The sequence below is a fragment of the Klebsiella sp. BIGb0149 genome, assembly GCF_004362605.1.
GTDB lineage: Bacteria > Pseudomonadota > Gammaproteobacteria > Enterobacterales > Enterobacteriaceae > Klebsiella > Klebsiella terrigena.
This window is the reverse complement of record NZ_SNYG01000007.1, coordinates 113429-170727: the sequence shown is the minus strand read 5'-3', so window position 1 is coordinate 170727 and position 57299 is coordinate 113429. Positions and strand designations below refer to the sequence as shown.

The 57299-nt window shown below is 58.6% G+C and carries 53 protein-coding genes, 1 other RNA gene and 2 pseudogenes (2 of these 56 running past the window's edge); 37 read left to right on the top strand and 19 right to left on the bottom strand.

From position 1 onward, the window contains the following. Nucleotides 1-1269, bottom strand: the 5' portion of a protein-coding gene (gene dhaR / locus EDF75_RS22100; RefSeq protein WP_133600882.1) for a dihydroxyacetone kinase operon transcriptional regulator DhaR. 645 nt of this gene lie to the left of the window's left edge; only the first 1269 of its 1914 coding nucleotides appear in the window; its start codon is at nt 1267-1269; the stop codon falls past the left edge of the window. A gap of 103 nt (nt 1270-1372) precedes the next feature. Continuing rightward, complete coding sequence (locus EDF75_RS22095) at nt 1373-2470, bottom strand: glycerol dehydrogenase (RefSeq protein WP_095099669.1); 1098 nt, start codon at nt 2468-2470, stop codon at nt 1373-1375. Nucleotides 2471-3074: 604 nt separating this feature from the next. Between EDF75_RS22095 and dhaK the strand changes: the two genes are divergently transcribed. The 4 genes from dhaK to EDF75_RS22070 all read left to right on the top strand — a co-directional run bounded on the left by dhaK (nt 3075) and on the right by EDF75_RS22070 (nt 7939). Further along, the gene (dhaK, locus tag EDF75_RS22085) at nt 3075-4145 is read left to right on the top strand and encodes a dihydroxyacetone kinase subunit DhaK (RefSeq protein WP_133600881.1); all 1071 of its coding nucleotides are present in this window, start codon (nt 3075-3077) and stop codon (nt 4143-4145) included. Nucleotides 4146-4155: 10 nt separating this feature from the next. Then, nucleotides 4156-4788 (top strand): dihydroxyacetone kinase subunit DhaL, encoded by a 633-nt coding sequence (dhaL, locus tag EDF75_RS22080; RefSeq protein ID WP_095099674.1) that lies wholly within the window; start codon nt 4156-4158, stop codon nt 4786-4788. Between the two features lie 10 nt (nt 4789-4798). Next, nucleotides 4799-6220: a dihydroxyacetone kinase phosphoryl donor subunit DhaM gene (dhaM, locus tag EDF75_RS22075; RefSeq protein WP_133600880.1), complete on the top strand. Its 1422-nt coding sequence runs from the start codon at nt 4799-4801 to the stop codon at nt 6218-6220. 69 nt (nt 6221-6289) lie between these two features. Continuing rightward, entirely contained in the window at nt 6290-7939 is a 1650-nt protein-coding gene (locus EDF75_RS22070) for a glycerone kinase (protein WP_133600879.1), read from the top strand. A gap of 101 nt (nt 7940-8040) precedes the next feature. On the opposite strand, the gene EDF75_RS22065 is transcribed toward EDF75_RS22070, so the two are convergent. Then, nucleotides 8041-8817 carry a siderophore-interacting protein gene (locus EDF75_RS22065; protein ID WP_166646227.1) on the bottom strand — a complete coding sequence of 259 codons (777 nt, stop codon included), beginning with the start codon at nt 8815-8817 and terminating at the stop codon, nt 8041-8043. A gap of 237 nt (nt 8818-9054) precedes the next feature. On the opposite strand from EDF75_RS22065, the gene EDF75_RS22060 reads away from it, so the two are divergent. Continuing rightward, a complete protein-coding gene (locus EDF75_RS22060) occupies nt 9055-9594 on the top strand; it encodes a PadR family transcriptional regulator (protein WP_133600878.1) in 540 nt (179 codons plus the stop codon). Between the two features lie 266 nt (nt 9595-9860). Then, complete coding sequence (gene ygjG / locus EDF75_RS22055; RefSeq protein WP_133600877.1) at nt 9861-11240, top strand: putrescine aminotransferase; 1380 nt, start codon at nt 9861-9863, stop codon at nt 11238-11240. 74 nt (nt 11241-11314) lie between these two features. Here the strand turns inward: ygjG and lsrG are convergent, their stop codons facing one another. The 6 genes and pseudogenes from lsrG to lsrA all read right to left on the bottom strand — a co-directional run bounded on the left by lsrG (nt 11315) and on the right by lsrA (nt 17036). Continuing rightward, entirely contained in the window at nt 11315-11608 is a 294-nt protein-coding gene (gene lsrG / locus EDF75_RS22050; protein ID WP_045856747.1) for a (4S)-4-hydroxy-5-phosphonooxypentane-2,3-dione isomerase, read from the bottom strand. Next, on the bottom strand, nt 11605-12492 hold the full coding sequence (gene lsrF, locus EDF75_RS22045) for a 3-hydroxy-5-phosphonooxypentane-2,4-dione thiolase (protein WP_133600876.1): 888 nt from the start codon (nt 12490-12492) through the stop codon (nt 11605-11607). Before lsrF ends, lsrG begins: the two co-directional genes overlap by 4 nt. Before the next feature lie 11 nt (nt 12493-12503). Next, the gene (gene lsrB / locus EDF75_RS22040; protein ID WP_133600875.1) at nt 12504-13517 is read right to left on the bottom strand and encodes an autoinducer 2 ABC transporter substrate-binding protein LsrB; all 1014 of its coding nucleotides are present in this window, start codon (nt 13515-13517) and stop codon (nt 12504-12506) included. Nucleotides 13518-13524: 7 nt separating this feature from the next. Next, a pseudogene (gene lsrD / locus EDF75_RS22035) lies at nt 13525-14518 on the bottom strand (autoinducer 2 ABC transporter permease LsrD). Next, nucleotides 14518-15552 (bottom strand): autoinducer 2 ABC transporter permease LsrC, encoded by a 1035-nt coding sequence (gene lsrC / locus EDF75_RS22030; RefSeq protein ID WP_133600873.1) that lies wholly within the window; start codon nt 15550-15552, stop codon nt 14518-14520. Before lsrC ends, lsrD begins: the two are co-directional and overlap by 1 nt. Continuing rightward, nucleotides 15549-17036 carry an autoinducer 2 ABC transporter ATP-binding protein LsrA gene (gene lsrA, locus EDF75_RS22025; RefSeq protein ID WP_133600872.1) on the bottom strand — a complete coding sequence of 496 codons (1488 nt, stop codon included), beginning with the start codon at nt 17034-17036 and terminating at the stop codon, nt 15549-15551. Before lsrA ends, lsrC begins: the two co-directional genes overlap by 4 nt. A 219-nt stretch (nt 17037-17255) precedes the next feature. Here lsrA and lsrR point away from each other — a divergent pair, with 219 nt between their 5' ends. From lsrR to EDF75_RS22010, 3 genes and pseudogenes are all read left to right on the top strand, one after another. After that, nucleotides 17256-18227, top strand: a complete 972-nt coding sequence (gene lsrR / locus EDF75_RS22020; protein ID WP_045856735.1) for a transcriptional regulator LsrR — start codon at nt 17256-17258, stop codon at nt 18225-18227. A gap of 37 nt (nt 18228-18264) precedes the next feature. After that, nucleotides 18265-19915: pseudogene (gene lsrK / locus EDF75_RS22015) on the top strand (autoinducer-2 kinase). Between the two features lie 112 nt (nt 19916-20027). After that, nucleotides 20028-22049 carry an NADPH-dependent 2,4-dienoyl-CoA reductase gene (locus EDF75_RS22010; RefSeq protein WP_133600870.1) on the top strand — a complete coding sequence of 674 codons (2022 nt, stop codon included), beginning with the start codon at nt 20028-20030 and terminating at the stop codon, nt 22047-22049. Nucleotides 22050-22108: 59 nt separating this feature from the next. On the opposite strand, the gene rlmG is transcribed toward EDF75_RS22010, so the two are convergent. Continuing rightward, nucleotides 22109-23245, bottom strand: coding sequence for a 23S rRNA (guanine(1835)-N(2))-methyltransferase RlmG (rlmG, locus tag EDF75_RS22005; protein ID WP_045856727.1), 1137 nt, complete (start codon nt 23243-23245; stop codon nt 22109-22111). 85 nt (nt 23246-23330) lie between these two features. Here rlmG and EDF75_RS22000 point away from each other — a divergent pair, with 85 nt between their 5' ends. The 4 genes from EDF75_RS22000 to sstT all read left to right on the top strand — a co-directional run bounded on the left by EDF75_RS22000 (nt 23331) and on the right by sstT (nt 27643). Next, entirely contained in the window at nt 23331-23834 is a 504-nt protein-coding gene (locus EDF75_RS22000; protein ID WP_133600869.1) for a M48 metallopeptidase family protein, read from the top strand. A gap of 70 nt (nt 23835-23904) precedes the next feature. Further along, nucleotides 23905-24894, top strand: a complete 990-nt coding sequence (locus tag EDF75_RS21995; RefSeq protein WP_133600868.1) for a Gfo/Idh/MocA family protein — start codon at nt 23905-23907, stop codon at nt 24892-24894. Between the two features lie 278 nt (nt 24895-25172). Then, nucleotides 25173-26141: a TerC family protein gene (locus EDF75_RS21990; protein WP_045856722.1), complete on the top strand. Its 969-nt coding sequence runs from the start codon at nt 25173-25175 to the stop codon at nt 26139-26141. Between the two features lie 254 nt (nt 26142-26395). Next, a complete protein-coding gene (gene sstT / locus EDF75_RS21985; RefSeq protein ID WP_133600867.1) occupies nt 26396-27643 on the top strand; it encodes a serine/threonine transporter SstT in 1248 nt (415 codons plus the stop codon). Between the two features lie 143 nt (nt 27644-27786). On the opposite strand, the gene EDF75_RS21980 is transcribed toward sstT, so the two are convergent. Both EDF75_RS21980 and uxaC read right to left on the bottom strand, forming a co-directional pair. Beyond that, nucleotides 27787-29274, bottom strand: coding sequence for a UxaA family hydrolase (locus EDF75_RS21980; protein WP_133600866.1), 1488 nt, complete (start codon nt 29272-29274; stop codon nt 27787-27789). A gap of 18 nt (nt 29275-29292) precedes the next feature. Further along, entirely contained in the window at nt 29293-30705 is a 1413-nt protein-coding gene (gene uxaC, locus EDF75_RS21975; RefSeq protein ID WP_133600865.1) for a glucuronate isomerase, read from the bottom strand. A 480-nt stretch (nt 30706-31185) separates the two neighbouring features. Here uxaC and EDF75_RS21970 point away from each other — a divergent pair, with 480 nt between their 5' ends. The 11 genes from EDF75_RS21970 (at nt 31186) to EDF75_RS21920 (ending at nt 38628) form a co-directional block, all read left to right on the top strand. Then, a complete protein-coding gene (locus EDF75_RS21970; protein ID WP_133600864.1) occupies nt 31186-32490 on the top strand; it encodes an MFS transporter in 1305 nt (434 codons plus the stop codon). A gap of 130 nt (nt 32491-32620) precedes the next feature. Beyond that, nucleotides 32621-33397: a transcriptional regulator ExuR gene (gene exuR / locus EDF75_RS21965; RefSeq protein WP_045856712.1), complete on the top strand. Its 777-nt coding sequence runs from the start codon at nt 32621-32623 to the stop codon at nt 33395-33397. A 452-nt stretch (nt 33398-33849) separates the two neighbouring features. Then, nucleotides 33850-34512 carry a DedA family general envelope maintenance protein YqjA gene (gene yqjA / locus EDF75_RS21960; protein WP_041147345.1) on the top strand — a complete coding sequence of 221 codons (663 nt, stop codon included), beginning with the start codon at nt 33850-33852 and terminating at the stop codon, nt 34510-34512. Next, on the top strand, nt 34512-34898 hold the full coding sequence (gene mzrA / locus EDF75_RS21955; RefSeq protein WP_185022523.1) for an EnvZ/OmpR regulon moderator MzrA: 387 nt from the start codon (nt 34512-34514) through the stop codon (nt 34896-34898). The genes yqjA and mzrA overlap by 1 nt, the downstream gene beginning before the upstream one ends. A 149-nt stretch (nt 34899-35047) precedes the next feature. Continuing rightward, complete coding sequence (locus tag EDF75_RS21950) at nt 35048-35416, top strand: DUF1090 domain-containing protein (RefSeq protein ID WP_133600863.1); 369 nt, start codon at nt 35048-35050, stop codon at nt 35414-35416. Nucleotides 35417-35448: 32 nt separating this feature from the next. Beyond that, entirely contained in the window at nt 35449-35754 is a 306-nt protein-coding gene (locus EDF75_RS21945) for an ElaB/YgaM/YqjD family protein (protein WP_041147347.1), read from the top strand. A 2-nt stretch (nt 35755-35756) separates the two neighbouring features. Then, the gene (locus EDF75_RS21940; protein ID WP_076946587.1) at nt 35757-36149 is read left to right on the top strand and encodes a phage holin family protein; all 393 of its coding nucleotides are present in this window, start codon (nt 35757-35759) and stop codon (nt 36147-36149) included. Between the two features lie 2 nt (nt 36150-36151). Continuing rightward, nucleotides 36152-36463: a YqjK-like family protein gene (locus EDF75_RS21935; RefSeq protein WP_133600862.1), complete on the top strand. Its 312-nt coding sequence runs from the start codon at nt 36152-36154 to the stop codon at nt 36461-36463. Nucleotides 36464-36683: 220 nt separating this feature from the next. Continuing rightward, on the top strand, nt 36684-37076 hold the full coding sequence (locus EDF75_RS21930) for a DoxX family protein (RefSeq protein ID WP_004867955.1): 393 nt from the start codon (nt 36684-36686) through the stop codon (nt 37074-37076). 73 nt (nt 37077-37149) lie between these two features. Continuing rightward, nucleotides 37150-38136 (top strand): glutathione S-transferase family protein, encoded by a 987-nt coding sequence (locus EDF75_RS21925; RefSeq protein ID WP_133600861.1) that lies wholly within the window; start codon nt 37150-37152, stop codon nt 38134-38136. Nucleotides 38137-38262: 126 nt separating this feature from the next. Beyond that, nucleotides 38263-38628 carry a DUF805 domain-containing protein gene (locus EDF75_RS21920; protein ID WP_045856699.1) on the top strand — a complete coding sequence of 122 codons (366 nt, stop codon included), beginning with the start codon at nt 38263-38265 and terminating at the stop codon, nt 38626-38628. 41 nt (nt 38629-38669) lie between these two features. On the opposite strand, the gene EDF75_RS21915 is transcribed toward EDF75_RS21920, so the two are convergent. Further along, nucleotides 38670-39566: a LysR family transcriptional regulator gene (locus EDF75_RS21915; protein ID WP_133600860.1), complete on the bottom strand. Its 897-nt coding sequence runs from the start codon at nt 39564-39566 to the stop codon at nt 38670-38672. A 104-nt stretch (nt 39567-39670) separates the two neighbouring features. On the opposite strand from EDF75_RS21915, the gene EDF75_RS21910 reads away from it, so the two are divergent. Further along, on the top strand, nt 39671-40372 hold the full coding sequence (locus EDF75_RS21910; protein WP_041147353.1) for a pirin family protein: 702 nt from the start codon (nt 39671-39673) through the stop codon (nt 40370-40372). Between the two features lie 24 nt (nt 40373-40396). Further along, complete coding sequence (locus tag EDF75_RS27145) at nt 40397-40558, top strand: hypothetical protein (protein WP_165973059.1); 162 nt, start codon at nt 40397-40399, stop codon at nt 40556-40558. Between the two features lie 282 nt (nt 40559-40840). On the opposite strand, the gene rnpB is transcribed toward EDF75_RS27145, so the two are convergent. From rnpB to garP, 5 genes are all read right to left on the bottom strand, one after another. After that, nucleotides 40841-41219, bottom strand: an RNA gene (gene rnpB, locus EDF75_RS21905) — RNase P RNA component class A. Nucleotides 41220-41251: 32 nt separating this feature from the next. Beyond that, nucleotides 41252-42397 (bottom strand): glycerate 2-kinase, encoded by a 1146-nt coding sequence (gene garK / locus EDF75_RS21900; RefSeq protein WP_133600859.1) that lies wholly within the window; start codon nt 42395-42397, stop codon nt 41252-41254. Between the two features lie 64 nt (nt 42398-42461). Then, entirely contained in the window at nt 42462-43352 is an 891-nt protein-coding gene (garR, locus tag EDF75_RS21895; protein WP_133600858.1) for a 2-hydroxy-3-oxopropionate reductase, read from the bottom strand. 28 nt (nt 43353-43380) lie between these two features. Next, entirely contained in the window at nt 43381-44151 is a 771-nt protein-coding gene (gene garL, locus EDF75_RS21890) for a 2-dehydro-3-deoxyglucarate aldolase (RefSeq protein WP_133600857.1), read from the bottom strand. 28 nt (nt 44152-44179) lie between these two features. Then, a complete protein-coding gene (gene garP, locus EDF75_RS21885; protein WP_045856686.1) occupies nt 44180-45514 on the bottom strand; it encodes a galactarate/glucarate/glycerate transporter GarP in 1335 nt (444 codons plus the stop codon). Nucleotides 45515-45916: 402 nt separating this feature from the next. Here garP and garD point away from each other — a divergent pair, with 402 nt between their 5' ends. Continuing rightward, nucleotides 45917-47488 (top strand): galactarate dehydratase, encoded by a 1572-nt coding sequence (garD, locus tag EDF75_RS21880; protein WP_133600856.1) that lies wholly within the window; start codon nt 45917-45919, stop codon nt 47486-47488. Nucleotides 47489-47541: 53 nt separating this feature from the next. Here the strand turns inward: garD and EDF75_RS21875 are convergent, their stop codons facing one another. Further along, nucleotides 47542-48351, bottom strand: coding sequence for a DeoR family transcriptional regulator (locus tag EDF75_RS21875; protein ID WP_045856682.1), 810 nt, complete (start codon nt 48349-48351; stop codon nt 47542-47544). 249 nt (nt 48352-48600) lie between these two features. On the opposite strand from EDF75_RS21875, the gene kbaZ reads away from it, so the two are divergent. The 10 genes from kbaZ to agaC all read left to right on the top strand — a co-directional run. Further along, nucleotides 48601-49896, top strand: a complete 1296-nt coding sequence (gene kbaZ / locus EDF75_RS21870) for a tagatose-bisphosphate aldolase subunit KbaZ (RefSeq protein ID WP_243733548.1) — start codon at nt 48601-48603, stop codon at nt 49894-49896. Nucleotides 49897-49915: 19 nt separating this feature from the next. Next, nucleotides 49916-50389 (top strand): PTS N-acetylgalactosamine transporter subunit IIB, encoded by a 474-nt coding sequence (agaV, locus tag EDF75_RS21865; protein WP_095099794.1) that lies wholly within the window; start codon nt 49916-49918, stop codon nt 50387-50389. A gap of 10 nt (nt 50390-50399) precedes the next feature. After that, the gene (agaW, locus tag EDF75_RS21860) at nt 50400-51179 is read left to right on the top strand and encodes a PTS N-acetylgalactosamine transporter subunit IIC (protein ID WP_041147363.1); all 780 of its coding nucleotides are present in this window, start codon (nt 50400-50402) and stop codon (nt 51177-51179) included. Then, nucleotides 51169-52047 carry a PTS N-acetylgalactosamine transporter subunit IID gene (agaE, locus tag EDF75_RS21855; RefSeq protein ID WP_123708928.1) on the top strand — a complete coding sequence of 293 codons (879 nt, stop codon included), beginning with the start codon at nt 51169-51171 and terminating at the stop codon, nt 52045-52047. Before agaW ends, agaE begins: the two co-directional genes overlap by 11 nt. A 17-nt stretch (nt 52048-52064) precedes the next feature. Continuing rightward, nucleotides 52065-52499 (top strand): PTS galactosamine/N-acetylgalactosamine transporter subunit IIA, encoded by a 435-nt coding sequence (gene agaF / locus EDF75_RS21850; RefSeq protein ID WP_133600855.1) that lies wholly within the window; start codon nt 52065-52067, stop codon nt 52497-52499. Beyond that, nucleotides 52496-53629: an N-acetylglucosamine-6-phosphate deacetylase gene (gene nagA / locus EDF75_RS21845; RefSeq protein WP_133600854.1), complete on the top strand. Its 1134-nt coding sequence runs from the start codon at nt 52496-52498 to the stop codon at nt 53627-53629. The genes agaF and nagA overlap by 4 nt, the downstream gene beginning before the upstream one ends. A 301-nt stretch (nt 53630-53930) precedes the next feature. Then, entirely contained in the window at nt 53931-55085 is a 1155-nt protein-coding gene (locus EDF75_RS21840; protein WP_133600853.1) for an SIS domain-containing protein, read from the top strand. A 12-nt stretch (nt 55086-55097) separates the two neighbouring features. Next, nucleotides 55098-55976: a tagatose-bisphosphate aldolase subunit KbaY gene (kbaY, locus tag EDF75_RS21835; RefSeq protein ID WP_133600852.1), complete on the top strand. Its 879-nt coding sequence runs from the start codon at nt 55098-55100 to the stop codon at nt 55974-55976. 66 nt (nt 55977-56042) lie between these two features. Beyond that, a complete protein-coding gene (gene agaB, locus EDF75_RS21830) occupies nt 56043-56519 on the top strand; it encodes a PTS galactosamine transporter subunit IIB (RefSeq protein WP_076946574.1) in 477 nt (158 codons plus the stop codon). Nucleotides 56520-56571: 52 nt separating this feature from the next. Then, nucleotides 56572-57299, top strand: partial view of a PTS galactosamine transporter subunit IIC gene (gene agaC / locus EDF75_RS21825; protein WP_045856660.1) — the 5' portion only. Its footprint extends 76 nt past the window's final position; 728 of the gene's 804 nt are visible here — the first part of the coding sequence; the start codon lies at nt 56572-56574; its stop codon lies off the right edge, out of view.

The window sequence follows — 57299 nt, the reverse complement described above, 5'->3', positions numbered from 1 at the left end:
ATACTCGATTTTTTCCAGAAACAGGGTGCCGCCGTTGGCCAGCTCCAGCCGGCTCAGGCGGCCGTTTTCGTCGTCGGTCGGCGCGCTGCCCATAAAATCCTGCCCGAGCGCGCCGTCGGCGTACAGCTGGCAGTTCACCGCAATATAGGGGCCGCCCGCCCGCTCGCTTTCATTATGGATGGCCTGGCTGAGCAGCTCTTTGCCGACGCCCTCTTCCCCGCACAGCAGCACAGGAAAAGCGCCTCTCGCCGCCTGGCGGCCAAAATGAATCAGGCGCCGGGTTTCCGGATCGTCCGCCGACATCTGCTCAAAGGTGTGGCTCACCTTACCCAGCTGGCTGGTCATCAGCTGGCGCATCTGTTCCACCGGGTGCAGCAGCAGAATAAAGCTGTTGCCCTGCTCTTCGACAATCGGCTTCAGCGTGATCACGGCATCGACAAACTGGTGCTGGCTTTCGAAGGTGACTTCCACATGATTCAGCCCGCGCGCGTGCTTAATCGCCCTGCGCAGCAGCGCCGGCAGCGTCACCAGCTCGTTAATATTGCGTCCCTGGCTGGCCTGCACATCGAGATGCAGCAGCGTCGCGGCCCGCGCGTTGAGAAACTGCAGAACCCCCTGCTCGTTCCACGCCATCACCCCGTCATCCATGCTTTCCAGCAGGCCGTACATCTGATTAAGGTGCCGATTGGACTCGGCCAGCAGGCTGTCGGTGAGCAGGGAGTTCCCCACCTCGCGGGCAATCGCGAGGGTCAGCGATAAATCCGACGTCGCCTGCTGCTCCGTCAGGCAGCACAGCGAGATAGAGCCAAACAGCCGGCCGTGGTTATCAAACACCGGCGTCGAGCTGAACGACCACGGCCGCAGCGCCTGCTTAAAGTGGCTGTCGCCGGCGGTTTTTACCGGCTGTCCGAGCATGGAGGCCAAAGAGAGCGCGCAGCTGCCGATAATGCTTTCCGCGCAGTAGCTGCCGTCACGAAAGCCCAGCTCAGCAAGCTGGTCAAGGGTTTGCGGATCGCCGCAGCGGCTGAGAATACAGGCGGACTCATCGAGGATAAACAGCCCGCAGGGACGGCTATCCATAAACTCCCAGGCATCCTCCAGCGCGGCCTGGCCAATCGTCAGCAGCGCGGTCTTGCGCCGACAGATGGATTCAAACGTCAGCCCCTGCGCCTGGTGCGGCGCCTGCCAGGTTTCCCGCTGCATAAACTTGCTGCAACGATGCCATGACTGGGTTATCACCGAAGAAAAGCTCTGAGTCTGCGCAGTCATATCCGTTTCCGCTGTGTTAAAAACGACAACCCCTCCGGCAGAAGCTGCCGAAGGGGAGAAGAGGTCTCTTTACTCTCCAGAGAAGAGACTTACCGGCACGCTATCACCGCGCCAGCCACTGCTGCCCCAGCAGGTCGGCGGTCAGAATCGCGGCGTAGACGCTGCTGGCGGTCACCGGGAACGGCATATTGTGGATGGTTTCGCCCGGCGCGCAGGTCGCCTGCGCCACGGCCGCAATTTTCCCTTCAATGCCCTCCTTCACGCCCATTTGCGCAAGGGTCACCGGCAGGCCCACTTTCTGGCAGAAGTTCAGCACCGTTTCAATCTCTTCCAGCGGGCTGTTTTGCAGCACCAGCTGGGTCAGGGTACCAAACGCCACTTTTTCACCGTGGTACAGATGGTGGCACTCTTCCAGAATGGTAAAGCCGTTATGGATCGCATGCGCCCCGGCGAGGCCGCTGCTTTCAAAGCCGATACCGCTGAGGTAGGTATTGGCTTCCACGATGCGTTCCAGGGCATCGGTCACCACCCCCGCCTGGGCGGCAAGACGCGCCTTTTCACCCTCGGCCAGCAGCGTATCATAGCACAGGCGCGCCAGGCTCAAGGCCGCCGCCGTGGACTGCCCGCCCGCCATGCTGGTTGCCCTGGCATCAAAACAGGCCTTCGCTTCAAACCAGGTGGAGAGCGCATCGCCCATCCCGGCCACCAGCAGGCGCACCGGCGCTTTGGCGATAATCGCCGTATCCATTACCACCATATCCGGGTTTTTCGGGTAGATCAGATACTCTTCAAACTCGCCCGCTTCGCTGTAGATAACCGACAGCGCACTGGTTGGCGCATCGGTCGAGGCGATGGTGGGGATAACCACCACCGGCAGCTTCTGGTAAAAACCGATGGCTTTCGCCGTATCAAGGGTCTTGCCGCCGCCAATCCCCACAACGCCGCGGCAGCCGTGCTGCTGCAGAATCGCGATCAGGCGGTTGATTTCCGCATGGCTGCATTCACCGTTAAAGCGCTCGGCATGGCAGCTGATGTTGTGGCTGTGCAGGCCGTTCAGCACCTTGTCTCCCGCCAGCTTCATGACGAAGTCGTCGGCAATCACGAAAAAGCTGTCCGCCAGGTTTTTGGCGTACTCGCCAAACAGCGTGGATGCATCAGGTCCCTGGAGATATTTGGCTGGAGATTGAATAACTTTTAGCATTCCTTTCATCCTCAAATAAGTGCATTTTTTTACATGATGAGCTCTATGAGCTCTGGCGCCGCTGCGTTCAGCCTTCTACTAATGAGGGAGACGGGAGCGCTGCCGGAGCGATGCAATCACTGTAGGGCGAGCGGAGAACAAAAAAATATTTCGCCTTTTTGTTCTGATATGGAACAGCAAAAATATTTTTGCGTTTCATATTGAAACATTAATCGCGGTGAAACGCCGGGATTGCGATCCCGATCCGCCCGTTCAGAGAAAATTTGCGCAGCAGGCAGCATAGCGCACCGGGAAATCGGCCCCTGGCCGCGAAAAAAAACTAAAAACCCGCTTCGCCATCGCCGCTTATCCGCCTCGCGGCGGTATGAAAAAAACCGCTCTGGGTCGCATTTTGCTTTTTTTTTCACAATAAACGTTTCATTACGGAACATTTATCAGCAATCACGTTCCGGAATGAAACCCTCTTCGGGCAGATTTTATTTTTCGCTAACTCAGCCAGAATCACTACATCGCCGGACAGCGCCTATCGGCTGGCGAACCCCTACACGATGACCGCCTCCGCCAGCAGAGAGGCGGCATCGAACCACTGCGACGGAGCATAAAGATGAAAAAACTGATTAACCGTGTCGAAGATGTCCTGAGCGAACAGCTGGCGGGCCTGGCGAAGGCCCATCCCCAATTAACGCTGCATCAGGACCCGGTGTACGTCACCCGCGCCGATGCGCCGGTTGCCGGCAAGGTGGCGCTGCTCTCCGGCGGCGGCAGCGGACATGAGCCAATGCACTGCGGCTACATCGGCCAGGGCATGCTCTCCGGCGCCTGTCCCGGGGAGATCTTCACCTCGCCGACGCCGGATAAAATGTTTGAGTGCGCGATGAATATCGACGGCGGCGAAGGCGTGCTGCTGATTATCAAAAACTACACCGGCGATATTTTGAATTTCGAAACCGCCGCCGAGCTGCTGCATGAGAGCGGCGTCAAGGTCACCACCGTGGTGATCGATGATGACGTGGCGGTGAAGGACAGCCTCTATACCGCCGGTCGCCGGGGCGTAGCCAACACCGTGCTGGTTGAAAAGCTGGTGGGCGCCGCCGCCGAGCGCGGCGATTCGCTGGAAGCCTGCGCCGAGCTGGGCCGCAGGCTCAACAACCTCGGCCACTCCATCGGTGTCGCCCTCGCGGCCTGCACCGTTCCGGCCGCCGGGCAGCCCTCTTTTGAGCTCCAGGATAACGAAATGGAGTTCGGCGTCGGCATCCACGGCGAGCCGGGGATTGACCGCCGCGCCTTCAGTTCTCTCGACCAGACCGTGGACGAAATGTTCGCCACCCTGCTGGAAAACGGTACCTACAGCCGCACCCTGCGCCAGTGGGACCCGGCCAAAGGCAGCTGGCAGGACGTCCAGCAGAGTAAAAAAGCGTTACAGAGCGGCGACCGCGTTATCGCGTTGGTCAATAACCTCGGCGCCACGCCGCTATCGGAACTGTACGGCGTCTACAACCGCCTCGCCGAACGCTGCGAGGAGAGCGGGATCGCTATCGCCCGCAGCCTTATCGGTAGCTACTGCACATCTCTGGATATGGTGGGCTTTTCCATCACCCTGCTGAAAGCCGACGACGAGACGCTGGCCCTGTGGGATGCCCCCGTCCATACCCCGGCGCTGAACTGGGGCCATTAAGGAGCACAACATGTCACTGAACAGAACGCAGATCGTTAACTGGCTCTATCGCTGCGGCGAGATCTTTACCAAAGAGCGGGATTTTCTTACCGGGCTGGATAAAGAAATCGGCGACGCTGACCACGGCCTGAACATGCATCGCGGCTTCAGCAAGGTGGTGGAAAAGCTGCCTTCTATTGCCGATAAGGACATCGGTTTTATCCTTAAAAATACCGGGATGACGCTGCTTTCCAACGTCGGCGGCGCCAGCGGCCCGCTGTTCGGCACCTTCTTTATCCGCGCGGCCCAGGTAACCCAGGCGCACCAGAGCCTCAGCCTCGACGAGCTGTACCAGATGATGCGCGAAGGCGCGGACGGCGTGGTCAACCGCGGCAAGGCGGAGCCGGGGGATAAAACGATGTGCGACGTCTGGCTACCGGTCGTTGAATCGCTGCGCCACTCCAGCGAACAGCATCTGTCGATGCACGCCGCGCTGGATGCCGCCTGCAAGCAGGCGGAGATCGCCACCCGCTCCACCATCACCATGCAGGCCCGCAAAGGCCGCGCCAGCTACCTCGGCGAGCGCAGTATCGGGCATCAGGATCCGGGCGCGACCTCGGTGATGTTTATGATTCAGGAGCTGGCTGCGGCAGCCAAAGAGTAAGGAAAAAGCGATGGTAAACCTGGTGATTGTTTCTCATAGCGCCCGGCTGGGCGAAGGAGTCGGAGAACTGGCCCGGCAGATGTTAATCGGCGACGGCTGCCGGCTGGCGATCGCCGCCGGGATTGACGATCCCGAGAGCCCGATCGGCACCGATCCCATTAAGGTGATGGAGGCGATTGAATCCGTTGCCGACGCCGATCACGTGCTGGTGATGATGGATATCGGCAGCGCCCTGCTGAGCGCCGAGACGGCGCTGGATCTTCTCGATCCCGCTATCGCCGCGAAGGTTCGCCTCTGCGCGGCCCCGCTGGTCGAAGGTACGCTGGCGGCAACGGTCAGCGCGGCGACCGGGTCAACGATCGACAAGGTTATCGAGGACGCCATGAACGCGCTGGAGGCTAAGCGCGTTCAGCTGGGGTTACCGTCGCCCGCTCAGGCCGCCCCTGAGGCGATCCCCTTTGCCGGAGATGACGACGCGCGGTCGGTTTCGGTGGTGATTAGCAACCACAACGGCCTGCACGTTCGCCCGGCCTCGCGCCTGGTGGCGGCGCTGGCCGGCTTCAACGCCGATCTGCTGCTGGAGAAAGGCGGCAAGTGCGTGGCGCCGGACAGCATCAATAAAATCGCGCTGCTGCAGGTGCGCCGCGACGACCGGCTAAGGCTGCTGGCCCGCGGGCCGGATGCCGAGGCGGCGCTGGCCGCATTCCAGGCGCTGGCGGCGGAGAACTTTGGCGAGCAGCCGGGCGCGGCCCCGGCGGCGGCCGTCCCCTCCACCGGGCGCGTCCAGGGAAAGGCGCTGCTCTATCCCCTGCCGCATGCCGAGCCGCGGCGGCGAAACAGCGCCAATAGCGCCAAAGAGCAGCGGCGCCTGAAGCAGGCTATTGAGCAGACGCTGGCGGATCTCAACGCCCTGACCCGCCTGGCGGAGGAGCGCTATTCCGCCGATATCGCGGCCATTTTCTCCGGTCACCACACCCTGCTCGACGACCCGGATCTCTATGACGCCGCCTGCGCCATCCTGAGCAAGGAGCAGTGCTGCGCCGAGTGGGCGTGGTACCAGGTGCTGGTCGATCTCAGCCAGCAGTATCGCCAGCTGAGCGATAGCTATCTGCAGGCGCGCTATATTGATATCGAAGATCTTCTCCACCGCACGCTGCGCCATCTTCAGGGCCGCAGCGAGGTGCCGCTGGCGGTGAATGAACCGGTGATCGTCATCGCCGATGATATCTTCCCTTCAACCGTGGTGCAGCTCGATCCCCGGCAGGTAAAGGGGATCTGCCTGCAGGAAGGCAGCGACGTCTCCCACGGCGCGATCATCGCACGCCAGGCCGGGATCGCCTGCCTGTGCCAGCAGGGTGAGACGCTGAAAACGCTGCGCAGCGGCGATGCCATCACCCTCGATGTCGCCGAAAGGCGCATTATCCGCGGGTAGCCCCGCTGACCTCACGCCGGAGGCGCCGCCTCCGGGGATTTTGTTTTCGCTCAACCTCCAGGAACCGTTATGTCTCAATTCTTTTTTAATCAGCGCACCAGCCTCGTCAGCGACGTTATTGAAGGGGCGATTATCGCCAGCCCGTGGAACAATCTGGCGCGGCTGGAGAGCGATCCGGCGATCCGCGTGGTCGTGCGCAGCGATCTGAATAAGAGCAACGTCGCGGTGATCTCCGGCGGCGGCTCCGGCCACGAGCCGGCCCACGTGGGCTTTATTGGTAAAGGCATGCTCACCGCCGCCGTCTGCGGCGATATTTTTGCCTCACCGAGCGTCGATGCGGTGCTGACGGCGATCCAGGCCGTTACCGGCGAAGCGGGCTGTCTGCTGATCGTCAAGAACTACACCGGCGATCGCCTGAACTTTGGCCTAGCGGCGGAGAAAGCGCGTCGCCTGGGCTACAGCGTCGAGATGCTGATCGTTGGCGACGATATTTCGCTGCCGGATAACAAACATCCGCGCGGCATTGCCGGGACCATCCTGGTGCATAAGGTGGCGGGCTACTTCGCCGAACGCGGCTACAACCTGGCGACCGTGCTGCGCGAGGCACAGTACGCGGCGAACAACACCCGCAGCCTCGGCCTCGCGCTCTCCAGCTGCCACCTGCCGCAGGATGCCGGGACGGCCCCGCGCCACCATCCCGAACAGGCGGAGCTGGGGATGGGCATTCACGGCGAGCCCGGCGCTTCGGTTATCGCCACCCAGAACAGCGCGCAGATTATGCGGCTGATGGTGGAGAAGCTGACCGCGGCCCTGCCGGAAACCGGCCGTCTGGCGGTGATGCTCAATAATCTCGGCGGCGTGTCGGTCGCGGAAATGGCGATCCTCACCCGCGAGCTGGCGAACACGCCGCTCCATCAGCGTATTGACTGGCTGATTGGCCCGGCTTCGCTGGTCACCGCCCTGGACATGAAAGGCTTCTCGATTACCGCGATCGTGCTGGAAGAGAGCATTGAGAAAGCGCTGCTGTCCGAGGTGGAAACCGCCAGCTGGCAGAAGCCGGTCCAGCCGCGCGCCGTCGGGGTCATGCCCTGCTTGCTGCGCAGCAGCCGCGTGGAGTTCCAGCCTTCAGACCATAGCGTCGTGGCGGGCTACGTCGGAACGGTGACCGCAACGCTGTCCGACCTTGAGGTCCACCTCAACGCGCTGGATGCCAAAGTCGGCGACGGCGACACCGGCTCGACCTTCGCCGCGGGCGCGCGCGACGTTGCTGACCTGCTGCATAGCCAGCAGCTGCCGCTCGCCGACCTCGCCACCCTGTTTGCGCTGATCGGCGAACGCCTGACCGTGGTGATGGGCGGCTCCAGCGGCGTGCTGATGTCTATTTTCTTTACCGCCGCCGGACAGAAGCTGGAACAGGGCGCCGGCGTCGCCGAGGCGCTCAACGCCGGCCTGGCGCAGATGAAGTTTTACGGCGGGGCGGACGAAGGCGATCGCACCATGATTGACGCGCTGCAGCCGGCGCTGGCCTCGCTGCTGGCCGCGCCCGACAACCTGCAGGCGGCGTTTGCTGCGGCCGAGGCCGGCGCGGAAAGCACCCTCCACGCCAGCAAAGCCAACGCCGGGCGCGCGTCGTATCTCAACAGCGACAGCCTGCTGGGCAATATGGACCCGGGCGCTCACGCGGTGGCGATGGTGTTTAAGGCCCTGGCGGAGAAATAGAAGCAGTCAGATATTCCCGCAGGCGCCTGCGGGAATACAGGGCATTTTGGCAATGCGGCCCGGACAGGACGAGCCGCGGCCCGGGACTTCATAGCATCCGCTTATTTACTGTGCCAGTAGGCCTGGGAGCGCACCAGCTGCGGGTCGATCTCTTCCCCTTTAAAGCGCTCAAGCAGCGATTTCACCACCGCGCCTTCGCCGGTCACCCAGATAAAGTAATCCTCAGCCGGGACGCTCACCTGCGCCAGACGCTCGGCCACCGCGGCGGGGTTATGGCCCACCACCCACTCGATATTGAAGCCAGCAAACTCCGCCAGATAGTCTTTATAAGACTCATCGCCAATGGTGACGATCGCCGTAACCTGCGGCCGAACCGGCAGCCGGCTTAATGCCTGCAGGCGACGAAGCAGCGCGGGCATCCCTGACTCATCGCCAACGTACAGCTGCCAGGCGTAGTCTTCCGGCACCACCAGCGAACCGCGCGGCCCGCCAATCACCAGCTTATCGCCGACGCTTGCCGCCAGCGCCCAGCGGCTGGCGATACCGCCGTCATGAATAAAGAAATCATAGGCCAGCTCGTGGCGTTCGGCATCGTACAGCGGCGTGTAGTCGCGGCTCGCCGGGCGCACGCCCTCACCCCAGTTAATGCCTTCATCCGTCACCTGCGGCGGCGTAAAGGTCGCGCCCTCCCGCGGGAAAAAGAGCTTGGTGTGGTCATCAAAACCCTGCGAAACGAAACCATCCAGCGCGTCGCCTCCCAGCACGATGCGCTGGAAGCCAGCGCTCACACGCTCCACGCGCAGAACGGTGAGCTCGCGGAAACGGAGCTCGTTTTGTACGCGCTGCGGGTACTGCGTTTTTTTCATTGTTGTCATCATCGGCGGCCTTCTTGAAGTTAAATAGATATATCTAAACTTGATGCAAATGATAATGATTGCCATCAAAAAAGAATGCAAGATCTTTTTTGATATAGTCAGACTAAAAGACATAAAAATCCAAAAAATGAAATAAATACATTAATTATCAATAAATTAAATTACACACAATAATTATCATTGCCACGATAAGACATTTAGATATAAATTAGATATATCAAAAATCAACAGGAGATAACAATGCGAAATCATCATGAAGAGGACCACGACTCGCGCGAGCACCACGCTGAACGCGGCGGGCGCAGAGGCGGCGGGCGGCGCCAGCGCTTCTTCGGCCACGGCGAGCTGCGGCTGGTTATCCTCGATATCCTCAGCCGCAGCGCCAGCCACGGCTACGAGCTGATCAAAGAGATAGAGACCCTGACCCAGGGCAACTACAGCCCGAGCCCCGGCGTTATCTACCCCACCCTCGACCTTCTGCAGGATCAGGGGCTGATCGGCGTTGAGGAGGAAAACGGGCGTAAAAAAATCTCGATTAGCGAAGACGGCCGCCGCCTGCACGTGGAAAACCAGCAGTCCCTGGTAGACATTCGGGAGCGTCTTCAGGCGCGGATGGTCGGCTGCGAGCTGCGTAAAAATCCGCAGATGAAACGGGCGCTGGAAAATTTTAAAGCCGTGCTGGATTTGAAAGTGAATCAGCAGGCCATCAGCGAAGCGCAGCTAAAGCAGATTATTGCCGTTATCGACCGCGCGGCGATGGAAATCTCCCAACTCGATTAAGCCGTCGCTGCCCGCCAGCCGGCCCTCTTCTGCCCCAGCGTTGGGCAAAGCGCACCGCGGCGAAGCACGCGGCATAGAGCCCGCAGAGCGCATGCCGCGCCCGCTCAGGAGTAAAGCATGCCAAAAATATCGCCGGAAGATTAAATATTGCGCAATTGCGCTTTCACGCTGCGTTTATCCCGATTTTCAGCTCCTGCACCGAAGTGGCGTAATCCCTGCAATACTTAATTCAGTATCATGTGATACGCCCATCCCAGGAGCCCACTTTGAACAGGTTACCTTCCAGCGCATCGGCTCTGGCCTGCAGCGCACACGCACTGAATCTCATTGAGAAGCAAACGCTCGATCATGAGGAGATGAAAGCACTTAACCAGGAGGTCAGAGAGTACTTTAAAGAGCACGTGAATCCGGGGTTTTTAGCGTATCGAAAATCTGTTACCGCTGGCGGGGATTACGGAGCCGTAGAGTGGCAGGCGGGAAGTTTAAATACGCTTGTCGACACTCAGGGACAAGAGTTTATTGATTGCCTGGGTGGCTTTGGAATTTTTAATGTAGGGCACCGTAATCCAGTCGTTGTTTCCGCCGTAGAGCACCAGCTCGCTAAGCAACCTCTTCATAGTCAGGAACTGCTCGATCCGCTGCGGGCCATGCTCGCCAAAACGCTGGCGGCCCTGACGCCGGGCAAGCTGAAATACAGCTTCTTTTCCAATAGCGGCACCGAGTCGGTCGAAGCGGCGCTGAAGCTCGCTAAAGCCTATCAGTCTCCGCGCGGCAAATTTACCTTTGTGGCTACCAGCGGCGCTTTCCACGGCAAATCGCTGGGCGCGCTGTCCGCTACCGCCAAATCGACGTTCCGTAAGCCGTTTATGCCGCTGCTGCCGGGATTCCGTCACGTGCCGTTTGGCGACATCAACGCCATGCGCACGCTGCTCAGCGAGTGTAAAAAAACCGGCGATGACGTCGCGGCGGTGATCCTTGAGCCGATCCAGGGCGAAGGTGGGGTGATCCTGCCGCCGTCGGGCTATCTCCCCGCGGTGCGTAAGCTGTGCGACGAGTTTGGCGCGCTGCTGATCTTCGACGAAGTGCAGACCGGCATGGGCCGCACCGGCAAAATGTTTGCCTGCGAGCATGAAAACGTTCATCCGGATATTCTGTGCCTTGCCAAGGCGCTCGGCGGCGGCGTGATGCCGATTGGGGCGACGGTTGCCACCGAAGAGGTCTTCTCGGTGCTGTTCGACAATCCGTTCCTGCACACCACCACCTTCGGCGGTAACCCGCTGGCCTGCGCCGCGGCGCTGGCGACGATCAACGTTCTGCTGACGGAGAATCTGCCGGCGCAGGCCGAGCAGAAAGGCGATCTGCTGCTGGACGGCTTCCGCCTGCTGGCTCGCGAGTATCCGGAGCTGGTGAACGAAGTCCGTGGTAAAGGGATGCTGATGGCCATTGAGTTCGTGGATAACGAAATCGGCTATGACTTTGCCAGCCTGATGTTCCGCCAGCGGGTGCTGGTGGCCGGCACCCTGAACAACGCGAGGACGATCCGCATCGAACCACCGCTGACCCTGACCCTTGAGCAGTGCGATCTGGTGCTGAAAGCGGCGCGGAACGCGCTGGCCGAGCTGCGGGTGTCGGTGGAAGAAGCCTGACGATAGCCAACAAAAAGCCCGGTGGAAGCGATATTCACCGGGCTTTTTTACGCCTGCCGTTCAGCTTTCCGATGCTATTCCGGCAGCAGGCCCACAAAGCTGCGCTTCTGCCGCGGCTGCGACATCATTTCATCCAGCTTCTCGACGCAGGCCAGGTAGTGCGGCGTTTTTTTGTGCGCCAGCACCGCGTCCTCATCTTTATAGGCCTCATAGATAAAGAACCGCGTCTTGACCTCCGGGTCCTGCAGGACGTCGAAGCGCAGGTTGCCCGGCTCCTGCAGGGCCCCTTCATGGTTCGCGCGAAAGACGTCGAGAAACTCGTGCACCCGCTCCGGCTTGATATTGATTTCGACCAGCGTCACGTTCATTTCAGCTCCCCCTGCTTCTCCTCCTGCCAGAACTGATACGCCTCGCGGGCGCTCATATTCTCGTGCACCACTTTCTTCACCGCCCTCAGCATCGCGCGCGGCGCGCTGGACTGGAAAATATTGCGCCCCATATCGACGCCGGACGCGCCCTGGTCAATCGCCCGCCAGCACATCTCCAGCGCCTCCTGCTCCGGCAGCTTTTTGCCGCCGGCGATCACTATCGGCACCGGGCAGCTGGCGGTCACTTTTTCAAAGCCCTCTTCAACGAAATAGGTTTTTACGAACTGCGCCCCCATCTCGGCGGCGATGCGGCTGGCCAGTGAGAAATAGCGCGCGTCGCGGGTCATCTCTTTACCGACCCCGGTAACCGCCAGCACCGGCATGCCGTAACGGTTCCCGGCATCCACCAGCTTAATAATATTGCCGATCGACTGATGCTCGTATTCGCTGCCGATATAGACCTGTGCCGCGACCGCGCAGACGTTGAGGCGCAGCGCGTCTTCCATCGTCACCGCCACGCACTCGTTGGAAAGCTCGCTGAGGATCGAGTTGCCGCCGGAGGCGCGCAGCACCACCGGCTTATTGGTGGCCGCCGGTACCGTGCTTCTTAGGATCCCGCGGGTACACATCAGCACGTCGGTCTCAGCAAACAGCGGGGCGATGGAGAGATCGATCCGCTCCAGCCCGGTGGTCGGCCCCTGAAAATAGCCGTGGTCGAAGGCCAGCATCACCGTGCGGTTGCTCTGTGGGTTAAAGATGCGCGCCAGCCGGGACTGCATCCCCCACTCCAGCGATCCGCAGCCCTTCAGCCCGTAGAGCGCGTTCTGCTGCGGTCGGTCCAGGCCAAAGTTTTTCCCCTCTTTGATATCGTCTAAATCTGCCATTTCATCCCCCGTCAGAAATCGTAGTTGTTGATGTTCTCTTTGGTGAACACCACGCGCTCCGGCAGCAGCACGATGCCGTTGCCTTTCGCCTCATACTGATAGCCCTGGACGCTGTTTGGCTCGACCTTCAGCGTTCCGATATCTTTTACCTCCACGCTGTCGCCAACGTTAAGATCGCCTTTTTTCAGCAGACGATCGGCGACGTTAACCGCAATTTTCCCCTGCTGAACCACATCCCACAGGCCGAAAGCCTTCACCGTGCCGCGCTCGACGTACGGGCGCATAACGTTCGGGGTGCTAAAGCCAACAATCGCCACCCCCTGACGCTTGAGGTTCTCCGCCGCCTGCGCCGCCGCCGGGAGCGCGTTGGCGTCCGGGGCGATAATGGCGTCGAGATCCGGGTAGGCTTTTAAGATGCCCTCGGCGGTTTGCAGCGATTTGGTGGCGTCGTTATAGCCGAACTGGGTGGTCACCACTTCCCACTGCGGGTGCTCTTTGGCAATCTTCGCTTTGGCCTCTTTGACCCACTGGTTCTGGTCGGTCACCGTCGGGCTGGAGTAGAAGAACGCCACCTTAGCGGCCGGTTTGGTTACCTGCTGCGAGGCCATATCCACCAGCAGGCCGCCGAGCTGCTGCGGGGTGCCCTGGTTGATATAGATGCTGCGGCATTCGGGTTTGGTATCGGAGTCCCAGGTCAGCACCTTCACGCCGCGCTGCATCGCGCGCTTGAGCGCCGGACACAGGCCGTCCGGCGACACGGCGGAGACGATAATCGCGTTGTAGCCCTGGTTGACGAAGTTGTTGATCAGCTGCACCTGGCCGGAGACGCTCGGTTCGGTCGGGCCGTCGTAGGTCACGTCGACCCCCAGCGCCTTGCCCGCCTCTTTGGCGCCGTTGCCGCCGCTGGTAAAGAAGCCCACGCCGACGAGCTTAGGAATAAAGGCAATGCGGTCTGCGGCCTGGGCGGTCGCCACGCTCAGCGCCAGCGCCAGGGCGCTCGTTTGCAGGATTCGTTTGGTTTTCATCGTATGTTTATGCTCCGATTGTTTTATGCGCGAGAAAGGCGTCGCCAGGTCATTCGCACCCATTCACGGTGCAGGCTCAGCGAGCGCCCCATCACCACCACAACCAACAGCGCCCCTGACAGCGCGCTCGACACCTGGTTGGGGATGCCGACCATCTGTAAACCTTGTTGTAAATATCCCACCAGCAGCGCCGCCAGCGCCGTGCCGATAATGGAACCTGACCCGCCGTAGATATTCGCCCCGCCAAGCACCGCGGCGGTCAGCGCCGGCATCAGCAGATCGCGGCCGATGTCCGATCGCGCCGAGCCAAAATAGGAGACCATCACCAGCGCGGCGATGGCCGAGGCCACGCCCACCAGGCCATACAGCACGTACGGCATGCCGTTCACCGACAGCGCGGCATAGCGCGCGGCGCGCGGGTTTTGCCCGAGCAGAAACAGGTGGCGGCCAAAGCGCCCGCGGTGGGCCAGCAGCCAGAAGAAAAAGGTGATGACGATAAACAGCACCAGCGGCAGCGGCAGGCCCAACAGGGTCAGGTTGGCGAAGGCGGTGAAGGCGTCGGGGAAGCCGCCAATCCCTTCATAGCCGGTCGCGCCCGCCATGCCGGAGAGCAGCAGCGCCCCGCCGCCGTAGAGGTAGAGGGTGCCGAGGGTGATCACCAGCGGGCTGATGCCGGTGTAGTGGATCAGCGCCGCGTTAATCAGCCCGCACAGCAGGCCGAGCGCCAGGGTGAGCGGAATGGCCAGCCCCAGCGGCCAGCCCGCCTGCATCATTACCCCCAGCGCGATGGCGCACAGGCCGATGGTCGAGCCGAGCGAAATATCGATCCCGCCGCTAACGATCACCAGCGTCAGCGGCAGGGCCACAATGCCGATACAGATAAAATCGCTGGTGCTGAACAGCAGCATATTGATATCCAGCATCCGCGGGTTAATGGCCCCGAACAGCAAAATTTCCACCACCAGCAGCGCCAGCAGCGCGCTTTCCCAGCTGAGCTTCATCACGCCACCTCTTTGTTTTTACGCTTTGTGAACGGGGCCACGCCCTTTCCCCCCTTATTACCGGGCTGAAAGCGGGCATATTTCAGCGCCCGCTGGTGGCGGCTCAGCGCCTGGCGCAGCCGCCCGTCGAGCACCAGCACGCCGAGCAGCACCAGGCCGGCAATAAAGTCGTTCCACCACGCCGGGAGCCTGAGCAGCACCAGCACGGTATCAATCTGAGTAAGGAAGAAGGCGCCGAGAAACGCGCCGATGAGCGTCCCGGTGCCGCCGAGCAGGGAAATACCGCCGAGCACGCAGGCGGCGATGGCCTTCATCTCCAGCCCGCTGCCGGTCTGGTTGGGCACAAAGCCAATCTGGGCGGCAAAAACGACGCCGGCGCAGGCGGCCAGCATGCCGTTAAGGGTGAAAGCGATCATCCGCGTGCGGTTGACCGCCACGCCCAGCTGGCGCGCGGCGGTGAGATTATCGCCGACGGCGTAGAAATCGCGGCCAGCGGCGGTGCGCGACAGCATCCAGGCCCCGGCCAGCAGCAGCGCCAGCACCAGCCAGCCCAGCGGCGAGACGCCGATAAACGCCGGTTCCGAAAGCGACTTGAGGCTATCCGGCAGGCCTTCGATCCATTTGCCGCCGGTCCACAGCAGCATCACCCCGCGATACAGCCCGAGGGTGCCAAGGGTGGCGACAATCGCCGGAATACGCAGACCCACCACCAGCAGGCCGTTAAAGGCCCCCGCCAGGGCGCCAATCGCCAGCGCAAACGCAATCGCCGCCGTCAGGCCATAGCCGCCGTTGAGCGCCACGCCCACCGCGATGGCGCTCAGGCCGACGGTGGAGCCGACGGAAACGTCGATGTTGCGGGTCAGCATCACCAGCGTTGCCCCGAGCGCCAGCAGGCAGAGGATCTGCGAGCTGGCGAAGATCATGCCCAGGGTCTGCAGGCTGAAGTAGGCCGGGTTGAGCGCCACCAGCCCGGCAAACAGCACCACGATGGCGAGAAAGGCGCTCAGTTCGCGATTTTTCAATAACGTTTTCATGCCGCGCCTCCAAATGCCAGCGTCATCATGCGTTCAACGGTCACCGCCCGGCGCGCCAGCTCGCCGCTCTGTCGGCCCTGATGCATCACCAGCACCCGGTCGGCCAGGCCAACGAACTCGTCCAGATCGCTGGAGATCATCAGCACCGCCACGTTCTGCGCGGCGACGCTTTTCAGCAGCTGGTAGATATCGGCGCGGGCGGAAACGTCCACGCCGCGCGTCGGCTCGTCGACGATCAGCAGCAGCGGGTTGGCCTCAAGGCAGCGCGCCAGCAGCACCTTCTGCTGGTTACCGCCGGAGAGGGTGCGCACCGGCTGGTCGCTATCGGCAAATTTGATCCCCAGCGCCCGGTGATAGCGCTCCACCACCGCCGCCTCGCGTTTATTCTGCTGCCACAGCGACGGCTGGTTAAACATCACCGTGTTCCAGCGCACCGGCGCGTCGAGAAACAGCCCGGAAACCTGGCGGTCTTCCGGCAGATAGACCAGCCCGGCGGCCAGCCGCGACCGGGTGCTGGCGTTGCTGATATCGCGGTTCTCCAGCCAGACCCGCCCCGCGCGCGGCGGCCGCAGGCCGTAAAGGGTTTCGGCAAATTCGGTGCGTCCGGATCCCACCAGCCCGGCGAGGCCGACGATCTCCCCGGCGTAGATCTCGAGGCTAAGATCGATAAAACCCTCGCCGGTGAGATCCTCCACCCGCAGCACCGGGAAGTCCTGCGGCTGGGTACGTCGGTTGCCCGGCAGCGCCAGCCACAGCTTCTGCGTATCGCTGAGGGCGTGCTCCCGGTCGACGGGCGTCATGGCGCTCACCAGCTGATTGTCGCTGTAGTCGGCGGTATGCCCGCTCAGCACCACCGCGCCGTCGCGCATCACCGAGACGTGGCTGGCGATCTGGCGGATCTCCGGCAGCTTGTGCGAGATAAAGACGATGCCGACGCCGAGATCCTGCAGCGCGCGGATCTGGCAAAACAGACGCGCCGTTTCGCCCGGCGTTAAGGAGGCGGTGGGCTCGTCGAGGATCAGGATCTGCGCTTTGCGCATCAGGCCGCGCAGGATCTCGACCATTTGCTGATCCGCCACCTCAAGGGTGCTGGCCGCCGCGTCGAGATTCAGCTGGCAGCTGAGCTGCTGCAGCTTTTCCTGCAGCTGCGCGGCGCTATCGGCGCGCTTCGGCAGACGGAACAGAATGTTTTCTCGCACCGTCAGGTTGGGAAACAGCATCGGCTCCTGCGGCACCAGATAGACGCCCTGCTGATGGGCCAGCGCGGGGGTCAGACGCGTAAAGGTGCTGCCGCCTAGGGCCAGTTCGCCGCTGTCGGGGGTTTCTACGCCGGCGACAATCTTCATTAGCGTCGATTTCCCGGCGCCGTTGCCGCCCATCAGGGCATGTACCTGGCCGGAAAATAACGTGAAATCAATCGCCTTCAGCACGCTAATGCCGGAGAACTGTTTGCAGATTTGGCGGGCTTCAAGCAGTGGCTTCATTATCACGCCTCGGTTTGAACAAATGATTTTTTAATTTAATAATGTTCAAAAGCGTAGACCCTGAACTATATTTACAACCGTGCGAGGATCACAGTTTTATGCTTTAGATCGTTTGGACAAAACCAGCGAACAGCCAAAGATCGGTTTTGCCGGCCGGCTCACATTTTCCGACCGTGCAATAGCGAACATATGATCTAAATTTTTATAAGAGTTCACTTTATGAGCGAAAAACGCATTACGGAAGAGAGCCGCTACGCCGGGCTGGCGTTAGCCGAGGAAGAGCTGGTGGCGCGGGTGGCCTGGTGCTACTACCACGACGGCCTGACGCAGAACGACATTGGTGAACGCCTGGGGCTGCCGCGGCTGAAGATCTCCCGGCTGCTGGAGAAAGGCCGCCAGTCCGGGGTGATCCGCGTGCAGATCAACTCCCGCTACGAAGGCTGCCTGGCGCTGGAGACCGAGCTGCAGCGGCGTTTCGACCTCAAGATTGCGCGCGTGCTTCCGGCGCTGAATACCCCGCCGATGAACACCCGCCTGGGGATCGGCGCGGCGCAGTCGCTGATGGGCGTGCTGGCGCCGGGGCAGCTGCTGGCGGTCGGTTTCGGCGAGGCGACCATGAGCTGCCTGCAGCATCTGAGCGGCTTTATCAGCTCTCAGCAGGTGCGGCTGGTGACCCTTTCCGGCGGCGTGGGCCCTTACATGACCGGCATCGGCCAGCTGGACGCCGCCTGTAGCGTCAGCATTATTCCGGCGCCGCTGCGGGTCTCCTCCGCCGACGTCGCCGAGATCCTGCGTCGCGAGTCGAGCGTGCGCGACGTGATCCTCGCCGCCACCGCGGCGGATGCGGCGGTGGTGGGCATCGGGGCTATCGACCAGCGCCGCGACGCCACCATCCTGCGCTCCGGCTATATCAGCGAAGGCGAACAGCTGATGTACGCCCGCAAAGGAGCGATAGGCGACATTTTGGGTTATTTCCTGCAGGCCGACGGCAGGCGGGTTGAGGGGCTGGAAATTCACCGGGAACTGCTCGGCGTGACCCTCGACGAGCTGGCGCAGCTGCCAACTATCGTCGGCGTTGCCGGAGGAACGGAAAAAGCGCAGGCGATTTACGCGGCTCTGATCGGCAAGCGGATTAATGGCCTGGTAACGGAAGAGACAACAGCACGCGCGGTGCTCACGCTGGCCTCCTGATGGCCCTGCGCCGCGCAACACCAGCGAGGCGCATGTCATGAGTTACCTGTTAGCGTTAGATGCCGGGACCGGCAGCATTCGGGCGGTGGTTTTCGATCTTGCGGGGCGCCAGGTGGCGGTCGGCCAGGCCGAATGGAAGCACCTGAGCGTGGAAAATGTCCCCGGCTCGATGGAGTTCGACCTGATCACCAACTGGCAGCTGGCCTGCCAGTGCATCCGCCAGGCGCTCGCCGCCGCTCACCTCAGCGCGGCGGATATTCAGTCCGTCGCCTGCTGCTCAATGCGCGAAGGGATCGTTTTATATGACCGCAACGGCGAGGCCATCTGGGCCTGTGCCAACGTCGATGCGCGCGCCAGCCGCGAGGTGGCGGAGCTCAAAGAGATCCACGATTTCCGCTTTGAGTCCGAAGTGTATGAGGTTTCCGGCCAAACCCTGGCGCTCAGCGCCATGCCGCGCCTGCTGTGGCTGGCCCACCATCGCCCGGATATCTATCGCCAGGCGGCCACCGTCACCATGATCAGCGACTGGCTGGCGGCAAAACTCTCCGGCGAGCTGGCCGTCGACCCGTCCAACGCCGGCACCACCGGGATGCTCGATCTCTTCAGCCGCGACTGGCGTCCGGCGCTGCTGGATATGGCCGGGCTGCGCGCCGATATCCTCTCGCCGGTGAAAGAGACCGGCACGCTGCTGGGAGCGGTCACCGACGCCGCGGCGCAGCAGTGCGGGCTGCGGGCTGGCACGCCGGTGGTGATGGGCGGCGGCGACGTGCAGCTGGGCTGCCTCGGCCTCGGGGTGGTACGCGCGGGGCAAACCGCGGTGCTGGGGGGCACCTTCTGGCAGCAGGTGGTCAACCTGCCGCAGCCGCGTACCGACCCGGAGATGAATATTCGCGTCAATCCCCACGTCATTCCCGGCATGGCCCAGGCGGAGTCGATTAGCTTCTTTACCGGCCTCACCATGCGCTGGTTCCGCGACGCCTTCTGCGCCGAAGAGAAGCTGGTGGCTGAGCGCCTCGGCGTTGACGCTTACTCCCTGCTGGAGGAGATGGCCAGCCGGGTGCCCGCCGGCTCTCACGGGGTGATGCCGATCTTCTCCGATGCGATGCATTTTAAGCAGTGGTACCACGCCGCGCCGTCTTTTATTAACCTCTCCATCGACCCGGAAAAGTGCAATAAGGCGACCCTGTTCCGCGCGCTGGAAGAGAATGCGGCGATCGTCTCCGCCTGCAATCTCGCGCAAATCTCCCGCTTCTCGGGGGTCACCTTCGATAGCCTGGTGTTCGCCGGCGGCGGTTCGAAAGGCGCGCTGTGGAGCCAGATCCTCAGCGACGTCACCGGCCTGCCGGTGCGCGTCCCGGTGGTGCGTGAGGCCACCGCCCTCGGCTGCGCCATCGCCGCCGGAACCGGCGCCGGGCTGTTCGACGATATGGCGGCGACGGGTGAAAAGCTGGTGGGCTGGCATCGGGTGTTTACCCCTGATCCAGCGCACCGCGAGCTCTATCAGGAGATGATGAGCAAATGGCAGTCGGTCTACGCCGACCAGCTCGGGCTGGTGGACAGCGGGCTGACCACTTCCATGTGGCAGGCGCCGGGGCTCTCTCCGACAGCGCCTCGCCAGCGGACGTAGCCCACCGGCTACCGCGCCATCGCAGAGAGCCGATGGCGCGGCGCCGCGCATCATTCTTTGAATCCCATCACAATCGCCGCACTCCCCTTTTCCCTTTTTTCCCACGACGGCTAAATTAGTAACTCATCCGACCACATAACAATAATGTTACATATTCGTCACTGGAAGCCATTATGAGCCACTATCCGTCGTTATTCGCTCCGCTCGACCTGGGCTTTACCCAGCTTAAAAACCGCGTGCTGATGGGCTCCATGCATACCGGGCTGGAGGAACACGCCGACGGCGCGGAACGGCTGGCGGCCTTTTACGCCGAGCGCGCGCGTCACGGGGTCGCGCTGATTGTGACCGGCGGTGTGGCGCCTGCCGCCTCCGGCGTTACTATGGCCGGCGGCGCGGTGCTCAACGACGCCAGCCACCTCGCGCATCACCGGCACATTACCGACGCGGTTCACCGCGAAGGCGGCAAAATCGCCCTGCAGATCCTGCATACCGGCCGCTACAGCTACCAGCCGCAGCTGGTGGCCCCTTCGCCGCTGCAGGCCCCCATTAACCGCTTTACCCCGCATGCCCTGAGCCACGACGAAATTCTGCAGCTGATCGACGATTTTGCCCTCTGCGCCCAGCTGGCGCGGGAAGCAGGCTACGACGGCGTCGAAGTAATGGGCTCGGAAGGCTACCTGATCAACGAATTTCTCGCCGCGCGCACCAACCACCGCGACGACGGCTGGGGCGGCGACTACGCTCAGCGCATGCGCTTTGCCGTCGAGGTCGTGCGGGCCGTGCGCCAGCGCGCGGGTGACGACTTTATTATTATTTATCGCCTGTCGATGATCGATCTGGTGCACGACGGCAGCACTCTGCCGGAAGTGATTACGCTGGCAAAAGCCGTTGAGGCGGCGGGAGCGACGATTATCAACACCGGCATCGGCTGGCACGAGGCGCGCATTCCGACCATCGCCACGCCGGTGCCGCGCGGCGCCTTTAGCTGGGTGACCCGCAAGCTGAAAGGCGCGGTGTCGATTCCGCTCATCACCACCAACAGAATTAACGATCCGCAGGTGGCGGAGGCGATCCTCGCCCGCGGCGACGCCGATATGGTATCGATGGCCCGCCCCTTCCTCGCCGACGGTGAATTCCTGACGAAAGCGCAAAGCGGCCGGGCGGATGAGATCAATACCTGCATCGGCTGCAACCAGGCCTGCCTCGATCGGATCTTCGTCGGTAAAGTGACCTCCTGTCTGGTTAACCCGCGCGCCTGCCACGAAACCCTGATGCCGGTCATCCCCGCCGCCGCGCCGAAACGGCTGGCGGTGGTTGGCGCGGGCCCCGCCGGGCTGGCCTTTGCCGTCAACGCCGCCTCGCGCGGGCACCATGTGACGCTGTTCGACGCGCAAAAGGAGATCGGCGGCCAGTTTAATATCGCCAAGCAGATCCCCGGCAAAGAGGAGTTCTATGAAACCCTGCGCTACTACCGGCGGATGCTGGATCTGACCGGCGTCGATCTGCGGCTGAATACGCCGATCGACGCCGATCGGCTGATGGCGTTTGACGAGACGATCCTCGCCACCGGTATCGCGCCGCGGATGCCGGATATCGACGGCATTACTCATCCGAAGGTGCTGAGCTATCTCGACGTGCTGCGCGATAAGGCGCCGGTGGGCGAGAGCGTGGCGATTATCGGCTGCGGCGGCATCGGCTTTGATACCGCGATGTACCTCAGCCAGCCGGGGCCCGCCACCAGCCAGGATATTGCCGGGTTCTGCGAGGAGTGGGGAATTGATACCAGCCTGCAGACCGCGGGCGGACTGCGGGCGGAAGGCGCCCGGCAGCCGAAAAGCCCGCGCAGGATCGTCATGCTCCAGCGTAAAGCCGGTAAACCCGGCGACGGCTTAGGCAAAACCACCGGCTGGATCCACCGCGCCACCCTGCTGGCTCGCGGCGTGAAAATGATCCCGTCGGTAAGCTATCAGAAGATCGACAATGAGGGGCTACACGTAACCATCGGCGGCGAAGCGCAGCTGTTCAGCGTCGATCGGGTGATTATCTGCGCCGGCCAGGAGCCGAAGCGCGAGCTGGCGGATCCGCTGCGGGCAGCGGGGAAAACGGTGCATCTGATAGGCGGCTGCGACGTGGCGACGGAGCTCGATGCCCGCCGCGCGATTGCCCAGGGAACCCGACTGGCGCTGGAGATTTAGCGACGATCGCCCGGCGGCGCAGCGCCTTTGCGGGCAACCGCCGCCGGCAGGTCAGTGAATCAGCGCAGCCTGCGCGCCTTCACCGCTTTCAATACCACGAACTTATTGTTGGTGGCGACGGTGGTGCAGTTGCCGAAGATTTTCTTCAGCTTATGGAAATAGTCCAGGTGACGGTTCGCCACAATGTACAGCTCGCCGTTGATCTTCAGGCAGCGGCGCGCGTGGTGGAACATCTCCCAGGCGATATTATCCGTCAGCGCATGCTTCTGGTGGAACGGCGGGTTGCACAGCACGGCGTTGAAGCGGAAAGGCTCCACGCCCGACAGCGCGTTGTTAATCATAAATTCGCAGCGGTCCAGCGCTTCCGGCATGTTGGTTTCAACGTTCAGGCGGCTGGAGGCAACGGCCATCGGCGATTCATCCACAAATACCACGCTGGCCTGCGGGTTTTTCTCCAGCAGCGTCAGGCCAACCACGCCGTTGCCGCAGCCGAGATCGACAATCTCGCCTTCGAGGTTGGAAGGAAGATGCTCAATAAAGAAGCGTGCGCCAATATCCAGCCCGGTACGGGAGAAGACGTTCGCATGGTTGTGGATTGTCCAGTCGGTGCCGTCCAGCTTCCAGCTGAGGGTCTCCGGCGCATCGGCCAGCGCGGGCGCGCTGAAGGTGCAGTTAATCAGGCGCGCTTTCTTCCAGGCCAGAGTCGTGGTGGTCGGGCCCAGCACCTTTTCAAACAGCTCCAGCGTCGAGGTATGGATATCCCGCGCCTTGGCTCCCGCGATAATGCGGGTTTGCGGCGTCACCACCAGGCGCAGCGCGCGCAGCTGCTGCTCCAGCAGCGCCATCGTTTTCGGCACTTTTATCAGCACCACGCCCGGCGCCTGCGGATATTCGGCGGTGCTGTCGAGAAACTTAACGCTGGATTCAGCAATATCGTTATGGCGTAAGTTCTCGCGGGTGGCGAGCTCGGTGAGGTACGAGTCGCCGATGCTGTAAGGCGTATGTTCGGCCAGCGCGCAGCTCAATGCGCCGAAGGTGTCGTTCAGAATCAGGACCGGGCCGTTAATCTCCGTATCGTCCAACTGCTGCAGCAGGTATTCATCCGCCGCTTCCCACGCCAGCAGCGGGTTAACGTCGTCCGTTTCCGGGAAACGTTTCAGTGTCAGTGAACGGAAACCGTTGTCTAAGTGGCTCATCGGCCCTCCTGAGTGGTAAAATTTTGGCGTTATCCCTGAAAAGGGTGCGTGAGTATACCCTTTTTATTTTTTATTTGGGGCTTTGATGAGTCAACTAACTTACCTGCAGGGCTATCCGGAGAGTTTACTCTCCCAGGTGCGCACATTAATTGCCGAGCAGCGCCTTGGCGCGGTGCTGGAAAAACGCTATCCGCAGAGCCACGACGTCAACAACGATAAGGCGTTGTATCAATATACCCAGGATCTGAAAACCCGCTTTTTGCGCGGCGCGGCGCCGGTGAATAAAGTGATGTATGACAGCAAGATCCACGTGCTGAACAACGCGCTCGGCCTGCATACCGCCATTTCGCGCGTGCAGGGCGGCAAGCTGAAGGCGAAGGCCGAAATTCGGGTCGCGACGGTGTTCCGCGACGCGCCGGAAGCCTTTCTGCGGATGATTGTGGTTCACGAGCTGGCGCATTTGAAGGAAAAGGACCACAACAAAGCCTTCTATCAGCTCTGCTGCTATATGGAGCCGCAGTACCACCAGTTGGAGTTTGATACCCGCCTGTGGCTAACGCACCTTTCGCTAAATCGTTCTGCGCAGTAGCGCACTGGTTTTGTCATGATGGCATGCTAGAGTGACAAAAGGTTCCCTTTCACGGAGTTCGTCAACCTTTATGATACGTTTCGCAGTTGTTGGCACAAACTGGATAACCCGCCAGTTTGTCGATGCCGCCCATGAAACCGGCAAGTATAAGCTCACCGCCATCTACTCCCGCAGCCTTGAACAGGCGCAGGATTTCGCTAACGATTATCCGGTGGAACACCTGTTCACCTCGCTGGACGATCTGGCGCAGAGCGACGCCGTTGACGCGGTGTATATCGCCAGCCCGAACTCCCTGCACTTCCCGCAAACGCATCTGTTTTTGACGCATAAAAAGCACGTGATTTGCGAAAAGCCGCTGGCCTCCAATATCCGCGAAGCCGAAGCCGCTATCGCCGCCGCGAAGGAAAACCAGGTGGTGCTGTTCGAAGCCTTTAAAACCGCCAGCCTGCCAAACTTCCAGCTGCTGCAGCAGTCGCTGAGCAAAGTGGGCCGCCTGCATAAAGCCTTTATCAACTACTGCCAGTACTCTTCACGCTATCAGCGCTACCTCGACGGCGAGAACCCGAACACCTTCAATCCGGCCTTCTCTAACGGCTCGATCATGGATATCGGCTTTTACTGCCTGGCCTCGGCGGTCGCGCTGTGGGGCGAGCCGCGCGCCGTCCACGCCAGCGCCAGCCTGCTGGAGAGCGGCGTCGATGCCCAGGGCACGGTGGTGCTGAACTATCCTGATTTCGACGTCACCCTGCACCATTCGAAAGTGAGCGACTCGACGCTGCCGAGTGAAATCCAGGGGGAGGCCGGCGCGCTGGTTATCGAGAAAATCTCCGAATGCCAGAAGGTGTGCTTCATTCCGCGCGGCGGGAAAGCCCAGGACCTGACGCAGCCGCAGCATATCAATACTATGCTGTATGAAGCGGAAGAGTTTGCCCGGCTGGTTGAAGCCAATCAGGTGACTCACCCGGGGCTGGAGGTTAGCCGCATTACGGCGAAGCTGCTGAGCGAGATCCGCCGTCAGACCGGGGTCGTTTTCCCGGCGGACAGCCAGCCTGCGGCGTAAAAGAGTGTAAGGTGCCGTCAGCGACCATTGACGCCATTTATGACTTGTAATACTTTGTTACGCGCAAAGGGGAGTAACTTCCTTGCTGGTGGATCGTCATTACGATGCGTGTTAAAGCGCATCCGGTCGCCGGGCAACGGTAAAAGGCCGCGTCCTGTGGGCGAGTTCTTTTACCGTTGTAAGTGAGACCTTGCCGGAAGGCGAGGTCTATGCATAAACACGCAGCGGCTGCCGTCTTCCGACGTCAGCCGTTTTGTTTTTATGTAAGGAATATCGTAATGAATAGTGTCGGCACACCGTTGTTATGGGGCGGATTCGCTGTTGTCGTAGCGATCATGCTGGCTATCGACCTGCTGCTTCAGGGACGTCGCGGTGCGCATAGCATGACCATGAAGCAGGCCGCGGGCTGGTCAATTTTGTGGGTCACGCTCTCCCTCCTCTTTAACGCCGCTTTCTGGTGGTATCTGGTACAAACCGAAGGGCGCGCGGTCGCCGATCCGCAGGCGCTAGCCTTCCTCACCGGCTACCTGATCGAAAAAGCCCTGGCCGTCGATAACGTCTTTGTCTGGCTGATGCTGTTTAGCTACTTCGCCGTCCCGCCTGCGCTACAGCGTCGGGTGCTGGTATACGGAGTTCTGGGGGCGATCGTGCTGCGTACGGTGATGATTTTCGCCGGCAGCTGGCTTATCTCCCAGTTTGAGTGGCTGCTCTATATCTTCGGCGCGTTCCTGCTGTTTACCGGGGTGAAGATGGCGCTGGCGAAAGAGGATGATTCCGGCATCGGCGATAAGCCGCTGGTACGCTGGATCCGCAGCCACCTGCGGATGACCGACAAAATTGAGGGCGAGCACTTCTTTACCCGGCAAAACGGCGTGCTGTTCGCCACGCCGCTGCTGCTGGTGCTGATCCTCGTGGAGATAAGCGACGTCATTTTCGCCGTCGATAGCATTCCGGCTATTTTCGCCGTCACCACCGATCCGTTTATCGTCCTGACCTCGAACCTGTTCGCGATCCTCGGCCTGCGCGCGATGTACTTCCTGCTGGCAGGCGTGGCGGAACGCTTCTCGATGCTGAAATACGGCCTGTCGATCATTCTGGTCTTTATCGGTATCAAGATGCTGATCGTCGATTTCTACCATATCCCGATCGGCGTTTCGCTCGGTACGGTAGGCGGGATTCTGGCACTGACGCTGCTGATTAACGCCTGGGTCAACCAGCAACACGATAAGAAAAAGCGGCTGCAGTAAGCCGCTCATGGGCCGGATGGAGTCTCCTTTTCCCCCGGCCCTTCGCCTTCATCGCGCATTATTTTACCAATGTCACAAAACCGTTAAAATACAGTTAAAAAATCAGATCTCGCCGCAATTAGCAGCATTTTACGCTTCCTCCCTCGCACTGTTTCCGTATACTCAACCAGGCAAACATTTACTTACATCCGGACATAAACGTAACAAATAATACGCCCCGGAACGGACAGCAACATCACTGGAAGGAATAAATCATGACGACTCACACTCCCCCATCGGGCCTGCTGAAGCGCCTGTCCCAGGGTAGCCTGGTGAAACAAATTTTACTGGGTCTGGTTCTCGGCGTGCTGCTGGCGCTGGTGTCAAAACCTGCCGCCATCGCCGTTGGCCTGCTGGGTACGCTGTTCGTCGGGGCGCTGAAAGCCGTCGCGCCGGTACTGGTTCTGATGCTGGTAATGGCCTCTATCGCCAACCACCAGCAGGGGCAAAAGACCAATATTCGCCCCATTTTATTCCTTTATCTGCTGGGCACCTTTAGCGCCGCGCTGATCGCGGTGCTGTTCAGCTTTGTCTTCCCTTCTACGCTGCAGCTGACAACAGGGGCCACGGATATCACCCCGCCTTCAGGTATCGTCGAAGTTATCCACGGCCTGCTGATGAGCATTGTGGCGAACCCGGTTCATGCCCTTATCAACGCCAACTATATCGGGATTCTGGTGTGGGCGGTTGGCCTCGGCTTTGCCCTGCGTCACGGTAACCAGAGCACCAAAAACCTGGTCAATGATTTCTCCGATGCGGTGACCTTTATCGTCAGGCTGGTGATCCGCTTTGCGCCAGTCGGCATTTTTGGGCTCGTGTCATCCACGCTGGCAACCACCGGTTTTTCCGCCCTGTGGGGCTACGCTCAGCTGCTGCTGGTGCTGATTGGCTGCATGGCGGTCGTCGCGCTGGTGGTTAACCCGCTGCTGGTTTTTGTGCAAACCCGCAGGAATCCCTATCCGCTGGTCCTGATGTGCCTGCGCGAAAGCGGCGTGACGGCATTCTTTACCCGCAGCTCGGCGGCCAACATCCCGGTGAACATGTCGCTATGCGAAAAGCTGAATCTCGACCGCGATACCTATTCCGTCTCCATTCCTCTGGGCGCAACGGTGAACATGGCCGGGGCGGCCATCACCATTACCGTGCTGACGCTGGCGGCGGTAAATACGCTGGGCATTCCGGTTGACCTTCCCACGGCGCTGCTGCTGAGCGTCGTCGCCTCGCTGTGCGCCTGCGGTGCTTCCGGCGTGGCGGGCGGTTCGCTGCTGCTGATCCCGCTGGCCTGCAACATGTTCGGTATTCCCAACGAGATCGCCATGCAGGTCGTGGCCGTCGGCTTTATTATCGGCGTCCTGCAGGATTCCTGCGAAACCGCCATTAACTCCTCCACCGACGTGATGTTTACCGCTGCGGTATGCCAGGCGGAAGATGCGCGTTTAGCGAAAAACGCCCTGCGCGGCTAATCCCGGCGGCAGTGAAGGCCTGTAAAACAAAACGGCGTATCATCATCTGATACGCCGTTTTTGCATCGCCTTCCCTTTATTTCAGACCTTCCCGGTCGCTCAACGGAGCCAACGCCGTGACGGCGTGAAGAACGACGGGGAAATTAGAGGGTGACGCCGCTTTTAAAGATCGCCAGCTCGCGGAAGTCATTGCGTTCGTTGCAGGTCTGCCTGCCGCTGGCAATCTCGGTGATGGTGTCGACAAACTCCTCCAGCAGCTGCGGCATGGCTTTACCGTGAATCAGCTGGCCGGCATCAAAGTCAATCCAGTGTTTCTTTTTCGCCGCCAGCTCGCTGTTGGTGGCGATTTTTACCGTCGGCACAAAGCCGCCGTAAGGCGTGCCGCGCCCGGTGCTGAATAGCACCATGTGGCAGCCGGCGCCGGCCAGCGCGCTGGTCGCCACCGCATCGTTGCCCGGGGCGCTCAGCAGGTTCAGGCCGTGCACCTTCAGGCGCTCGCCGTAGCGCAGGACGTCCACCACCTGGCTGGAGCCCGCTTTCTGCGTGCAGCCCAGCGACTTATCTTCGAGGGTGGTGATCCCGCCCGCCTTGTTGCCCGGCGACGGGTTCTCATAAATCGGCTGGTTGTGCGCAATGAAGTACTGCTTGAAGTCGTTCACCATGGTAACCAGCTTGTCGAAGGTCGCTTCATCGCGGCAGTGGCTCATCAGCAGCCGCTCGGCGCCGAACATTTCCGGCACCTCCGTGAGTACGGTTGTGCCGCCGTTAGCAATCAGGTAGTCAGAAAAACGCCCCAGCATCGGGTTGGCGGTGATCCCCGACAGCCCGTCCGAGCCGCCGCATTCGAGGCCAAACTTCAGCTCGCTGAGCTTACCCGGCTCGCGCTTGTCCTGGCGCATCGCCTGATAAAGCTGGTGGAGATGTTCGATCCCCGCTTCCACTTCATCTTCCTGGGCCTGACAGACCATAAAGCGCACGCGCTGCGGGTCGAAATCGCCCAGCGTCTCCCGGAAGGCGTCGACCTGATTATTTTCACAGCCGAGGCCAATCACCAGCACCGCGCCGGCGTTGGGATGACGCACCATGTTTTGCAGCATGGTGCGGGTGTTGATATGGTCATCCCCCAGCTGCGAGCAGCCGTAGGTGTGGCTGAAGAGGAAAACGCCGTCGGTGCCTTCCGCATCCTGGGTCTCTTTCAGGAAGCGATTCTGGATCTGACGCGCGATGCCGTTGACGCAGCCAACGGTCGGCAGGATCCACAGCTCGTTGCGCACCCCGACGTCGCCGTTAGCCCGACGATAAATCTGCACCTCGCGATCGGCGGGCTGCGCCGACGGCTCGGCGAGATCCGGTTGATAGCTATACTCGTCAAGGTCGCTCAGGTTGGTCCGCGTATTATGGGCGTGAATATGCTCCCCTGGCGCGATATCCGCCAGCGCATGACCAATAGGCAAACCATACTTAATGACGTTTTTTCCCTTCGCAATGCCGCATAGCGCGAACTTGTGCCCGCGGACGATATCCTGGCTTAGCGTCACCACCGCATCGTCGATAGTGACCGTCGTGCCTGCCGCCATATCAGCCAACGCCACCGCGACGTTATCCTGCGAATGGATTTTAATGTATTGCATATCAACCGACCTCTGGTCTTAGTTCAGTTCAATGGCGAAGTAATCACGCGCATTGTTAAAGCAGATGTTTTGCACCATCTCGCCCAGCAGCTGAATATCCGCCGGCGCTTCGCCCGCTTCGACCCAGCGACCGATCATCTGGCACAGGATGCGGCGGAAATATTCATGACGCGTGTAGGACAGGAAGCTGCGGCTATCGGTCAGCATGCCGACGAAGCGGCTCAGCAGGCCAAGCTGAGCCAGCTGGGTCATCTGGCGCTCCATGCCATCTTTCTGATCGTTGAACCACCAGCCGGAGCCGAACTGCATCTTGCCCGGCATCCCCTCGCCCTGGAAGTTGCCGATCATGGTACCCAGCACTTCGTTATCACGCGGGTTCAGACAGTAGAGGATGGTTTTCGGCAGCAGGTTCTCTTCATTCTGCTTGCTCAGCAGCTTCGACAGCTCTTCCGCCATCGGCCGATCGTTGATGGAGTCGAAGCCAACGTCTGGCCCTAACAGCTTGAACTGACGCTGGTTATTGTTACGCAGCGCGCCGATGTGGTACTGCTGTACCCAGCCGCGGCGGGCGTACTCTGCGCCGAGGAACACCAGCACGGCGGTTTTGAACTGCGCGACCTCGCGCTCGCTCAGGACGGCGCCGGTCAGGCGGCGGGCGAGGATACTATCCAGCTCGGCCTCGCTGGCTTCGGCAAACAGCACCACGTCCAGCGCGTGGTCAGAGACTTTACAGCCGCGAGCCGCGAAGTGATCGAGACGCTTCGTTAACGCAGACTGCAGGTCGGCAAAGCGGCGAATATCGGTATCGGAGACTTCGCCCAGCGTCGCCATGTAGTCACCAAAGGTCGCCTGTTCGATATTAAACGCCTTATCCGGACGCCAGCTCGGCAGAACTTTGGTGGTGAAGCTCGCGTCTTTTGCCACCGCCGCGTGGTGTTCCAGCGAATCAACCGGATCGTCGGTGGTCCCGACCATTTTCACGTTCATCTGCTGCATGATGCCGCGGGCAGAAAAACGCTCCTCCGTCAGCAGCGCGTTGCACCGATCCCAGATCTCATCGGCGGTAGTCGGAGACAGCACCTTACCTGTAATACCAAAAGGACGACGCAGCTCAAGATGCGTCCAGTGGTATAACGGGTTGCCAATGGTATGCGGCACGGTGGCGGCCCAGGCGGCAAACTTCTCGCGATCCGACGCATCGCCGGTACACAGGCGTTCAGCAACGCCGTTAGTGCGCATCGCGCGCCATTTGTAATGATCGCCTTTCAGCCAGATGTCATACAGATTTTTAAAACGATAATTTTCGGCAATCTGCTGCGGAGGCAGATGGCAGTGATAGTCGAAAATCGGCTGATCTTTGGCGTAGTCATGGTACAGACGGCGGGAAAATTCGGTATCAAGCAGAAAATCTTCAGTCATAAACGGTGTCATTTTCTTTTCCTCTTCGCCCCTTTGGGGAGCCCTTCAGATGATTGACTATCATGCTGTCAAAGTTATCACACCAATTTCCAGAGGCTGAAATCTTTTTCGTGAGTTAGATCAATAAACGCTGACAAAAAAATTACCGCCAAAGGAGTAAAAGCTTCCCCAGGCCGCGCCAGTACTGGCTTTGCTCGCAGAGAATAATACCCCCATAAACTTTCCCACTTTTGTGACGGCACTCAACCTTTGAAGTTGTATGACAAGTTATCTTGCTTTCGTCGAAACATATGAACCGACGGAATGTATTACCGATGACAACAGGCATCGGATTGAACGGTATGGATGCCGGATTAAACATAACGATTGATGGCAAGGTTCGGGCCATACGGGTTTCCCACCCTGAGCCCTCCGTTCTCCCTCTTCATCTCTGTTACAGAACTGAAGATGGCCGCACACGCTGCGGATATAAAATAAACGATGAGGTTTTACATGCGTAAAATTAAAGGGTTACGTTGGTATATGATCGCACTGGTGACATTGGGCACCGTGCTGGGGTACCTGACGCGTAACACTGTGGCTGCGGCTGCGCCAACTCTGATGGAAGAGTTACACATCTCCACCCAACAGTATTCCTATATCATCGCGGCCTACTCGGCTGCTTATACCGTTATGCAGCCTGTTGCGGGCTACGTGCTGGATATTCTGGGTACCAAAATTGGCTACGCCTTCTTCGCTATCGCCTGGGCTATTTTCTGTGGCTCAACGGCGCTGGCAGGCAGCTGGGGCGGATTAGCCCTGGCGCGTGGCGCCGTGGGTGCCGCTGAAGCCGCCATGATCCCCGCGGGGCTGAAGGCCAGTTCGGAATGGTTCCCGGCCAAAGAGCGCTCTATTGCCGTTGGCTATTTCAACGTTGGCTCATCGATCGGGGCGATGATCGCGCCGCCGCTGGTGGTCTGGGCGATTGTGATGCACAGCTGGCAGATGGCGTTCATCATCTCCGGCGTCCTGAGCTTCGCATGGGCCATGTCGTGGCTGGTGTTCTATAAGCACCCGCGTGACCAGAAAAAATTAACCAGCGAAGAGCGCGACTACATCATCGGCGGCCAGGAGTCTCAGCATCAGACCAACAACGGTAAGAAGATGTCGCCGTGGCAGATCCTGCGCAACCGTCAGTTCTGGGGTATCGCCCTGCCGCGCTTCCTTGCGGAGCCGGCCTGGGGGACCTTCAACGCGTGGATCCCACTGTTCATGTTTAAAGTGTATGGCTTTAATCTGAAAGAGATCGCCATGTTCGCATGGATGCCGATGCTGTTCGCTGACCTCGGCTGCATCGTAGGTGGCTACCTGCCACCGCTGTTCCAGCGCTGGTTTGGCGTCAACCTGATCGTCTCGCGTAAAATGGTCGTCACCATGGGCGCCGTCCTGATGATTGGCCCGGGTATGATTGGCCTGTTCACCAGCCCGTTCGTGGCTATCGCCCTGCTGTGCGTCGGCGGCTTTGCTCACCAGGCGCTGTCCGGGGCGCTGATTACGCTCTCTTCCGACGTTTTCGGTCGTAATGAAGTGGCGACCGCTAACGGCCTGACCGGTATGGCGGCCTGGATGGCGAGCACCATGTTTGCGCTGGTGGTCGGCGCGCTGGCGGACACCATCGGCTTTAGCCCGCTGTTTGCCGTGCTGGCGGTCTTCGACCTGCTGGGCGCCGTCGTCATCTGGACCGTACTGAAGAACAAATCGGCGGACGACGACGACCCCACCCCGCTCAGAACCAGTAAACCGGTGACGCAAAGCTAGCGTCTGCACCGCAAGATTGACCCGCTGAAGCCGCCTCTATAAAGGCGGCTTTTTCATGCCTGGCAGTGGTGGGATGCGCGTAAAAGTGGTATAACAAATCCAATATTGTCGCCATCTTCCGGGAGCGAATATGGAAATCACAGAACCACGTCGTTTGTATCAACAGCTGGCCGCAGAGTTGAAGGCACGTATTGAACAGGGTGTCTACCTGGTGGGCGATAAGCTGCCCGCAGAGCGGTTTATTGCCGACGAGAAAAGCGTTAGCCGTACCGTGGTTCGCGAAGCCATTATCATGCTGGAAGTCGAAGGCTATGTGGAAGTGCGCAAAGGCTCGGGCATTCACGTTATCTCCAATCATCCGAAGCACCAGCAGCCCATCGACGAGACCCTGGAGTTCGCCAACTACGGCCCGTTTGAGCTGCTGCAGGCCCGGCAGCTGATTGAGAGCAATATCGCCGAGTTTGCCGCCACCCAGGTGACCAAGCAGGACATCATGAAGCTTATGGAGATCCAGGAGAACGCGCGCAAAGAGAAGTGCTTCCGCGATTCCGAGTGGGACCTCCAGTTTCACGTTCAGGTTGCGCTGGCGACCCAGAACTCCGCCCTTGCGGCAATTGTCGAAAAAATGTGGACCCAGCGCGTGCACAACCCCTACTGGAAAAAGCTGCACGACCATATCGACACCCGCACCGTCGATAGCTGGTGCGACGATCACGACCAGATCCTTAAAGCGCTGATTCGTAAAGATCCGCACGCTGCGAAGCTGGCGATGTGGCAGCATCTGGAAAATACCAAACTGATGCTGTTCAACGAAACCAGCGATGATTTTGAATTCAACGCCGATCGCTACCTGTTTGCGGAAAATCCGGTTGTTCACCTCGATACCGCCGCCAACGGCGTAAAATAAGCGATTATCCTCATTCCGGGCCGGCGCCCAGCGTCTGCCCGCCATCCTGACCAAGTAAGCAAACATCTATAGTGTCAGCCTGTGTAAAGACACTCGCCACTCGCCGCCGCAATCAGCAAAATCAACAAGCAACAAACTGCAATTTATCTGCCGTAAAGTCAGCGGTTTTGTTACAATTAGATGCATTTCGTCGTTCTGTAGCCCACATTTGCTTATGTTTATCTGATGCACAAAACAATTCAGGGTGCGTTCAGAGGGCAAAGAAAGAAAAACCCGGCAACGTGGGGCTGGTTTTTCCGCGCAAAAGTAGCCTGGAACGACCTGAAGAAGATGATGCCAGACAGGGATCCGTTCAGACCGCATCAGCAGCGACCATAATCCAATAACAACCTATGTCGCTATATTTACACTGCGTTCAGACGTACCGTTAACCGATGTACCAGGAATCGTGAATGGAACTATTAACCCAATTGTTAAATGCTCTATGGAGCCAGGATTACGAAACTCTCGCCAATCCCTCCATGATTGGCATGCTGTATTTCGTCTTATTTATGATTTTATTCCTCGAAAACGGCCTGCTTCCGGCCGCTTTTTTACCGGGCGATAGCCTGCTGGTTTTGGTTGGCGTCCTGATTGCTAAGGGCGCAATGGGCTTCCCTGAAACGCTGCTGCTGCTCACAACGGCCGCCAGCCTCGGCTGCTGGCTGAGCTATATTCAGGGCCGCTGGCTAGGCAACACGCGGATTGTGCAGAACTGGCTTTCGCATCTGCCCTCGCACTACCATCAGCGCGCGCACCATCTGTTCCATAAGCACGGGCTTTCCGCACTGCTGATTGGCCGCTTTATCGCTTTCGTTCGTACCCTGCTGCCGACGATTGCCGGCATCTCGGGGCTGAACAACGCGCGCTTCCAGTTCTTTAACTGGATGAGCGGCCTGCTGTGGGTACTGATTCTGACCTCTCTGGGCTACCTGCTGGGCAAAACGCCGGTATTCCTGAAATATGAAGATCAGCTCATGTCCTGCCTGATGCTGCTGCCGGTGGTGCTGCTGGTATTTGGCTTAATCGGCTCGCTCGTGGTGATGTGGAAGAAAAAACACAGAAGTCGGGGCTGATGATGGTTAAAAAACGCCCTTCTCTGCGTAAGTTGGGTTGGATGCTGGGCGGTTCACTTTTGCTGTGCGCTCTGTTCTGGCTGTGGCTGGCGGCGCAACAGCAGGAAGCCACCCTCGCTATCCACCCCGTAAGTCAGGATGTTGGCATGCCGGACGGTTTTTCCGTCTGGCACCATCTTGATGCCAACGGCATTCGTTTTAAAAGCATCACGCCGCAAAAAGATGGCCTGCTGATCAAATTTGATTCCAGCGCCCAGGGAATAGCGGCGAAAGAAGTGCTGGGACGCGCCCTGCCGCACGGCTATATTATTGCTTTGCTGGAGGAAGATAACACCCCGACAGCATGGCTCTCCCGCCTGCGCGATACGCCACACAGGTTTGGATAATTTCCAAAATTCTGAATATTTTCACGCAGTTTGGTGATTTCCTGTTTTCCTTACTATGCTTAAGACTGCGGGAGCCACCGGGCTGACGTTAATCAACTGGATCGGGTCTATCCTACGGATATGCCCTCACACAATGGAAGGTAGCATCCATGAAACACCGCATCGCTTTGATCCTGGTTTTAACTTCGCTTAGCTCCAGCGCCTTTGCCATCTCCCCCTGTCAGGAAAAAGAGCAGGATATCCAGCGGGAGATTAGCTATGCCGAGAAACATCACAATCAGAACCGTATTGATGGCCTCAATAAGGCGCTGCGTGAAGTTCAGGCCCACTGTAGCGACAGTAAGCTTAAAGCCGATCATCAGCAAAAAATCGCTAAACAGCGGGAAGAGATTAACGAGCGTCAGCGCGATCTGCGCGAAGCCGAACAGAAAGGCGATGCTGAGAAAATCAGCAAGCGCCAGCATAAGCTTGATGAAGCGCAGCAAGAGCTGAAAGCGCTTGAGTCACGTGAGTACTAGTATGTATATGGACCACTCTACAGGAGAGAAAGATGCCTAAAGATAACGTTGCAGACGACCTGCGTGCAGAACTGAAGACTCTGGCTGATACCCTGGAAGAAGTGCTGAACTCCTCCACGGATAAATCGAAGGAAGAGATAGGCAAGCTGCGTAGCAAAGCAGAAAGCGCGCTGAAAGAGAGCCGCGTACGCCTGGGTGAAACCGGCGATGCTATCGTCAGGCAGACCCGTGAAAGCGCCGCGCGCGCCGACGAGTACGTTCGCGAAAATCCGTGGACCGGCGTAGGTATTGGCGCAGCCGTTGGGCTGGTGCTGGGTGTCCTGCTGACGCGTCGCTAATTATGGCGGACTCTCAACGCACGCAAGGACCGGGTCAGAGCGTTTTCGGCATCGGCCAGCGCATCGTATCGCTGCTGGTTGAAATGGTGGAAACGCGTCTGCGTCTGGTGGTCGTGGAGCTGGAAGAAGAGAAGGCTAACCTCTTCCAGCTGTTCCTGATGCTGGGGCTGACCCTGCTGTTCGCCGCGTTCGGCTTAATGAGCCTGCTGGTGCTCATTATCTGGGCCGTCGATCCGCAGTATCGCCTGAACGTCATGATAGCCACTACCGCTGTGCTGCTGCTCGCTTCGCTGATCGGCGGTATCTGGACGCTACGCAAGGCCCGGCGTTCGACGTTCCTGCGTCATACCCGCACGGAGCTGGCTAACGACAGAGCGCTGCTGGAGGATGATTAACCGTGAGCAGTCAACAGGAACGTGAGCGGCGCAAGACGCTTCTGCTGCGCCAGATCCAGCAGCAGCGGCTGGATCTAACCGCCAGCCGCCGCGACTGGCTGGCGGCCACCGCCCCGCTCGACCGAGGCTGGCTGACGCTGCAAAACCTGCGCTCGTGGGCGATGGTCGGCAGCGGCATCATGGCCATCTGGTCCGTTCGCCATCCTCGCTTTCTTCTGCGCTGGACCCGGCGCGGCGTCGGTGCCTGGAGTACCTGGCGCATGGTCAGAGGCCTGCTGCGCCAGCAATCATCGCGCCAAGGCGCACCGCGCTGAGTTCCCCACCTGCTTTGTTCTCAGGACCTTAACCGGTCCTTTTATTTGCCTGTCTCCCGGGCAGTTGCTCAGAATTCTTGATAAAGATCTACAGTTTTCCTTGCTAACAATTCCCTCAACGTCTCGCTAATATTCACTCCATCGACAGCAACCCCGCGTAACTACGCAGGATTGCACCAAAAAACAAAACCGCCGCCCTTTGGGTTTTCTGGAGTAAGAAATGAAAAAATTAGAAGATGTTGGTGTACTGGTAGCACGTATCCTGATGCCAATCCTGTTTATCACCGCAGGCTGGGGAAAAATCACCGGATATGCAGGCACTCAGCAATACATGGAAGCGATGGGCGTCCCGGGTGCATTACTGCCGTTAACCATTCTGCTTGAGTTCGGCGGCGGCCTGGCCATCCTGTTCGGCTTCCTGACCCGTACGACCGCGCTGTTCACCGCCGGTTTTACCCTGCTGACCGCGTTCCTGTTCCACAGCAACTTTGCTGAAGGCGTGAACTCGCTGATGTTCATGAAAAACCTGACTATCGCAGGCGGCTTCCTGCTGCTGGCTATCACCGGTCCAGGCGCATTCAGCATCGACCGCGTGCTGAATAAAAAATGGTAAGCACACTATACTGAATCAAAAAGCGAGGAGATATCTCCTCGCTTTTGCTATCTACAGTCTGAAGGAGGAAACAATGGGACAATTAGTCGACGGCGTCTGGCACGATACCTGGTATGACACCAAATCCACCGGAGGACGATTCAAGCGTTCCGTTTCGGCCTTCCGCAACTGGCTGACCGCCGATGGCGCACCCGGGCCGAGCGGCGATGGCGGCTTCGCTGCCGAAAAAGATCGCTATCATCTGTACGTCTCCCTCGCCTGCCCCTGGGCGCATCGCACCCTGATTCTGCGCAAGCTAAAAGGCCTGGAGCCGTTTATCTCCGTCTCGGTCGTCAATCCTCTGATGTTCGAGAACGGCTGGACGTTCGATAGCAGCTTCCCGGACGCCACCGGCGATACGCTGTATCAGCACCAGTTTCTCTATCAGCTCTATCTGCATGCCGATCCGCAATATACCGGGAGAGTGACGGTGCCGGTACTGTGGGATAAAAAGCAGCAAACTATCGTCAGCAACGAATCAGCTGAAATTATTCGTATGTTCAATACCGCCTTCGACGGGCTTGGGGCGACGGCCGGCGATTACTATCCGCCTGCATTGCGCGAGAACATCGATGAGCTGAACGGCTGGATTTACGACAGCGTGAACAACGGCGTTTATAAAGCCGGGTTCGCCACCAGCCAGCAGGCTTATGATGAAGCCGTTGATGGCGTATTTGCTTCGCTGGAACGCCTGGAGCTGATCCTCGGCCAGCACCGTTACCTGACCGGCAGCCAGCTAACCGAAGCCGATATTCGTCTGTGGACCACCCTCGTGCGCTTCGATCCGGTGTATGTCACCCACTTTAAGTGCGACCAGCGGCGCATCAGCGATTATCCTAATTTGTACGGCTTCCTGCGCGACATCTACCAGATGCCGGGCATTGCCGAGACCGTCGATTTTGGCCATATTCGCAACCACTACTATCGCAGCCATAAAACCATCAATCCGACCGGAATTATCTCCGTCGGTCCGCAGCAGGATCTGCATGAGCCGCACGGCCGTGACCTTCTTTTCCGCTGATATATCGGGCGCCCCCAGCGGCGCCTGAAATTTCACAGCCGCGATATTTACCCGCCTTTCATTCCCGTCTATTCTTATTACGATCGCTTTAAAAACAAGTGATTGACGGCTAATCGAGGCATAGACATGGACTGGTATCTACAGGTAATAAGAAACTATATTGGCTTTGGCGGTCGCGCCCGTCGTAAAGAGTACTGGATGTTTATTCTGGTCAATATCATCCTCACCGGCGTGCTCAGCGTTATCGATAAAATGCTGGGCTGGCAGCGAGCGGGGGGCGAAGGCATCCTGACGACGATTTACGGCGTGCTGATCTTTTTGCCATGGTGGGCGGTGCAGTTTCGGCGTTTGCACGACACGGACCGTTCGGCGTGGTGGCTACTGCTGCTGCTGATCCCGGTCATCGGCTGGCTAGCGATTCTGGTCTTCAATTGCCAAAGCGGAACGCCCGGAAATAACCGCTTCGGGCCCGACCCAAAACCCCTTTCATAGCTCATTATGCGCACCGCCTTCGCGCGGTGCGCAGCGCTGATTTACTTCCCGGTAAACAGTCTGGGAATTTCCCGCAGGCACCAGGATTTGGCCTCGCCCATACTATCGCGGCGCCAGGCCATAATAATGTCAATCTCATTGGTATATTCCGGGCTGACAACCCGTAAGCGCCCTTCGGCGATATCCTGCTCCACCAGCGGATAGGGCATGGTCGCCACTCCCAGCCCTGCCAGCAGCGCCTGGCGCTTATCTTCAATGGTGCTGACCGTTAAACGCGGCTGCTTGTCGAGCAGCTGCACCGTCAGCACCGGACGTTCACGCGCGGTATCCGCTACCGCCACGCCGCGATACTTCACCCGCGTGACTTCGGAAAGCGGCTCCGGCTCCTGATGAATAGGGTGATTCGGCGCGGCAACGTAGACGTTCAGCACCGAATAGAGCTTACGCGAGTTAATTTCCGACGAAGAGCGAAAATGCATATCCGGCGCAACGACGATATCCGCCCGGCCCTGCTCCAGGCGCTCCCATGCGCCGGCGAGCACTTCGGTAATCACCGAGAGCTGCGTGTTGGATTTGGTCGCCAGCTTTTCAATCAGCGGGAAAAAGTCGCTGGTCGGCACCAGCGCTTCGGTGACGATGGTCAGATGGGTTTCCCAACCGCGGGACAGCGCTTCGGCATCGGTGGTGAGCTTATCCGCCGCCTCCAGCAGGACCCGTCCGCGCTCCAGCAGCATGCGGCCGACGTTGGTGAATTTTGTTCGATGACCGGAGCGGTCAAACAGCACCACGTCCAGCTCCTCTTCCAGTTTTTGCATCGTGTAGCTAAGTGCAGAAGGGACGCGTCCGAGCTCGTCAGCCGCGGCGGCAAAGCTCCCGCGCCGGTCGATCGCATCCATTACGCGCAACGCTTCCAGCGTTAATGCTCTCTCTCTGGCCATAGCACTCTCGTTCAGGAAATTTGAATATACCGGGCAGAATATCTGGCTAACAATACAGCGTCCATACCTTTACCATTGTTTTAGTGTAAAGAGAGGTCAAGACAATGATTACTACCCGAACAGCCAAACAATGCGGACAAGCAGATTTCGGCTGGCTGCAGGCCCGCTACACCTTTTCCTTTGGACACTACTTCGACCCTAAACTGTTAGGCTACGCCTCCCTGCGCGTGCTCAACCAGGAAGTTCTGGCACCGGGCGCATCGTTTCAGCCGCGTACCTACCCGAAGGTCGATATCCTGAACCTGATCCTGGAAGGGGAAGCGGAGTACCGCGATAGCGACGGCAACCACGTGCAGGCCAAAGCCGGCGAAGCGCTGCTGATTTCGACCCAGCCGGGCGTCAGCTATAGCGAGCATAATCTGAGTAAAGATTGTTCGCTCACGCGGATGCAGCTGTGGCTGGACGCCTGCCCGGAGCGCGAAAATCCGCTGGTACAGAAGATGAGTATCACCGAGGGTCCGCAGCAGCTGCTGGCCTCACCGGACGGGGCGCAGGATAGTTTGCAGCTACGCCAGCAGGTCTGGATCCATCATCTCGATCTGGCGAAAGGCGAGAGGATTAACGTGCAGCTTCACGGACCGCGCGCCTATCTGCAGTCTATTCACGGGACCGTGCACGCCGTCGCGCATGAAGAGGAAAAGCAGGCGCTGACCTGCGGCGATGGCGCCTTTATTCGTGATGAAGCTAACATTACCCTCGTTGCCGATACGCCTTTGCGCGCTTTACTGATAGATTTACCGGTGTAAAAACGGGAGTCATGGAGCTTATCAGTGAGTAAGAAGAAACCGAAGAAGACCGCATCGCCGATTCAGCCGACCTTGCCGGAAACAACCAACGTCGTCGGCTTTGGCTACGAAGAGATGCTGAGCGAGCTGGAGGCTATCGTCGCCGATGCGGAGATACGACTTCAGGATGAAGAAAACGCCGCCTGATGCCAAAAATCGGCTCCTGCCGGGGCCGACTCTGCTTTATCCCGCCTGACCAGGCCATTTTTACCTCCGCCGTGCGGCTTTGATAAGCCATATCCGGCAGCAGAAAGCGCAAAACCCCGCCGAGGCGGGGTTTTTGTCGAATGAGTTGAAGCTGGCCGCTAAGCCGCGTTCTTTTCATGAAGAGCGTCGTGGACAGTCATTCGCCTTCTGTCCCATCCTTTTCTTTCTGCTTCATTCTTTGTTCAGAAAGCAAAAACCCCGCCGAGGCGGGGTTTTCTGAAGAGTTGAAGCTGACCGATAAGCCGGGTTCTGTCGTGGACAGTCATTCATCTAGGCCAGCAATCGCTCACTGGCTCAAGCAGCCTACCCGGGTTCAGTACGGGCCGTACCTTATGAACCCCTATTTGGCCTTGCTCCGGGTGGAGTTTACCGTGCCGCGAACTGTTACCAGCCGCGCGGTGCGCTCTTACCGCACCCTTTCACCCTTACCTGATCCCGCTTGCGCGGGCCATCGGCGGTTTGCTCTCTGTTGCACTGGTCGTGGGTTTCCCCCCCAGGCGTTACCTGGCACCCTGCCCTATGGAGCCCGGACTTTCCTCCCCTCCGCCCGTCTCCCCCCGAAGGAGGACGACGACGAAGCGGCGACTGTCTGGTCAGCTTCGGCGCGAAGTATAGAGGGTTTGCTGCCGGTTGTCATCCCTCCATCGCCATCCCGGCCCGCAATGTCGCGGCGATGTTGCGCGACGCGCGATAAATATTGTCCGATGCCCCGCGAAAGGCCTCCTCCAGCGTCGTAATATTGGTCAGCACGCTGAATACCGCGTCGATGCCAAACTGATGCACCACGCCAACGTCGCGGGTCAGGCTGCCGGCAATGCCAATCACCGGCTTATGGTACTTCTTCGCCACGCTCGCCACGCCGACCGGCACCTTGCCGTGGATGCTCTGGCTATCAAGCCGCCCTTCGCCGGTCACTACCAGCGAGCAGTCGAGGATATGCTCTTCCAGATTCAGCGCCTGGGTGACAATCTCGATCCCGCTGCGCAGTTCAGCATTGAGGAACGCCATCAGCGCAGCCCCCATGCCTCCGGCGGCGCCGGCTCCCGCCACCTGTTTCACGTCCACGCGCAAATCGTTTTTTATCACATCGGCATAGTGTTCAAGATTGCGATCCAGCTCGAGGATCATCGCTTCGCTCGCCCCCTTCTGCGGGCCAAAAATACGCGAGGCACCCACATCGCCAGTTAGCGGATTGGTCACGTCGCAGGCTACGCGGATGGCACATTCCTGCAGCCGGGCGTCCAGACCGCGGAGATCGATGGCATTCAGGCTGGCGAGGCTCCCGCCGCCGTTGCCAATCTCGCTGCCGTTAGCATCGCGAAGGCTGGCCCCTAGCGCCTGCACCATGCCAGCGCCGCCATCGTTAGTGGCGCTGCCACCGATGCCGATGATGATATTTTTCGCCCCATGATCCAGCGCCTGGAGAATCAGCTCGCCGGTCCCGCGCGATGTCGTCAGCAGCGGATTGCGCAGCGCCGGCGGAACCAGGCCCAGTCCGCTGGCGGCCGCCATCTCGATAAACGCCGTTTTACCGTCGCCGGACATTCCCCAGCTGGCGTTCACCTTTTCACCTAACGGCCCGGTAACCAGAGCGGTATATTCAGCGCCCTGCGTGGCGGCAATCATGGCCTCAACGGTGCCTTCACCACCGTCGGCAACCGGGACGGAAACATACTCCGCATCGGGGAAAATTTCCCGAAATCCTTTTTCTATTGCCTGAGCTACCTCAATGGCAGAAAGGCTTTCTTTATAAGAGTCTGGGGCGATTACGATTTTCATAGTTATGTAGCCTGACAGTGCCGCGCAAGGCAAGAATTACAGGGCGCGTTTCACGCCCTTCTTGTTAGCGAGTGACTTCCACTTTCGCCAGTTTTTCGTAATAGCATGCCAGCGCGCTGTGGTCGGCGGTACCCAGACCATCGGCACGCAGCGCCTGCATCATTTCCATCACCGCCGCCGTCAGCGGCAGCTGAGCGCCCACGCCGTGGGATGTATCCAGCGCGTTGGCCAGGTCCTTAATATGCAGGTCGATGCGAAAGCCTGGTTTGAAGTTACGATCCATCACCATCGGCGCCTTCGCATCCAGCACGGTGCTCCCCGCCAGGCCGCCGCGGATAGCCTGATACACCAGATCCGGATTGACGCCCGCTTTGGTGGCGAGAGTCAGCGCTTCAGACATCGCGGCAATATTCAGCGCGACGATCACCTGGTTGGCGAGCTTCGTCACGTTGCCTGCCCCCACTTCGCCGGTGTGCACGACCGAGCCGGCCATCGTCTTCATCAGGTCGTAGTATTTATCGAAGATAGGCTTATCGCCGCCGACCATCACCGACAGCGTGCCGTCGATCGCCTTCGGCTCGCCGCCGCTTACCGGCGCATCGAGCATATCCACGCCCTTCGCCTTCAGCGCTTCGCTAATTTCGCGGCTGGCCAGCGGCGCGATGGAGCTCATATCAATCAGTACGGTGCCCGGCTTCGCGCCTTCAATGATGCCGTTTTCACCCAACGCTACGTCTTTCACATTCGGGGAGTTCGGCAGCATCGTGATAATCACATCGCACTGCTCGGCAATCGCCTTCGCCGTAGCCGCCGTTTCTGCCCCGGCAGCCATCACTTCAGCAACCGCTTCAGGATTACGATCGGAAACCACCAGCGAGTAACCGGCTTTCAGCAAGTTTTTGCTCATAGGCTTGCCCATGATGCCCAGGCCAATAAAACCAACTTTCATCGTCATAACGTTCTCTCTCTTTTGATCCCGAGGGTTATTTTTTAAAAGAATCCGCAAGCTTCTGCGTGGCGGAGCGGAATGCGCCCAGGTCGCTGCCGACGGCAACAAAGGTGGCGCCCCATTCCAGATAACGGTGCGCATCGGCCTCTACCGGCGCCAGAATGCCGCTCGGCTTACCGTGCTTTTTCGCACTCGCAAAAATCTGCTGAATCGCGCGCTGAACGTCAGGGTGAGAGGCGTTGCCGAGATGGCCCAACGCCGCGGCCAGGTCGCTTGGGCCGACAAAAATGCCGTCAACGCCTTCGGTTGCCGCGATGGCATCGACGTTATCTACGCCCTGCTGGCTCTCAATCTGTACGAGGATGGTGATGTTTTTGTTGGATTGCGCGAAGTAGTCCGGCACGGTGCCAAACATGTTGGCGCGGTGAGAAACGGAGACCCCGCGGATACCTTCCGGCGGATAGCGGGTGGAGGCCACCGCGTTCACCGCCTCTTCTTTGCTTTCCACAAACGGGATCAGGAAGTTGTAAAAACCGATATCCAGCAGGCGCTTAATAATCACCGGCTCGTTGGTCGGGACCCGCACAACCGCGGCGCTGGCGCTGCCCTTCAGGGCCATCAGCTGTGGGATAAAGGTCGTAATGTCGTTTGGCGCATGCTCGCCGTCCAGCACCAGCCAGTCAAAGCCCGCAAGGCCTAAGACTTCGGTGCTAATGGGGCTTGCCAGCGCAGACCAGCAGCCAATCTGCACCTGGTGCGCAGCCAGCGCTGCCTTGAATTTGTTCGGGAAGATATCGTTATTCATCGCTTATACCTTGTCACTTAACCGTGAATTATTTTTGCAGTTCCATACGTTTGATGTCGCCAACAATGAAGAGGTAGCAAACCATCGCCATCAGAGCTGAACAACCGACAAACACCAGCGCTGCGTTAAATGAATGCAGCTCGCTGACCAGATAACCAATGACCAGCGGAGTAACGATGGAGGCCACGTTACCGAATACGTTGAAGACCCCGCCGCACAGACCAACAATCTCTTTCGGTGCGGTATCAGAAATGACCGGCCAGCCGAGGGCGCCAAAGCCTTTGCCGAAGAACGCCAGCGCCATCAGGATGACCACCAGCGCGGTGTTATCGGTGTAGTTACACAGAATAATGGTTGAAGCCAGCAGCATGCCGAGAACGATAGGCAGCTTACGGGCCAGCGTGATAGAAAAGCCGCGTTTAATCAGATAGTCAGAGAACACGCCGCCCAGCACGCCGCCGGCAAAACCACACAGCGCCGGGATGGATGCCACCAGCCCCACTTTCAGAATCGACATCCCCTTTTCCTGCACCAGGTAAATCGGGAACCAGGTGAGGAAGAACCAGGTGATGGTGTTGATAAAATATTGGCCGAAGAATACGCCCAGCATCATGCGGTTGGTTAACAGCTGCTTGATATAGTGGAGTTTCGGACCGCTGGCGGTATTGCCGCCGGGCTTTTTATGGTCCATATCCACCACCGCGCCGTTGTCAGAGATGAACTTCAGCTCCTCCTTTGACATCCGCGGATGGTCGGTCGGGTTATGAATCAGCTTTACCCACAGGCCGGTGAGGACAAAACCGATGACCCCCATCACGGTAAACACGTGCTCCCAGCCCCAGGCGAAGGTTAACCAGCCGAGCAGAGGCGAGAACAGCGCCAGGGAAAAATATTGCGCAGAGTTAAAGATAGCGGAGGCGGTACCGCGCTCTTTGGTCGGGAACCAGGCCGCAACGATGCGGGCGTTAGCCGGAAATGACGGCGCTTCAGAAAAGCCCAGCATAAACCGCATAATAAACATCGAAATCCCGGCCCAGGCGATGGGAAATACGTCCACAAAGCCCTGCAGGAAGGTAAACAGCGACCAGAAGAACAGGCTGTAGGTGTAGACTTTCTTCGAGCCAAACTTATCGAGCAGCCAGCCGCCGGGGATTTGCATCAGCAAATAGGCCCAGCCAAAAGCGGAGAAAATGTATCCCATCGACACGGCGCTGAGCTGAAGCTCTTCTGCTACTGCGGTTCCGGCAATGGAGAGCGTTGCGCGGTCGGCATAGTTTACGGCGGTGACGATAAAGATTATCAGCAAAATTAAATATCGGGTGGGGAAACCTTTTTTTGTTCCTTCAACCGTATCAAGTATCATTTTATTTACCTCAGGTGCTCGAGAAGTTATTTTATTATTATTTAAGCGTTATGCTAAAGATGTCTTTTAAATAAAAACAAACATCAAATAGCCAGTCTGGCGTAATGAAATCGTCATTCAGTATAAACAGCAGGCATCGGCCGCGCATTGTGCAAAAGCACAATTAATGAGGGTTATATAAATATTACTTTGCACATATGCATATAATAATGGGCGCTAATGCACATATTTACGCTTTGATGCCGCTGCTGGCGCGGCTATCGCGATAATGAGTGATCGCCGTCACATTTTTGATCGCTAACTCCTGACATTCTAATTCCACAATACTGAGAACATCCTCAATTATATTTTATATAGAGCTAACTATTTTATTATCCCCACCTGGCTGGAGAATACTGGACAATGGCCGAGATCGAAATTAGACAACAATCGCCCAGCGCGTTTTATATTAAAGTACACGACACCGATAATGTGGCAATTATTGTCAATGATAATGGCCTGAAAGCGGGAAGTTGTTTCCCGGGCGGGCTGGAGCTGATTGAACATATTCCTCAGGGCCATAAGGTGGCGCTGGTGGATATTCCGGTTCACGGCGAAATCATTCGCTATGGCGAAGTCATCGGTTACGCCGTCCGCGATATCGCGCGCGGCAGCTGGATTGACGAGTCCACGGTAGAGCTACCCAGCGCACCGCCGCTGAATACCCTGCCGCTGGCGACCAAAGTCCCGCAGGCGCTGCCCGCGCTTGAAGGCTATACCTTTGAAGGCTATCGCAATGCTGACGGCAGCGTCGGGACCAAGAATCTGCTCGGCATCACCACCAGCGTGCACTGCGTGGCCGGGGTTGTCGATTACGTGGTCAAAATCATCGAACGCGATCTGCTGCCGAAGTATCCGAACGTCGATGGCGTGGTAGGACTCAATCACCTGTACGGCTGCGGCGTCGCCATCAACGCGCCGGCGGCCGTGGTGCCTATCCGCACTATCCACAATATCTCGTTGAACCCGAATTTTGGCGGCGAGGTAATGGTTGTTGGCCTGGGCTGCGAAAAGCTGCAGCCGGAGCGCCTGCTGCAGGGGACGGAAGATGTTCAGCCCGTTGCCGTTGATAGCGCCAGCATCGTGCGGCTGCAGGATGAGCATCACGTGGGTTTTCAATCCATGGTCGACGATATTCTGCAGGTTGCGGAGCGTCACCTGGCGAAGCTCAACCAGCGCCAGCGCGAAACCTGCCCGGCGTCCGAGCTGGTGGTCGGCATGCAGTGCGGCGGCAGCGACGCGTTTTCCGGCGTCACCGCCAACCCGGCGGTCGGCTATGCCTCCGACCTGCTGGTACGCTGCGGCGCGACGGTGATGTTCTCAGAAGTCACCGAAGTCCGTGACGCCATTCATCTGCTCACGCCACGCGCAGTGAACGAGGAGGTCGGTAAACGCCTGCTCGAAGAGATGGCCTGGTACGATAACTATCTCGATCTCGGCCAAACCGATCGCAGCGCCAACCCCTCCCCGGGAAATAAAAAAGGCGGCCTCGCCAACGTGGTGGAAAAGGCGCTGGGCTCTATCGCTAAATCGGGGAAAAGCGCAATTGTCGAAGTGCTATCGCCGGGCCAGCGTCCGACGAAGCGCGGGCTGATATTTGCCGCCACGCCCGCCAGCGATTTTGTTTGCGGTACCCAGCAGGTCGCATCCGGCATTACGGTTCAGGTGTTCACCACCGGCCGCGGTACGCCGTACGGCCTCGTCGCGGTGCCGGTCATTAAAATGGCAACCCGCACCGAGCTGGCGAACCGCTGGTACGATCTGATGGATATTAACGCCGGGACTATCGCCACCGGCGAAGAGACTATCGAAGACGTGGGCCTGAAGCTGTTTGAGTTTATTCTTGACGTCGCCAGCGGCCGGAAGAAAACCTTCTCAGACCAGTGGGGGCTGCATAACCAGCTGGCGGTGTTTAACCCGGCGCCGGTAACCTGATCCCCGGCAGGGTCAGCCCTCTCTGCTTCAGGAGAGGGCTGCAGAATGACGCTTCAGGCATTCACTAAAATAACATCTATTCCATGCTTACGTAGCGCTTCCAGGCTTTCTGCAGGGATGCCTTCATCGACGATAATCATATCAATACGCTGAGTATCAATGATTTTATGCAGGCTGGAACGGTTGAACTTGCTGGAGTCCGTCACGACAATAATACGCTCCGCCACTTCACACATCCGGCGATTGAGCCTGGCTTCATCCTCATTATGCGTGCTGACACCACGTTCCAGATCGATAGCATCCACGCCGAGAAACAGCATATCGAAGTGGTAATTCTGTAAAGACTGCTCGGCCTGGTCGCCATAAAACGACTGCGACTGGCGGCGCAGATGGCCCCCGGTCATCAGCAGCTCTACTCCTTCCGCCTCCAGTAACGCATTGCCGACGTTCATGCCGTTAGTCATCACAATCACATCAGCATGCTGGCGCATCAGGCGAGCTATTTCATACGTGGTGGTGCCTGAGTCAAGGATGACGCGGTGGCCCGGCTGAATCAGCTTAACGGCCGCTTTGGCAATATTGTGCTTTACCGCGGTATTCAGCGAGCTTTTATCCTCAACAGAAGGTTCCACGCCCGGCGTACTGCTATCGCAAATCAGAGCCCCGCCGTAGGCACGAACCGCAATGCCCTGCTTTTCCAGAAACGCCAGATCGTTGCGGATCGTAACCGTGGAGACACCAAACAAAAGGGAAAGATCGTTAACCTGCACGCTTCCCTGCTGCCGCAACCGCTGAATAATTTGCTCTCGCCTTTCGCTGGTCCCGGCGAGGCGCTTCTCTATGGAAGAATCGGTGCCACTCATAAGCATTCCCTAAACTAATCTTTCATTTCATTTCGATTTGCCTATTAACACCTTTCTTTTAGCGGAATGCAAGCCCCGCAACGCGGTTAAGGGGGAGATACCTTGACGCTGAAACCTTTCATTATGTTTCTTTTGTGAAACAGATCGGAAAACTATTATCTTTCGTTTTATTTTTACAGCACCATGACGCAGTATTAAATGAAACAAAACGAAAGATTAATGTCATTACCATCCGAAATGGAGAGGAAAGTGAAACATCTTACAGAAATGGTGGCACAGCATAAACGAGGGAGCACAAGCGGGATTTATGCCGTCTGTTCCGCGCATCCACTGGTACTCGAAGCGGCCATTCGTTACGCCCGGGCCCAGCAGGCTCCGCTGCTGATCGAAGCCACCTCCAATCAGGTGGATCAGTTCGGTGGCTATACCGGCATGACGCCCACTGACTTCCGCGGCTTCGTCTGCCAGCTTGCCAGTTCGCTCGATTTTCCCCAGTCGCAGCTGATCCTCGGCGGCGATCATCTCGGCCCTAACCGCTGGCAAAACCAGCCCGCCGCGCAGGCGATGGCCAATGCCGACGATCTCATTAAAAGCTACGTCGCCGCCGGCTTTAAGAAGATCCATCTCGATTGCAGCATGTCCTGCGAGGGCGATCCGCTGCCGTTAACCGATGAGATCGTCGCCGATCGCGCCGCCAGACTGGCAAAGATTGCAGAAGAGACCTGTCGTGAGCACTTTGGCGAATCCGACCTTGTCTACGCGATCGGTACCGAAGTGCCCGTCCCAGGCGGCGCCCATGAAACGCTTACCGAACTGCAGGTCACCACGCCTGATGCGGCGCGCACGACGCTGGAAGCGCATCGCCATGCCTTTGCAAAGCAGGGGCTGAGCCATATCTGGCCGCGCATTATCGGCCTGGTGGTTCAGCCCGGCGTCGAATTCGATCATATCAACGTTATCGACTATCAGCCGCAGGAAGCCGTCGCGCTGAGCGCAATGGTGGAAGCTTATGACACCCTGATATTTGAAGCCCACTCCACGGACTATCAGACGCCGCAGGCGCTTCGTCAGCTGGTGAAAGATCACTTTGCCATTCTCAAAGTCGGCCCGGCGCTCACCTTCGCCCTGCGCGAAGCGCTGTTCTCGCTGGCGGCGATAGAGGAAGAACTCCTGCCCGCGAAAGCGTGCTCCGGCCTGCGTCACGTGCTGGAAAACGTCATGCTCGATCGCCCGGAATATTGGCAAAACCACTATCACGGTGACGGCAATGCGCGGCGCCTGGCGCGCGGCTACAGCTACTCCGACCGCGTCCGCTACTACTGGCCGGACAGCCAGATCGATGAGGCCTTTGCACGCCTGGTGCGCAATCTTGCCGACTGGCCGATTCCGCTGCCGCTCATCAGCCAGTATATGCCGTTGCAGTACATCAAAGTTCGCGAGGGCGATCTCAAGGCAACACCGCGGGAGCTCATCATCGACCATATTCAGGACATACTGCAGCAGTACCACGCTGCCTGTCAGGGCGTTACGTCCCATAACGCATAACAACGAAGAGGAAAACGCGATGCCAAACATTGTCTTAAGTCGTATTGATGAACGTTTGATCCACGGCCAGGTGGGCGTCCAGTGGGTTGGATTTGCGGGAGCGAACCTGGTGCTGGTGGCCAACGATGAGGTTGCTGAAGATTCGGTACAGCAAAATCTGATGGAGATGGTGCTGGCGGAGGGGATCGCCGTCCGCTTCTGGTCGCTGCAAAAAGTGATTGAAAATATCCACCGCGCGGCCGACAGGCAAAAAATTCTGCTGGTCTGTAAAACACCGGCTGACTTCCTCAGGCTGGTGGAGGGCGGGGTTCCCGTCACGCGGATCAACGTAGGAAATATGCACTACGCCAATGGCAAACAGCATATTGCCAAAACGGTTTCTGTAGACGCGAACGATATTGCCGCGTTTAACGGCCTCAAGGCCGCCGGGGTGGAATGCTTCGTTCAGGGCGTTCCAACAGAACCCGCTTTGGATCTCTTTAAACTACTCTGAGGGATTCATAATGGAAATCAGTCTGTTGCAGGCTTTTGCATTAGGTATTCTTGCCTTTATTGCCGGCCTGGATATGTTCAACGGGTTAACCCATATGCACCGTCCGGTGGTCCTCGGCCCGCTGGTGGGCCTGATTTTGGGCGATCTGCATACCGGTATTTTAACCGGCGGCACGCTGGAGCTGGTCTGGATGGGGCTGGCCCCGCTGGCGGGTGCCCAGCCGCCAAACGTGATTATCGGTACTATCGTCGGTACCACCTTTGCCATTACCACCGGCGTGAAGCCTGATGTCGCCGTCGGCGTCGCCGTCCCCTTCGCCGTCGCGGTACAGATGGGAATCACCTTCCTGTTCTCGGTAATGTCCGGCGTGATGTCCCGCTGCGACCGCATGGCGGCAAACGCCGATACCAGGGGTATTGAGCGGGTGAACTATCTGGCCCTGCTGGCGTTAGGGACCTTCTATTTTCTCTGCGCCTTCCTGCCTATCTTTTTCGGGGCGGAACATGCGAAAACCGCCATTGATGTGCTACCGGAGCGCCTGATTGACGGCCTCGGCGTGGCGGGCGGCATCATGCCGGCTATCGGCTTCGCCGTGCTGCTGAAAATCATGATGAAAAACGTCTATATCCCCTACTTTATCATCGGCTTTGTGGCCGCAGCGTGGCTGAAGCTACCGGTACTGGCGATTGCCGCCGCGGCGCTGGCTATGGCGCTCATTGACCTGCTGCGCAAATCTCCAGAACCGGCTGCGCCGGCGGCACAGAAAGAGGAATTCGAAGATGGCATCTAATCAAACCACTCTGCCAGGCGTCTCCACATCCGAAGGGACGCTGCTTTCCGGCGTGAATGAAAACGTCTACGAAGACCAGACCCTCGGTGCGGAGCTGACGAAAAAAGATATTAACCGCGTCGCCTGGCGCTCCATGCTTCTGCAGGCCTCGTTCAACTACGAACGTATGCAGGCGTCCGGCTGGCTGTATGGCCTGCTGCCGGCGCTGAAAAAGATCCACACCAACGAGCGCGACCTGGCACGTGCCATGAAAGGCCATATGGGCTTCTTCAACACCCACCCGTTCCTGGTGACCTTTGTCATCGGCATTATCCTCGCGATGGAGCGCTCCAAGCAGGACGTCAACAGCATTCAGAGCACCAAAATCGCCGTCGGTGCCCCGCTCGGCGGGATTGGCGATGCGATGTTCTGGCTGACGCTGCTGCCGATTTGCGGCGGCATTGGTGCCAGCCTTGCGCTGCAGGGTTCTATTCTCGGCGCGGTGGTGTTTATTGTGCTGTTTAACGTGGTGCATCTCGGATTGCGCTTTGGCCTGGCACACTACGCTTATCGTATGGGCGTGGCGGCGATACCGTTAATTAAAGCCAATACCAAAAAGGTCGGGCATGCGGCGTCAATCGTCGGGATGACGGTGATCGGCGCGCTGGTGGCAACCTATGTTCGCCTCAGCACCACCCTGGAAATTACCGCGGGTGATGCGGTGGTGAAACTGCAAACGGATGTTATCGATAAGCTGATGCCGGCGTTTCTACCGCTGGTTTATACCCTGGCCATGTTCTGGCTGGTGCGTCGCGGCTGGAGCCCGCTGCGCCTCATCGCGCTCACCGTCGTCCTGGGCGTTGTGGGTAAATTCTGCCACTTCCTGTAAATACAAAGAGGTATGCAATGTTAGGTATTATTTTGACGGGTCATGGCGGTTTTGCCAGCGGTATGGCAATGGCGATGAAACAGATACTGGGCGAGCAGTCGCAGTTTATCGCTATCGATTTTCCAGAGACTTCAACCACCGCACTGCTCACCTCGCAGCTGGAGCAGGCGGTAGGCCAGCTGGGCGCTGAAGATGATATCGTTTTTCTGACTGACCTTCTGGGCGGTACGCCATTTCGCGTGGCCTCAACGCTGGCGATGCAAAAACCAGGGAGTGAAGTGATTACCGGCACCAATCTGCAGCTGCTGCTGGAAATGGTCCTGGAACGCGAGGGCCTGAACGGTGAGGCGTTTCGTCTGCAGGCGCTGGAGTGCGGGCACCGCGGATTAACCAGCCTGGTCGACGAGCTCGCGCGCTGCCGCGAAGACAAACCGATAGAGGAAGGGATATGACGCAGATTCTGCGCGCCAGACGACTGCTAACCGAGCAGGGCTGGCTTGCCGATCATCAGCTGCGTATTGAAGCAGGGGTCATCACCGCAGTCGAGCCTGTCCCCGCCGGCGTAACCGCTCGCGACGCCGATCTCCTTTGCCCGGCTTACATCGATATTCACGTTCACGGCGGCGCGGGTATTGATGTGATGGACGAGGCGCCGGACGCGCTCGACCGGCTGGCAATACATAAAATGCGCGAGGGGGTCGGTGCCTGGCTGCCGACTACCGTCACCGCGCCGCTGCCGGCCATCCACGGCGCGCTGGAACGCATCGCCCGGCGCGTACTTTCCGGTGGTCCCGGCGCGCTGGTGCTGGGCAGCTACCTGGAAGGGCCCTACTTCACCCCGCAGAATAAAGGCGCCCATCCGCCTGAGCTGTTCCGCGAGCTGGATGTCGCCGAGCTGGATACGCTCATTGCCCGCTCGCGGCAAACGCTGCGGGTGGTGGCGCTGGCGCCGGAGAAGCCGGGGGCAATAGCGGCAATTCATCATCTTAAACGGCATAGCGTGCGGGTGATGCTGGGCCATAGCGCCGCCACCTATGAACAAACCTGCGCCGCATTCGCTGCCGGAGCCGACGGGCTGGTGCACTGCTACAACGGGATGAGCGGATTACATCACCGTGAGCCGGGCATGGTCGGCGCCGGGTTAACTACGCCGCAGGCTTGGCTGGAGCTGATTGCCGACGGGCATCATGTTCATCCCGCCGCCATGCGTCTGTGCTCCTGCTGCGCCGGGCAGCGCATGGTCCTGATAACAGATGCGATGCAGGCAGCCGGTATGCCCGATGGCCGCTATTCGCTCTGCGGCGAAGCGGTGGAAATGCGCGGCGGTATCGTACGAACGGCCTCCGGTAGCCTGGCAGGCAGTACGCTCTCGCTTGATGCGGCCGTTCGCAACATGGTCGAACTGGCGGGAGCTGCGCCGGAAGAGGCCATTCATATGGCTTCGCTGCACCCCGCTCGCCTGCTGGGTATTGACGATCGGCTGGGATCGTTACGCACGGGAAAATGCGCGAACGTTATTGCGCTAAACGACGGGCTACACCTTCAGCAAATCTGGATTCAGGGCCAGGCTCTCCCCCTTTAGCCCTTTCATTATGCGTCATATTGGCCTTCGCCCTCGTCGCGCAAGGCCTTTCTTTTTCTTTCTAAAAGAACGTAATCCCGTACGATTATTTAATTAAAAACAATTATTAATCATATAGATATATGTATTCATTGTTTACCGATCACAGTTTTCGTTTTATTTCTTGTTTCTTTGATTGAAGTTTCGATTTCTTTCATATAGATTTTATCTAGCTGATTACATGAATAAGTGAAACGAAACGAAAGATAGCGACAATTTTGCCAGCGTCTGATGTGGAATTCACACGACTAAGGACTGTGTTATGCCTGAAACCTATACCGCTACCTCCGCCGCGACCGGCACCTGGACAGAAACCGAAATCCGCCAACAGCCCACCTGCTGGATCCGCTCGCTCACCAACATCGACAATCTCCGTTCGGCGATCGACGACTTTCTTGCGCCATTGCTGCGTAAAGACGACCTGCGGATCGTTCTGACGGGAGCAGGAACCTCCGCCTTTATCGGCGAGATCGTTGCGCCCTGGCTGGCGCGCCATACCGGAAAAAACATCAGCGCGGTGCCAACGACCGACCTGGTCACCAATCCGATGGACTACCTCAACGCCGAACACCCGCTGCTGCTGGTCTCCTTCGCCCGCTCTGGCAATAGCCCGGAGAGCGTTGCCGCCGTAGAGCTGGCCAATCAGTTCGTCCCGGACTGTTACCACCTGTCGATTACCTGTAATGAATCCGGCAGCCTGTATCAAAACGCGGTAAACAGCGACAACGCCTTTGCGCTACTGATGCCGGCGGAAACGCACGACCGCGGCTTTGCAATGACCAGCAGTATTACCACCATGATGGCGAGCTGCCTTGCGGTGTTCGCGCCCGAGGCGATCGGCAGCAGAACCTTCCGCGACGTGGCGGATCGCTGTCAGACGATCCTCACGTCGCTCGGCGAATTTAATAACGGCGTATTTGGCAATGAGCCGTGGCGACGGATCGTCTATCTCGGCAGCGGCGGATTACAGGGCGCGGCGCGCGAATCTGCCCTCAAGGTCCTCGAGCTGACCGCCGGTAAGCTGGCGGCGTTCTATGACTCCCCAACCGGCTTTCGTCACGGGCCGAAATCGCTGGTGGATAACGAAACGCTGGTGGTGGTATTTGTCTCCAGCCATCCCTACACGCGCCAGTACGATCTCGACCTGCTGGCCGAGCTGCGTCGCGATAAACAGGCAATGCGCGTGGTGGCAATTAGCGACGAATCAAATGCCGTTATCGCAGCGGGTCCGCACATTCTGCTGCCGCCTTCCCGCACGTTTATCGACGTCGAGCTGGCTTTCTGTTTCCTGATGTATGCCCAGGTATTCGCCCTCACGCAGTCCATCAGCGTTGGTAATACTCCGGACACCCCATCCGCCAGCGGAACGGTTAACCGCGTGGTACAGGGCGTTGTTATTCATCCATGGCAGGCGTAAGAGGATCGCATCATGAGCATTATTTCAACTAAATATCTCCTTCTGGATGCCCAGGCAAAAGGCTATGCGGTGCCGGCATTTAACATTCATAACGCCGAGACGATCCAGGCGATCCTCGAAGTCTGCAGCGCCATGCGATCGCCGGTGATCCTCGCCGGCACGCCGGGCACCTTTAAGCATATCGCGCTGGAGGAGATCTACGCCCTGTGCAGCGCCTACGCCACCACCTACGACATGCCGCTGGCGCTGCATCTCGATCACCATGAATCGCTGGACGATATCCGCCGCAAGGTTAACGCCGGCGTGCGTAGCGCCATGATCGACGGCAGCCACTTCCCCTTCGATGAGAACGTCAAGCTGGTGAAATCAGTCGTCGAATTCTGCCACCAGCATGATTGCAGCGTAGAGGCCGAACTCGGTCGCCTGGGCGGCATGGAAGATGACATGAGCGTGGACGCAGAAAGCGCGTTTCTGACCGACCCGCAGGAAGCAAAACGCTTTGTCGAGCTGACCGGCGTTGACAGCCTGGCGGTGGCTATCGGCACCGCTCACGGACTTTATACCAAAACGCCAAAAATTGATTTTCACCGTCTGGGGGAGATTCGCGACGTGGTTGATGTGCCCCTGGTCCTGCACGGCGCGAGCGATGTCCCTGACGAGTACGTGCGTCGCGCCATTGAGCTCGGGGTCTGCAAAGTCAATGTGGCAACCGAGCTGAAAATTGCGTTTTCCGGCGCCGTAAAACAGTGGTTCGGTGAACATCCTGATGGCAATGACCCACGCTATTACATGCGTGTCGGTATGGATGCCATGAAAGAAGTGGTAAAAAGCAAAATCAACGTCTGCGGTTCAGCGAATAAATTAGCGATCTGTTCGCCATCCGTTTCGTAAATTAAACATAATTATATTATTTCAACAACGCGTAACTCACAGCCTATATCGGCAGGAATTACTAATATGAGTACTCCAAATATTTTATTAACCCGGATTGATAACCGCCTGGTACATGGCCAGGTTGGCGTCACGTGGACATCAACCATTGGCGCTAACTTACTGATTGTCGTCGATGATGAAGTCGCAAATGACGATATACAGCAAAAGCTGATGGGCATTACCGCTGATACCTATGGCTTCGGCATCCGTTTTTTCTCAATCGAGAAAACAATCGCGATCATTGCGAAGGCGGCCCCTCATCAGAAGATCTTTCTAATCTGCCGCACTCCGGCCATCGTCAGAAAGCTGATCGAAGGCGGCCTGTCGTTGAAAGACGTCAACGTAGGAAATATGCATTTCTCTGAGGGGAAAAAACAGATCAGCAGCAAGGTATATGTCGATGATAGTGATTTAGACGACCTGCGATTTATCAAGCGCAGCGGTATTAATCTATTTATTCAGGATGTTCCTGGTGATGCGAAAGAGGGCATTCCTGATTAATTGCAGTGTCTCGATATTCTAATAGCGAAAGTCACCATTACGAGGCAACAAAATGCACGAAATTACACTCCTTCAGGGAATATCCCTGGCCGCGTTAGTTTTTGTTCTTGGGATAGATTTTTGGCTGGAAGCGCTGTTCCTTTTTCGTCCGATTATCGTCTGTACTCTTACCGGTGCGATTCTTGGCGACATCCATATCGGGTTGATCACCGGCGGTCTCACCGAGCTGGCTTTTGCCGGCCTGACGCCTGCCGGAGGCGTGCAGCCGCCAAACCCCATTATGGCAGGCGTAATGACGACCGTCATCGCCTGGACAACCGGGGTGGATGCGAAAACCGCAATTGGTTTAGGGCTGCCGTTTAGTCTGCTGATGCAGTACGTCATTCTGTTTTTCTACTCGGCATTTTCACTCTTTATGTCAAAGGCCGATAAGTGCGCGAAGGAGGCGAATACGGCGGCGTTTTCCCGTCTTAACTGGACGACAACGCTCATTGTCGCCTGTTCCTATGCGGCTATCGCCTTTCTCTGCACCTATCTTGCGCAGGGCGCGATGCAGGCGCTGGTAAAAGCCATGCCGGCCTGGCTGACGCACGGTTTTGAAGTCGCTGGCGGCATACTGCCTGCGGTCGGTTTTGGCCTCCTGCTGCGCGTTATGTTCAAGGCGCAGTACATTCCTTACCTCATCGCCGGCTTCCTGTTCGTATGCTATATCCAGGTCAGTAACCTGCTGCCGGTCGCGGTATTAGGCGCCGGGTTTGCGGTCTATGAATTCTTTAATGC

Coding starts and splice junctions, on each gene's coding strand:
- garL (WP_133600857.1), bottom strand. CDS start 44,151: ATGAATAACGATATCTTCCCGAACAAATTCAAGGCAGCGCTGGCTGCG.
- sstT (WP_133600867.1), top strand. CDS start 26,396: ATGACGACTCACACTCCCCCATCGGGCCTGCTGAAGCGCCTGTCCCAG.
- EDF75_RS21925 (WP_133600861.1), top strand. CDS start 37,150: ATGGGACAATTAGTCGACGGCGTCTGGCACGATACCTGGTATGACACC.
- garK (WP_133600859.1), bottom strand. CDS start 42,397: ATGAAAATCGTAATCGCCCCAGACTCTTATAAAGAAAGCCTTTCTGCC.
- EDF75_RS22060 (WP_133600878.1), top strand. CDS start 9,055: ATGCGAAATCATCATGAAGAGGACCACGACTCGCGCGAGCACCACGCT.
- dhaM (WP_133600880.1), top strand. CDS start 4,799: ATGGTAAACCTGGTGATTGTTTCTCATAGCGCCCGGCTGGGCGAAGGA.
- kbaY (WP_133600852.1), top strand. CDS start 55,098: ATGAGCATTATTTCAACTAAATATCTCCTTCTGGATGCCCAGGCAAAA.
- EDF75_RS21940 (WP_076946587.1), top strand. CDS start 35,757: ATGGCGGACTCTCAACGCACGCAAGGACCGGGTCAGAGCGTTTTCGGC.
- lsrA (WP_133600872.1), bottom strand. CDS start 17,036: ATGAAGCCACTGCTTGAAGCCCGCCAAATCTGCAAACAGTTCTCCGGC.
- EDF75_RS21875 (WP_045856682.1), bottom strand. CDS start 48,351: ATGAGTGGCACCGATTCTTCCATAGAGAAGCGCCTCGCCGGGACCAGC.
- EDF75_RS21990 (WP_045856722.1), top strand. CDS start 25,173: ATGAATAGTGTCGGCACACCGTTGTTATGGGGCGGATTCGCTGTTGTC.
- agaB (WP_076946574.1), top strand. CDS start 56,043: ATGAGTACTCCAAATATTTTATTAACCCGGATTGATAACCGCCTGGTA.
- uxaC (WP_133600865.1), bottom strand. CDS start 30,705: ATGACACCGTTTATGACTGAAGATTTTCTGCTTGATACCGAATTTTCC.
- garD (WP_133600856.1), top strand. CDS start 45,917: ATGGCCGAGATCGAAATTAGACAACAATCGCCCAGCGCGTTTTATATT.
- EDF75_RS22070 (WP_133600879.1), top strand. CDS start 6,290: ATGTCTCAATTCTTTTTTAATCAGCGCACCAGCCTCGTCAGCGACGTT.
- EDF75_RS21915 (WP_133600860.1), bottom strand. CDS start 39,566: ATGGCCAGAGAGAGAGCATTAACGCTGGAAGCGTTGCGCGTAATGGAT.
- EDF75_RS21980 (WP_133600866.1), bottom strand. CDS start 29,274: ATGCAATACATTAAAATCCATTCGCAGGATAACGTCGCGGTGGCGTTG.
- nagA (WP_133600854.1), top strand. CDS start 52,496: ATGACGCAGATTCTGCGCGCCAGACGACTGCTAACCGAGCAGGGCTGG.
- garP (WP_045856686.1), bottom strand. CDS start 45,514: ATGATACTTGATACGGTTGAAGGAACAAAAAAAGGTTTCCCCACCCGA.
- dhaL (WP_095099674.1), top strand. CDS start 4,156: ATGTCACTGAACAGAACGCAGATCGTTAACTGGCTCTATCGCTGCGGC.
- EDF75_RS21910 (WP_041147353.1), top strand. CDS start 39,671: ATGATTACTACCCGAACAGCCAAACAATGCGGACAAGCAGATTTCGGC.
- exuR (WP_045856712.1), top strand. CDS start 32,621: ATGGAAATCACAGAACCACGTCGTTTGTATCAACAGCTGGCCGCAGAG.
- EDF75_RS21950 (WP_133600863.1), top strand. CDS start 35,048: ATGAAACACCGCATCGCTTTGATCCTGGTTTTAACTTCGCTTAGCTCC.
- rlmG (WP_045856727.1), bottom strand. CDS start 23,245: ATGAGCCACTTAGACAACGGTTTCCGTTCACTGACACTGAAACGTTTC.
- yqjA (WP_041147345.1), top strand. CDS start 33,850: ATGGAACTATTAACCCAATTGTTAAATGCTCTATGGAGCCAGGATTAC.
- lsrR (WP_045856735.1), top strand. CDS start 17,256: ATGAGCGAAAAACGCATTACGGAAGAGAGCCGCTACGCCGGGCTGGCG.
- lsrB (WP_133600875.1), bottom strand. CDS start 13,517: ATGAAAACCAAACGAATCCTGCAAACGAGCGCCCTGGCGCTGGCGCTG.
- agaF (WP_133600855.1), top strand. CDS start 52,065: ATGTTAGGTATTATTTTGACGGGTCATGGCGGTTTTGCCAGCGGTATG.
- EDF75_RS22065 (WP_166646227.1), bottom strand. CDS start 8,817: ATGATGACAACAATGAAAAAAACGCAGTACCCGCAGCGCGTACAAAAC.
- lsrG (WP_045856747.1), bottom strand. CDS start 11,608: ATGAACGTGACGCTGGTCGAAATCAATATCAAGCCGGAGCGGGTGCAC.
- EDF75_RS21970 (WP_133600864.1), top strand. CDS start 31,186: ATGCGTAAAATTAAAGGGTTACGTTGGTATATGATCGCACTGGTGACA.
- lsrF (WP_133600876.1), bottom strand. CDS start 12,492: ATGGCAGATTTAGACGATATCAAAGAGGGGAAAAACTTTGGCCTGGAC.
- EDF75_RS22010 (WP_133600870.1), top strand. CDS start 20,028: ATGAGCCACTATCCGTCGTTATTCGCTCCGCTCGACCTGGGCTTTACC.
- EDF75_RS21945 (WP_041147347.1), top strand. CDS start 35,449: ATGCCTAAAGATAACGTTGCAGACGACCTGCGTGCAGAACTGAAGACT.
- EDF75_RS22095 (WP_095099669.1), bottom strand. CDS start 2,470: ATGCTAAAAGTTATTCAATCTCCAGCCAAATATCTCCAGGGACCTGAT.
- agaV (WP_095099794.1), top strand. CDS start 49,916: ATGCCAAACATTGTCTTAAGTCGTATTGATGAACGTTTGATCCACGGC.
- EDF75_RS21930 (WP_004867955.1), top strand. CDS start 36,684: ATGAAAAAATTAGAAGATGTTGGTGTACTGGTAGCACGTATCCTGATG.
- agaW (WP_041147363.1), top strand. CDS start 50,400: ATGGAAATCAGTCTGTTGCAGGCTTTTGCATTAGGTATTCTTGCCTTT.
- garR (WP_133600858.1), bottom strand. CDS start 43,352: ATGACGATGAAAGTTGGTTTTATTGGCCTGGGCATCATGGGCAAGCCT.
- EDF75_RS21840 (WP_133600853.1), top strand. CDS start 53,931: ATGCCTGAAACCTATACCGCTACCTCCGCCGCGACCGGCACCTGGACA.
- EDF75_RS21920 (WP_045856699.1), top strand. CDS start 38,263: ATGGACTGGTATCTACAGGTAATAAGAAACTATATTGGCTTTGGCGGT.
- lsrC (WP_133600873.1), bottom strand. CDS start 15,552: ATGAAAACGTTATTGAAAAATCGCGAACTGAGCGCCTTTCTCGCCATC.
- dhaK (WP_133600881.1), top strand. CDS start 3,075: ATGAAAAAACTGATTAACCGTGTCGAAGATGTCCTGAGCGAACAGCTG.
- EDF75_RS21995 (WP_133600868.1), top strand. CDS start 23,905: ATGATACGTTTCGCAGTTGTTGGCACAAACTGGATAACCCGCCAGTTT.
- agaE (WP_123708928.1), top strand. CDS start 51,169: ATGGCATCTAATCAAACCACTCTGCCAGGCGTCTCCACATCCGAAGGG.
- EDF75_RS22000 (WP_133600869.1), top strand. CDS start 23,331: ATGAGTCAACTAACTTACCTGCAGGGCTATCCGGAGAGTTTACTCTCC.
- mzrA (WP_185022523.1), top strand. CDS start 34,512: ATGATGGTTAAAAAACGCCCTTCTCTGCGTAAGTTGGGTTGGATGCTG.